Below are 55,956 nucleotides of genomic sequence, written 5' to 3'. Positions count from 1 at the left end.
ACTTTCCCTTCTTCGAGGCGTCCATGGGCGCGACCCTGGCCGGGGCCTATGCCGTGCCCATCAACTGGCACAACACCGCGGACGAGACACGCTATATTCTCGAGGACTGCGACGCCCGCGCCCTGGTGATCCACGCCGACCTCCTGCCCCGGGTTGCGCACGCCGTGCCGGAAACCTGCCGCGTCTTCGTCGTGGCGACGCCGCCGGAGATCGCCGCGGCCTACGGCCTCGCGCCCGACAGCCTCGCCGTGCCGGCGGACCGCACCGACTGGGCCGCCTGGCTGGCCGAACAGCCGCCCTTCACCCGGGAGCCGGCGACCCAGCGCACCAACATGATCTACACCTCCGGCACCACCGGAAACCCGAAGGGCGTCCGCCGCGATCCGGCCGATCTGGAAGCCCAGGCGCGGATGAACCAGCTGTTCGAGATCGTCTTCGGTCTCAGGAACGATCCGTCGATCCGCACCGTGATCACCGGGCCGATGTATCATTCGGCGCCCAACGCCTATGGCCTCTGGTCGGCGAAGCTGGCGGGACTGGTGGTCCTGCAGCCCCGTTTCGACGCCGAGGAACTGCTGGCACTGATCGAGGAACACCGGATCACCCACGTCCACATGGTGCCGACCATGTTCGTGCGGCTGCTGAAACTGCCCGAAGCGGTCCGCTCGAGATACGACCTGTCCTCGCTGCAGTTCGTGGTTCACGCCGCCGCCCCCTGCCCGCCGGACGTGAAGCGCCGGATGATCGAGTGGTGGGGGCCGGTGATCAACGAATACTACGGTGGCACGGAGACGGGCGCGGTGTTCTTCCATACCGCCGAGGAGGCGCTGAAGAAGCCCGGCACCGTGGGCCGCGCCCTGCCCTGGGCGGATGTCCGCATCGTCGACGACGAGAAGCGGGAACTGCCCCAGGGCGAGATCGGCGAAGTCTACATGCGGCTGATGGGCTGGCCCGACTTCACCTACAACAAGAACGACGCCAAGCGCGCCGAGGTCGGCCTGGAGCATCTGGTGAGCTGCGGCGATGTCGGCTATCTGGACGAGGACGGCTATCTGTTCCTCTGCGACCGCAAGCGCGACATGGTCATCTCCGGCGGCGTCAACATCTACCCCGCCGAGATCGAGAACACCCTGATCGGCATGCCCGGCGTCAAGGACTGCGCCGTCTTCGGCATCCCCGACGACGAGTATGGCGAGAGCCTGGCCGCCCATGTCCAGCTCGAACCCGGCGGCCCGGTGAGCGAGGCCGACATCCGCCGCTGGCTCTCGGCGCGGCTGGCGAAGTTCAAGGTGCCGAAGCGGATCGTCTTCGAGGCCGAGCTGCCGCGGCAGGACTCGGGCAAGATCTTCAAGCGCAAGCTCCGCGAACCCTATTGGGAGGACGCGGGCCGCCAGATCTGAGACGGTTGGTCCCGACATCACCTTCGTCACCCCCGCCTTGTGCGGGGGTCCGGAGCGGCTTCGCCGCAAGTCGATGGTTTCGACCGGATGCCCGCACGGAGGCGGGCATGACCCGGAGAAAACAGCCAGGCCCACTTGCCGATGGCCGGGCCGCAGGGAGGAAAGCAAGGCATGAACCCAGAACCTGGCGTGATCATCAGCGGCGACAGGCGCCGGGCGCAGGAGGCCCGTGCGGCCAACGCGGCCCGCATGGCCAGGGCGCTCCACGACAGCGGCGTCCGCGCCGACGACTGCGTGGCGATCTACCTGCGCAACGACTTGCCCTTCTTCGAGACCTCTGCCGCCTGCACCCTGATCGGGGCCTACGCCACGCCGATCAACTGGCACTACACCGCCGAAGAAGCCGGCTACATCCTGCGCGACTGCGACGCGAAGGTAGTGGTGATCCATTCCGACCTGCTGGCGAACATCCGGGCCGCCATCCCCGATGGCGTGACCGTCGTCGCCGTGCCGACGCCGCCGGAGATCGCCGCCGCCTATGGCGCGACCCCGCCGGCCAGCCTGCCCGAAGGCGTCGTCGCCTATGACGACTTCATCGCCGGCCTGGAGCCCTGGACCGATCCGCCGCCGGCCAGCCGGGGCACGATGATCTACACCTCCGGCACCACGGGCCACCCGAAGGGCGTCCGCCGCGACCCGCTGGACGAGGACGCCCAGGCCCGTCAGGCGGAGCAGATCTTCGAGGGCTTCGGCATCCCCGCCGACTGTTCGGCCGTCCGCACGGTGATGACGGGGCCGATGTACCATTCCGCGCCCAACGCCTACGGTCTCGCCGCCGCGCGCAATGGCGCCTTCATCTACCTGCAGGCGCGCTTCGACGCCGAGGACCTGCTGCGGATCGTCCAGGACTACCGCATCACCCACATGCACGTGGTGCCGACCATGTTCGTGCGGTTGCTGAGGCTGCCCGAGGAAGTACGGGCGAAGTACGACGTCTCCAGCCTGGTTCACGTCATCCACGGCGCCGCGCCCTGCCCGCCGGACGCCAAGCGGCGCATGATCGAGTGGTGGGGGCCGGTGATCCACGAATATTACGGCTCGACCGAGAACGGCCTCGTCACCGTCGTGACCTCGAAGATGGCGGTGGAAAAGCCGGGCACCGTCGGCAAACCGATCTCCGGCAACCACATCCGCATCCTGGACGACGACAAGAACGATCTGCCGCCCGGCGAGATCGGCGAGGTCTACATCTGGCGGCCCAACCGCACCGACTTCACCTACAACAAGCGCGACGACGCCCGCCGGGAGATCGACGTCGAGGGCTTCCTGACCAATGGCGACATGGGCTGGCTGGACGAGGACGGCTGCCTGTTCCTGGCCGACCGCAAGAACGACATGGTCATTTCCGGCGGCGTGAACATCTACCCGGCCGAGATCGAGAAGGCGCTGGTCGGCATGCCCGGCGTCAGGGACTGCGCCGTCTTCGGCATTCCCGACGCCGAATTCGGCGAGGCGCTGGCGGCGCATGTGGAGCGGGCCGATCCGTCGGTCGGCGAGGACGCGGTGAAACGCTACCTGGCCCAGCACGTCGCCCGCTACAAGATCCCGCGCACCATCGTCTTCGCCGACAGCCTGCCGCGCGAGGATTCCGGCAAGATCTTCAAGCGCAAGCTCCGCGAGCCCTACTGGGAAGGCATGCCGCGGCGGATCTAGGGAGGGCGGCCAGCCTTCGGGCGCCCAGCCACCACCGTCACCCCCGCCTTGTGCGGGGGTCCGGAGCGGCTTCGCCGCAAGTCGATGATCTTGGCCGGATGCCCGCACAAGGCGGGCATGACACCGGGAGTTGCGGCAAACGCCTCACTCCCTGAGAAACGCCTCCTCGAAGGGGAAGCGGCTGAGCAGCTCGGTGCCGGTTTCGGTGACCAGAAGCTGCTGCTCCAGCTTGACGCCCTCCCCGCCGGCCGCCTCGCCGATGAAGCTCTCGACGCACAGCGTCATGCCGGGTTCGATCACGCCGTCATAGCCGGCGTCGGGGAAATCGGCGCGGTGATAGAGATAGGGGTACTCCCCGGTCATGCCGCAGCCATGGGCCGACAGGTAATAGCGGTGGGCATGGTAGTGCTCGGGGATGTCCCAGGCCCGCTCGGCGTAGTCGCGGAAGCTCATCCCGGGGCGGATGATCGACATGTTGTGCTCCACCTGCTCCAGCGCCGTGCGGTAGAGGGTCCGCTGGGTCCCATTCGGCCGGTCCGGTCCGGCGTGGAAGGTGCGCGAGAAGTCCGAATAGTAGCCGTGGCAGCCGACCACGTCGGCATCCAGCGCAATCAGTTCGTTCGCGCCGATGACCTTCGTCCCGGCCTCCTGGAACCACGGGTTGGTGCGTTCGCCGGAGTTCAGCAGCCGCGTCTCGCAATAGTCGGCGTTGCGCGCGATCACACCGCGCTGCAGCACCGACCAGAGTTCGTTTTCGGTGATGCCGGGGCGGATGGCTTCCCGCATCTCCATCATCGCCGCCTCCGTGGCGCGGAGCGAGGCGACGACGCATTTGACCTCTTCGGCCGACTTGATCGCCCGCGCCCGCTCCACCGGCGCCTGGGCGTCGACGAGGCGGAGCCCCTCGGCCGCCAGCGCCAGGGCCGTGCCGGCGTTGAGCCGCTCCAGCCCGACGACCGGATCCCGGCCGCAGAGCTCGCGCAGCAGGGCCGCCATCTCCGCCGCCCAGCGCCGCTCCCGCGCGGCGATATCCTCGCCCGCGGCGACATAGCTGGCCATCATCGCCGGGCGCACCTCGTCGACGGTGTCATAGCCTTCCGCGAGGTGCGCGGCGCCGGTGAATTCGAACAGGATCGACCGGTCCGCCGTGAGCGCCAGATAGCGTGAGGGTGCGTTGCGGGAGGTGAAGACCTGCATGTTCCGCGTGCCGGTGGCGTAGCGGATGTTGACGGAATCGGAGAGGATCAGGGCCTGGATGTCCCGCCGCGCCATCTCGGCGCGCACCCGGCCCAGCCTGTAGCGGCGCACGGCGGCGAGGTCGATGCCGGCGCTTTCCGGCGCCAGATCGAGCAGCTTCAGGTCGGGATGGACGGCGCGGTCGCGGTGCCAGTCGAGTTCAGCCATGGGCGGAGATTGGGCCAGCGGGCCGCGCGGCGTCCAGTCAGATCGCGAGCCCGGGACGTCGCTCAGGCCGCTGCGGGGTTCGCGGCCAGGCAGGCCTCGATCTTGCGCAGCAGGCGCGGCATGTCGACGGGCTTGGTGTCGAAGTCGCTGCAGCCGACCTGCACGCTGCGCTCCCGGTCGCTGGCCAGCGCATGGGCGGTCAGCGCGATCACCGGAATACCGGCGGTCTTCGGGTTGGCCTTGATGCGGCGGGTCGCCTCCCAGCCGTCCATCTCGCCCAGCGCGATATCCATCAGGATCAGGTCGGGCAGTTCCTGCTCCGCCGCGGCGACGCCGCTCGGGCCGTCGATGGCGAACACCACCGAATAGCCGCGACGCTCCAGCCGCCGGCCCAGCATGTCGCGGTTCATCTCGTTGTCTTCGACCAGCAGGATGTCAGCCATTCGCGGCCTCCCTGAGCGGCGCGCCGTCCGGCTCGAGGATGGACAGCGCGGTGTTCGAGATGTGCTCGCCGGACTCGTCGGCGTCGACGGCGAGGGCGAAATCGGGCAGGGCGAGCCGGTCGTCGGCGTCGTAGGCCGCGCCGAGCAGCGCCAGCAGCGGCAGGCCGTCGAAGTCCTCCAGCGCGGCCGCAAAGGCATCGAAGGCGGGGTTCGGGGCCGCGCTGTCGACGATCACCAGCGCGGGCCGGGCCTGCTGGGCGCGGGTCAGGGCGATGCCGAAATCGGGCACGGCGACGACGTTCCAGCCCTGGCTGCGCAGCAGCCCTGCGGCCTCGCGGCCGGCGTCGCCGTCATCGTCGATCAGCAGCACATAGTCGCGGCGCGGCGCGTCATTGGCGCGGCCGACGGCCTCCAGCAGCGCCTCGCGGTCGACCGGTTTCACAAGATAGTCGGCGGCCCCCAGTTCGAAGCCCTGCCGCCGGTCGTCGACGATGGTCTGCACGATGACCGGGATGTCACGCGTGGCGGCGTCGGTGCTGAGCTGTTCCAGCAGCCGCCAGCCGTCGGTCGCGGGCACGGCGACATCGAGCACGATCACATCGGGCCGGGCCTCGCCCGCCAGCTGGCGCGCCTCGCGGGCATCGCCGCAGATGAGAACCCTGTAGTTCTCCTTCTTGAGGATGCGTTCCATCAGTTCGAGCGCCGGGGGGTCGTGGTCGATGATCAGGACACTGTCGCCCGTCTCGCCGGTTTCGTCGGCAATGGCCCGGTGTTCGGAGACGGCGCGGATGCTGGTGGTTTCCAGCGCGATGTCGCGGCGATCGGCATCGCTGGCGACCGACTGCCCGGCGGGCTGGTTGGCGGGCAGGACGATGGTGAACACCGTGCCCTCGCCCAGCACGCTTTCGACGGTGATGTCCCCGCCCATCAGGCGGCAGAGCTTCTGGCTGAGCGACAGTCCGAGGCCGGTGCCGCCGAAGCGCGACGAGATCGAGGGCGCGGCCTGGCTGAAGTTCTTGAACAGGTGGTCGATCTGTTCCTGCGCGATGCCGATGCCGGTGTCGGTGACGGCGATACGGAACCAGTCGCGGCCGGCCACATTCTCCCGCCGGGCGGTCAGGGTCACACGTCCGTTCTGGGTGAACTTGGCCGCGTTCGAAAGCAGGTTGAGCAGGGCCTGGCGCAGCTTGGTGACGTCGCACTCCAGGGTGCCCAGCTCGCGCTCGCGCTCCACCACCAGTTCGTTGGCGTTCTTGGCGACGAGCTGACGGCAGGTGGCGGCGACTTCGTCGATGAAATCGCCGAGTTCGACCTCCTCGGTGTAGAGTTCCATCTTGCCGGCCTCGATCTTGGAGAGGTCGAGCACCTCGGTGACCAGCGCCAGCAGGTGCTTGCCGGCGGCGTTGATCTTCTTCAGGTCGGCGGAATCCTCGCCGCGGCCATCGATCTCCGCGTCTTCCAGCAGCATCTCGGAATAGCCGATGACGGCGTTCAGCGGCGTGCGCAGCTCGTGGCTCATCTTGGCCAGGAACTCGGACTTGGCGCCATTGGCGCGCTCGGCGTCCTCCTTGGCCTCGACCAGCTGGGACATGGTCGCGCGGTGGCGGTGGATCTCCGCCAGCAGCTCCGACTGCGAGTCGACCACATTGGCGTAGTAGACCGCCATCATGGAGACGTAGATCATGGCGCAGATGGTGGAGACGATGCCGACCGGCACCAAGTTCTCCGCCGCCATGTGCATGGGAAAGCCGCCGCCGAACAGGTAGACGGCGTAGAACGCCGCCAGGCCGGTGCCCGTCATGCCGAACACGAAATAGCGCGTGGTGTAGCTGGAGCCGAGATAGAAGAAGGCCAGCAGCGGCACAATCAGCAGCCAGACCAGGAAGGGCGAGCTGACGCCGCCATAATGGTAGGAACCCCACAGGATCGCGAACACGAGATCCAGAACCGAGACCAGCGCCAGGACCGTATAGGCCTTCTGCGGATCGAACACGCGGAAGCACAGCTTCAGCGCCCAGGGAAAGGCCCAGAACAGCGAGATCGAGGCGGCCAGGATCCAGACATGCGGCGACGGCGCGGGGTCGAGCAGCAGCAGCACCGCCGTGATGGTGTGGCCCAGCAGCGGCCCCAGGGTGTGGCTGATCATGAACATGCGCATGCGCTGCGCGATGGGACGGTTGGCCAGCACGGATTCCGGAATGAAGGAATCGATGAAGCGGTAGAGCGGCGATTTCTTCGGCGCGGCCTGCATGTCGGCTCTCTCGGCGGTTTCACTCATCTCCGACGGCATGCTGATACCCGCCGCTTAAGTTACGGTTAACCGCGAGGCGTAAGTTCGGGGCAGGGAGAAGGTTTCAGGCGCAGCTGGAGCGGTGCGGTTCGCCGAGAAAGGCGCCCGTGATGACGCGTTCGAAGAGCTGCACCGACTGGTTGCCCGCCGGATCGACGAAGCGCAGGCCGATCTCCCGAACCGAGCGCCAGACGATCTCCGCGGTGATGCGGATGCCGTCGACCACGAACTCGATCACGTCCGCGGAAAGCGCCATGGGATGGTCGATCGTCACCCGCGCGCCGGAGAGACTGATGTCGCGCAGCCGGCAGGTGACCGACACGCCGCCTTCGGTGATGGCGGCGAGCATCGAACGCACGAGTTCGATCCGGCTGTGCCGGCGACGGTCGGAGTATTTCGTTTCGATCCGCTGCACTTGCTTCACGCCCCAATGGTTCTGGATTACCTCTGGGGCGGTCCTAGCAATCCCCGTTCCAGAAAACGCGACGGTCGTCACATTCGACATCGGACGGGGCGGCGGCGGCGACGCACCATCGTCAAAGCAGCCGGAAGCCGCGCCCTCCGGGCAACGGGGCGGGACGGGATAGGGATCGCGGCGATCCATTGTGTGACCCGGAAACCGCACCGTCACGCAGAACGCGACTCCCGCGAGGCGCAGCCGGGCCGCCGGACCCGGAAAAAATGTCCGGCCCGGCAGGAAATTCACCGCGGACCGGCGGACCGGCCCGCGGCGTCCGTCGTCAGACCGGATCCCAGGAGAACACGTCGGCGGAGCGTTCGAGCTCGAAGAACGACTTCTCCAGCGCCGGCATGCCGTGCTCGGCGATGGTCTCCGGCGTCCAGCCTTCGGAGCGGTGGGCCGAGCGGATCGGCCGCGGCTGGCTGAACAGGAAGATCTCGTTGGCGCGCACGCCGAAGATCTGCCCCGTGACATGGGCCGCGGCGTCGGAGGCGAGATAGACCGCCAGCGGCGCCTGCTGCGCCGGGGTCATGCGCTTGATCTTCTCCAGCCGCGCCTGCTGCTCGGGCGTGTCCGAAGGGATGGTGCCGATCATCCGCGACCAGGCGAAGGGCGAGATGCAGTTGGAGCGCACGCCGAAGCGCTGCATGTCCAGGGCGATCGACTTCGACAGGCCGACGATGCCCAGCTTGGCCGCAGCGTAGTTGGCCTGGCCGAAATTGCCGATCAGGCCCGAGGTCGAGGTAAAGTGGATCATCGACCCGGAGCCCTGCTCGCGGAAATAGGGCGCGACCGAGCGGGCGACGTTGAAGGAGCCCTTCAGATGGACCTGGATGACCATGTCCCAGTCGGGTTCGTTCATCTTGTGGAAGATGACGTCGCGCAGGATGCCGGCATTGTTGACGATGCAGTCCACCTGGCCAAAGGCGTCGACGGCGGTCTTGATCATGTCCTCGGTGTCGCGGCGTTCGGCGACCGAGCCGAAATGCGGGATGGCCTTGCCGCCGGCGTCCTCGATCGCGGCCACGATGTCGCGCGCCGGCTTCTCGTCGCCGCCGTCGCCCGAAACCGAACCGCCCAGATCGTTGACCACCACCCTGGCGCCGTGCGCGGCCATCAGTTTGGCGATCTCGCCGCCGATGGCGCCGCCGCCGCCGGTGACGACGCAGACCTTGCCGTCCAGCATCTTCGCTTCGCTCATTGTCTTCTCTCTCCCCGGATTGGTCGTGAACTCGAATCTTGCGCGCCGCGCGTCAGGGCGTCAGCACCACGCGGCCGACGATCTTGCCGTGGCGCAGATCCTCCAGCGTTTCCCAGGCCGCATCGAGCGGTCGGGTCTTCACCGGCATCGGCGGCACCTTGCCTGCGCGCACCAGCGCCATCATGTCGCTCATCTCCTGCAGGCTGCCGACATAGGAGCCGCGCACGGTGATGCCCTTCAGCGGGAACAGCGGCACCGGCACGGTCATGGCGCCGCCGAACAGACCGATGATCACCAGCACGCCGTTCTGGCCGAGCGCGTTGATGCCGAACAGCGCCGACTTGTCCGAGCCGACAAAGTCCACCGCGCCGCTCAGCCCGCCGCCGGTCAGCTTCATGACCTCCTTGCGGGTTTCCTTTGCGCCGGAATTGAAGACGTAGTCCGCGCCCGCCCGGGTCGCCGCCTCCAGCTTGGCGTCATCGATGTCGAAGACCACGGTCTTCGCGCCGATCGCCGCCTTGGCCAGCATCAGCCCGGCCATGCCGACGCCGCCGGCGCCGATCAGGCCGATGAACCCGCCGCGCTCGGCGCCTTCCTTCGCCTTCATCAGCGCGCCGTAGGCGGTGATGCCGGAGCAGGCGTAGGTGCCGGCAAGCTCCGTCGGAATGCCGTCATAGGCGAACAGGAACTTCTCGTCCGGGATCTTCACGTGGGTGGAATAGCCGCCATCCACGTGGACGCCCAGATTGCGCGGCCGGGCGCAGCTCTGGTCCTCGCCCGAATTGCACTTCGGACAATCGCCGCAGCCGATCCAGGGATAGACGATGCGCTTGTCGCCGGGCTTCGCGCCGGTGACGCCGGGGCCCGTGGCGACGACCTCGCCGACGATCTCGTGGCCGAGGGTGAAGGGCAGTTCCCGGGCGCGGGTGACATCGGCCTTGTTGCCGCCGCCCATGTCGAAATAGCCCTCGTGCAGATGGATATCGGAGTGGCAGACGCCGCACGCCTCGATCCTGACGACGACCTCCTTGCCCTGCGGCGTCGGGTCCTCGTAGCTGAACGCCTTCAGCGGCGCGCCGTATTCGTCGAACTGCATGCTGCGCATTTGGTCTTCCTCCCCTGCTTGAACCGGCTCCCGGCGGACTCGGCTGGAGCTTATGTCGCCCGTCCGGCGGCCACAACCGCCAGCGTCATGCATTGTCGTGGAAGCGTCATGAACGCTTGACCGCGCCAAGCACCCTGCTAATAAAGGCCGTTCAGGAAGGCTTCCTCCCGCAAGTATCAAAAGATACCGGGAGACGACATCAGGGGGAGGGCTGCGCGTGCGCCAGATCATGCCGCGACGCGTTGGCGCATCCGAAGGGGTGCGATGACCGCGGACATTCTCGAAGTTGACGACGTCCACGTCCGGTTCGGCGGCATCGTCGCGCTCGACGGCGTATCGTTCACCATGCCGAAAGGCAAGATCGTCGGCCTGATCGGCCCGAACGGGGCCGGCAAGACGACGCTGTTCAACTGTCTCAGCCGGCTCTACATCCCCACCGAGGGCGACATCCGGTTCAAGGGCAAGACCATCCTCGACAGCCCGCCGCACCACATCGCCGATATCGGGATCGGGCGCACCTTCCAGAACCTGGCGCTGTTCTCCTCCATGACGGTGCTGGAGAACGTCATGGTCGGCGGTCACTCCACCACGAAGAGCGACTTCTTCTCGAACGCGCTGCGCCTGCCGGGGCGCGGCCGCGAGGAGAAGGAGCTGCGCAACCGCTCCGGCGAACTGATCGAGTATCTCGGCCTTGGCGACGTCGCCCACAGCATCGTGGCCGGCCTGCCCTTCGGCACCCAGAAGCGGGTCGAGCTGGCGCGCGCGCTGGCTTCCAGTCCCGAGCTGCTGCTGATGGACGAGCCGGCGGGCGGCCTCAACCATGTCGAGCTCGACGAGCTCGGCTCCCTCATCCAGCAGATCCGCGACGACCGCGGCATCACCGTTCTGCTGGTGGAGCATCACATGGGCCTGGTCATGAGCATCTCCGACAAGGTGGTGGCGATCGATTTCGGCCGGAAGATTTCCGAGGGCACGCCTGAAGAGGTGCAGAACGACCCGGAAGTCATCCGCGCCTATCTTGGGACGGGCGAGTGATGGCGATACTCGAGGTACAGGGCCTGAAGGCCTATTACGGACAGATCGAGGCGCTGCATGGTCTCGACTTCCATCTGGAAGAAGGCGAGATCACGGCGATGCTGGGCGCCAACGGCGCCGGCAAGACCACCAGTCTGCGCGCGATCTGCGGCATGGTGCGGACCCAGGGCAAGATCGTCGTCGAAGGCGAGTCGGTGGTCGGCAAGAGCACCGAATCCATCGTCTCGAGACACAAGATCGCCCATGTCCCGGAAGGACGCGGCACCTTCGTGCGCGTGTCGACCGAGGAGAACCTCCGGCTCGGCGCCTTCACCCGGCGCGACAGGGAGATCGAGCAGGACTACGAGCGCGTCTACCACTATTTCCCGCGCCTCAAGGAGCGCCGCAACCAGCAGGCGGGCACGCTCTCGGGCGGCGAGCAGCAGATGCTCGCCATCGGCCGCGCGCTGATGCTGCGGCCGAAGATCATGCTGCTCGACGAGCCTTCCTTCGGCCTGGCGCCGATCATCACCGAGGAGTTGTTCGGCATCCTCGAGAAGATCAACAAGGAAGAGAATGTCAGCATGCTGGTGGTCGAGCAGAACGCCAACCTGGCGCTCGCCATCTCCCGGCGCGCCTACCTGCTCGAGACGGGCAACATCGCGATGACGGGCCCGGCGGACGAGATCATGAACGACGAGCAGGTACGCAAGTCGTACCTGGGTTACTGAGGGAAGGCGGCAGATGGACCTCTTCATCGAGCAGACGCTGAGCGGCCTGGCGAGCGGCGCGATCTACGCCTGCCTGGCGCTGGCCGTGGTCATGATCTACCAGGCCATCGACCACTTCAACTTCGCTCAGGGCGAAATGGCGATGTTCTCCACCTACATCGCGTGGTGGCTGATCGCCGTCGCCGGCCTGCCCTTCGTGGCGGCCTTCTTCGCCTGTATCGTCATATCGCTGGTCGGCGGCTTCATGGTGGAGCGCATCGTCTTCGCGCCCATCGCGGATGCGCCAGTGCTCAGCCACATCATCGTGTTCATCGCCCTGTTCTCCATCTTCAACTCGATGGCGGGCTTCCTGTTCGACTTCACGCCGAAGAAGTTCCCGACGCCGTTCGGCCACGAGCAACTGATCGAGGGCGTGCCGCTCAGCGCACACCGCGCCGGCATGGTGGGGGTGACGCTGATCATGCTCGGCGTGATCTACGCCTTCTTCCGCTACACCCCCGTCGGCCTGGCCATGCGGGCGGCGGCGGCGGCGCCGGACTCGGCCCGGCTGGTGGGCATCAACGTGCGCTTCATGCTCTCGCTGGGCTGGGGCCTGGCGGCGGCGATCGGCGCCGTGGCGGGCATGCTGATCGCGCCCATCACCTTCCTGACGCCCGACATGATGCTGGGCACGCTGCTCTACGGTTTCGCCGGCGCGGTGGTCGGCGGCCTGACCAGCCCCTTCGGCGCGGTCGTCGGCGGCTTCCTGGTCGGGGTGCTGGAGAACTGGATGGGCACCTTCGTGGTGGGCAGCCAGCTCAAGCTGACCGTGGCGCTGGTACTGATCATCGTGGTGCTTCTGTTCAAGCCTGCCGGCCTGTTCGGCCGCGTCGTCGTGAAGAGGGTCTGAGGCCATGACGAGCACAACCGAATACGCCGGAACCCAGCCGGCCTTCCTGCGCGAGAACCCGAAGGACCGGATCACCGTCTTCGGCATGCGCCTGCCCCTGGTCGAGCGGTCGCTGCTCTGGTTCGGCCTGGCCGTGGTGGTCGTGCTGCCGATCTTCTACGACGGCTACACGATCTACGAGTTCGGCAAGATCCTGATGTACGCGCTCGCGGTGCTGGGCCTGAACATCCTGACCGGTTTCAACGGGCAGTTCTCACTGGGCCACAGCGCCTTCTTCGCCGTCGGCGCCTACACCACGGCGATCCTGATGGAACAGCTCGGCGTGCCCTACTGGGCGACGATTCCGCTGGCCGCCGCCGTCAGCTTCACCGCCGGGTTCCTCTTCGGCCTGCCGGCGCTGCGTCTGGAGGGGCTGTTCCTGGCCCTGGCGACCTTCGCGCTGGCCATCGCGACGCCGCAGATCCTGAAGTACGACGGCATCAGCCACCTGACCGGCGGCGTGCAGGGCATCGTCCTCGCGACGCCCTACCCGCCCGCCTGGGTGGATTCCATCGCCGTCGCGGTCAGCGGCGAGGCGTTATCGGTCGACAGATGGAAGTACATCTTCACGGCCATCGTGGTGGTGATCATGTTCGTGCTGGCGCAGAACCTGATCCGCTCCCGCACCGGCCGCGCGTTCATCGCCATCCGCGACAACCCGCTGTCGGCGAAGACCATGGGCATCAACAACGCCATTTTCAAATCGGCCTGTTTCGGCGTCAGCGCCATGTACACCGGCGTCGCCGGCTCGCTGTTCGCGATCATGGACGAATACCTCGCGCCGGAGAGCTTCACCTTCGCGGAGGCCATCAAGTTCCTGGTCGGCGGCGTGGTCGGCGGCATCGCCAGCCTGTTCGGGGCCGTGTTCGGCGGGGCATTCGTGCTCTACGTGCCGAACTTCTCCGACACCATCGCGCGGCTGCTGGAGAACTGGATCGCCAACCCGCAGGGCCTTTCATGGACGGTCTACGGCCTGTTCCTGATCTTCGCGGTCTACGTCATGCCCATGGGCGCGACAGGTCTCATTCAGATTCTGGTGCGCAAGATCGGCGTCCGGCGTTAGACTTCCTGCGTTCGAGCCACACAACCCGGCCGGCGGCGGGCGCGCCGAGCCGGGGCCGCAAGGTCAACGCCCGAGTATTGCAGAGGAGAAGCTCATGAAACTTTCTACCCAGAGCCTGATTGCCGCGGCGGCGCTCGCCGTCGTGGCGGTCGGCGCAGCCGAGGCGCGCAACGCCCCGGGCGTGACCGACGACGAGATCAAGATCGGCAACACCAATCCCTATTCGGGCCCCGCTGCCGCCTACGGCGCCATCGGCAAGACCATCGGCGCCTGCTTCGACAAGGTGAACGCCGAGGGCGGCATCAACGGCCGCAAGATCAACTTCATCTCGGTCGACGACGGCTACAGCCCGCCGCGCACCGTGGAGCAGACCCGCAAGCTGGTCGAGCGCGAGAACGTCGCCCTGATTTTCCAGGGCCTCGGCACGCCGACCAACTCGGCGGTCCACGCCTACCTGAACAAGAAGAAGGTGCCGCAGCTCTTCGTCGCCACCGGCGCCACCAAGTGGGGCCAGCCGAAGGAGTTCCCGTGGACCATGGGCTGGCAGCCGAACTACCAGTCCGAAGGCGTGGTCTACGCCCGCTACATCCTGCAGAATGTCGAGAATCCGAAGGTCGCGATCCTCTACCAGAACGACGACTATGGTAAGGACTACGTCCACGGCATGGAGATCGGTCTGGGCGACAAGGCCGACGAGATCATTGTCGCCCGCGAGTCCTACGAGGTGACCGATCCGACCATCGAGTCCCAGGTCGTGAACCTGGCCAACTCCGGCGCCAACGTGTTCTACAACGTGACCACGCCGAAGTTCGCCGCCCAGGCGATCACCAAGGTCCACGAACTGGACTGGGATCCGCTGCAACTGCTCAATTCGGTCTCCAACTCGATCGGCTCGGTCGTCTCCAAGGCCGGCTTCGAGAAGGGCCAGGGCATGATCACCGCGTACTACCTGAAGGATCCGGGCAATCCGAGCTATCAGAACGACGAGGACTACAAGGCCTGGTCGACGTTCATGGATGAGTATTATCCGGACGGTGACAAGACCGACGCGTTCACGGTCTTCGGCTGGTCCGTCTGCAACACCATGGTGCAGGTGTTGAAGCAGGCCGGTGACGACCTGAGCCGCGAGAACATCATGGCCCAGGCCGCGAGCCTGAAGGACTACAATGCCCCGATGCTGCTCCCGGGCATCACCATCAACACCGGCCCGAACGATTTCTATCCGATCGAGCAGTGGCAGCTGGCAAAATTCGAGGGCAAGGAATGGAAGCTGTTCGGCGAGGTCCTCGCGGGCGCCGTGGGCTCCGGTTCCTGACCGAAGTCTGAGGACACCGTCCCGGAAAACGGGGCCGCCGGTTCGCCGGCGGCCCTTTTTTCGTTCCCGGCCCGCTCCCCGGGAATGCTATGGCTGGCGGGCCCGACCCTGCTCACCGCCGACGGATCGCCCATGTCCGAACAACGCCATATCATCGCCGTCGACCGCGCCGTCTTCGACGCCACCGCCGGCGCCTACGACCAGGGCCGCAAGCGCCTGGTGCCCGCCTTCGACGATTTCTACGCCGCAGCGCTGGCGCAGCTCCGCCGCGACCCCGCCGAAGAGCTTCATATCGTCGATCTGGGCGCAGGCACGGGGCTGTTCACCGACATGGCCGCGCGGCGCTTTCCCAATGCGCGCTTCACGCTGATCGACATATCCGCCGAGATGCTGGACCGGGCCCGGCAGCGGCTCGGCCCGGGCGACCGCTTCAGCTACGTCCATGCCGACCTCGCCCGCTGCCCCGTGCCCAGCCCGGCCGATGCGGTGATCTCGGCGCTGGCGATCCATCATCTCCCCGACCCGGACAAGTATGCGCTCTACCGCCGCGCTTTCATGGCGATGAAGCCGAAGGGCGTCTTCGTCAACGCCGAGCAGGTCGCCGGCGCCAACGAGACCCTGCACCGGCGCTATCACTGGGCCTGGATGGCCGACATCCGGGCGTTGGGCGCGCAGCCCGAGGAGATCGAGCAGGCCCTGACCCGCATGCAGGAGGACCGCCCGACACCGCTCGAGACCCAGCTCGGCTGGCTGGAGAAGATCGGCTACGTCAATATCGACTGCGTCTGGAAGCGCGGCATGTTTGCGGTCTTCGCCGGCGAACTGCCCGAGCGCCCGCGCAAGATCCCGCCCACCTGAGCAGCGCTCAGAGCACGTCGATCGCCTCGATCGCCCAGATCTCGCTCTCGGCCGCGGCGCGCCATTCCCCCATGTAGGGATGCGACCAGACGGCCTCGCAATAGGCGCGCGCGGCCGCGTCGATATCCGCCTCGTAGGACAGGAAGCGGCTGACAACGGGCGCGTAGAAGGCATCCGCCGCCGACCACGCGCCAAACAGGTAGTCGCCGCCGTCGCCGAAGCGGTCCCGGCAGTCCGCCCAGAGGGCCACGATCCGTTCGACGTCGGCGGCCGCCGCCTCGTCGGCAGCGAGCGCCGGCCCGCGGCGTTTCAGGTTCATCGGCCAGGCCTGACGGAGTGCGGCGAAACCGCTGTGCATCTCGGCGCAGGCGGACCGCGCCACGGCCCGCGCCGCCGTCTCCGCCGGCCAGATGCCGGCCTCCGGCGCGCGCTCGGCCAGGTACTCGGCGATCGCCAGGCTGTCCCAGACCACCAGGCCACCGTCGATCAGCGCCGGCACCTTGCCCGCGGGCGCGCGGGCGCGGATACGCGCCGCCGTGTCCGGTTGCCGCAGCGGCACGACCTCGCAGTCGAATTCGAGACCGCTCTGCCGCGCCAGCAGCCAGCCGCGCAGCGACCATGACGAATAGATCCTGTTGCCGATGATCAGGCCGAGCCGCTCGGTCATGCCCCTGAATCCTTCTCTGCGGTGACGCGTCTGTTTCGCGTCCCGTCGCCGCGGCGGCAAGAAGAATCACCGCCGTGGCGGCCCTGCATGGCCGATTCTTATCCACAAGATATTGTGTGGCCCGAGCCAGATTTGGTTTGTTGTCGCGGCGCTGCTCCCGTATTTTGTGTGGGAAGCAATTGGCTATCACCAGATATTGACGGAGGGTGCCATGTCAGCGGGCTGGACCGAGGAACGCGTCGTCAGGTTGAGGGAACTCTGGGGTTCCGGAATGACGGCGGCGCAGATCGCGGACGAACTGGGCGACGTGACCCGCAACGCCGTCATCGGCAAGGCCAACCGGCTCGGTCTTTCCAAGCCCGGCCGGCCACGCAGCGTCAAGCCGAAGCCTTCGCCGCGCCGCCACATCGCCCCCCGCCCGGCCCAGGGTCTTCGCCCCGAGCCCGAGGAGACGCCGGAAGCGCCGCTCGCCCCGCCGCCGCCGCCGGGCGCCCTGCCGCAGCATCGCCGCTGCCAGTTTCCGATCGGCCATCCGGGCGACGACGACTTCCGCTTCTGCGATCACGAGACCGTCTCCGGCAAGCCCTACTGCAACTACCACTGCCGCGTGGCGTACCGTCAGCGGGTCGCCGCCGCCTGAGTCCCGTCAGGCGCTGGCAAAACGCCTGAGGAAACCGACGTCGAGCGGGAGCTTCTCGCCGAGCCAGAGCGGGTAGGTCTCGTGATCGGGCACGTCCTCGCCGGTGCGGGGATGGACCAGGATGGTCAGGCCGCGCCGGTTCAGCATCAGCCACGGCACCAGCGCCGCGAAGACGTCCGCCGCAAAGGCGATCTGGTACATCGGCAGCGGGTGCGGCCCGACGGGTTCGTCGCGCCAGCGGCCCGGCTCCACCTCGAAGCCGGCGGTCAACTGCCGGCGCAACACGGCGGCCTCGGCCTTCTCGGCGTCGTTCCGGTAGTAGATGTGGGCATGGTAGCCCGATATGTCGCTGGCGGGACGGGGACCGGCGGTCGGTTGCATCGGCTTTCTCCTTCACGCTCAAATTGTCGCCCGTGCGCCCGCCGGGCAAGCCCCGCGGCGGTCATCACTTTGTTGACCATCCGGAACCAAGGGGTGACACTTCCCGGATCAGCAGCGTCAAGTCTGCGATACAGGGAGGTTACAATGGGTACCATCAAGCACGGTCTGGCGGCCGTGGCGCTGGCCGCGTCCATCGCGGCCGGGGCGGCGGCACAGGCCAAGGAGCTTGTCGTCGCCATCGAAACCGACATCCGCGGTTTCGAGGCCATCCAGGGACGCGTCCTGGGCATCGCGGCAAGCACGGTCATGAACGCGGTCGCCGACCGCCTCATCCAGCGCGACGCCAACGGCGATATCGAGCCCCAGCTCGCCACCGCCTGGGAAGCCTCGGCCGACGGCAAGACCTATACCTACACGCTCCGCAAGGGTGTCAAGTTCCACAATGGCGACGACTTCACCGCCCGCGACGTGGCCGAGCACTGGAACCGGCTGCTCGACCCGGCGAACAAGTATTTCGGCCGCCTGTTCTTCAGCCCGATCCAGAAGGTCGTGGCCGACGGCGACCACACCGTGACCTTCCAGCTGGCGCATCCCTGGATCCCGATGGAGCGCCTGCACGCAGGCGTCAACTTCGGCACCTACGTCCCCTCCAGCCGCGCGGTTGCCGAGGAGACCATGATGCGGGAGCCGGTGGGTACCGGCGCCTTCATGCTGAGCGAATGGCGTTCCGGCGACCGGCTGATCGTCGACCGGAACCCGAACTACTGGGACAAGGACAAGATCAGCCTGGACCGCGTCGTCTTCCGCATCATTCCCGACCAGGCCACCCGCTACGCCGCCCTGCAGGCCGGCGAGGTCGACATGATCTGGACCGACCGCGGCGACACCATCCTGAAGGCGAAGGAAGAGGGCGAGACAATCGTCCACGAGAGGGTCGGCCAGGGCGCCATCATCAACTTCATGAACACCGCCCGGCCGCCCTTCGACAATGTCGACGCCCGCCGCGCGGTGCAGCATGCCTGGGACCAGGGCGTCTATCTCAAGGTCTCGTTCAAGGACACCGTGCCGGCGGTCGAGCATCCGCTGGGCGCGTCGTCGACCTGTGACGCCGGCTATCGCGGCCCGGACCGCGACAAGGCGAAGGCATTCGCCGCGAAGTACGAAGCGGCGGCCGGCAAGCCGATCGCGTTCGAGATGATCCACACCTCGACCCAGCGCGGCCGCGAGTCGGGCGAGATCATGCAGCAGCTCAACAAGCGCGCCGGCATCACCGTGAACCTGCAGCCGGTGGACCAGCTCCAGCTGCGCCAGAAGGTCTTCACCAACAACTACGACATGTCCGGCTGGCGCATCGCCGACGCGCAGGACGTGGGGCCGCAGCTGTTCGCGCTGCTGCACTCCAAGAGCCCCTACAACCTGACGAAGTACAACAACCCGGCGATGGACGACCTGCTGGTGAAGATGCGCACGGCCGCCACCGGGGAAGCCCGCGCGGAGGCCATGTGCAACGTGGTCCGCCTGATGAACGACGAGGTGCCGATACAGTACCGCGGCGGGCGCAAGCACTACACCATCGTGGGCGCCGACATCGACGGCCTGCGTCCCCTCTATCAGGGCGTGCCCGACGTGCGCTACATCACGAAGAACTGAACCGGCTGCAGGACCGGACCCGGAGGGGCGCGGGCTGCGGTCCGCGCCCCTTTCCGTTGCCGAGAAGGAGTTCCGAATGACCGCCGACCCCGATTGCATCTTCTGCAGGATCGTCAAGGGCGAGATCCCCTGCTTCCGCGTCTACGAGGATGACGACGTGCTGGGCTTCATGGACATCAATCCCTTCAACGAAGGCCATGCGCTCGCCATCCCGAAGGACCACCACCCCGATCTCGGCGCCATCCCGCCGGAGCTGGCGGGAAAGGTCGCGGCGGCGGCGGTGCGCATCGGCCGCGCGGTCGGCGAGGTGATCCGCCCCGACGGCATGAACCTGCTGCAGGCCAACGGGCCGGCCGCCGGCCAGAGCGTGTTCCACTTCCACATCCACATCTTCCCCCGCGTCGAGGGCGACAACGCGCACTTCAACTGGGAATACCGGCCCGGCGACATGGAGCGGATCGGCGCCCTGGCGGAGAAGATCGCCGCCGCGGTCCGCCGGGATTGACCGCCCCGCCCGCCGGTGTCGGTCGCGCATGAAATAGCGGCTGCCGGAATCCGACGCTGCGTCAGGGCGGGGCGGGCGCAAGCTGTATCCCGACATGGCAACAGCGAGGTGCGCCCGATGGACATGGCCTCCGCTCATCCGGCCCTGCCGGAACCGCTCGCCGGCGATCTCCGTCGGGTCGCCGACCCGCGCAACATCACAGCGGCGCTGCCCAACGCCGCCTATCTCGACCCGCTCTACGAAGCCGCGGAGCGGCGCGCCGTCTGGCAGGGCGGCTGGATCGCCGTCGGCTTCGAGGGCGACGCGCCCCGGCCCGGCGCGCTGTACCCGGCCGACATCGCCGGCCTGCCCCTGCTGCTGGCGCGTGGCCGCGACGGCGCGCTCAGGGTCTTCCACAACATCTGCCGTCATCGCGGCCTGAAACTGGTGGACCGGCCGACGCGCACGGGCTCGGTCATCCGCTGCCCCTACCACGCCTGGTGCTACCGCCTGGATGGCAGGCTGGACCGCACGCCCCATGTCGGCGGCGTGGGCGTCGACAGCCACGAGGCGGTTCGGCCCGGCGATCTCGGCCTGGTCGAGATCCGCTCGGCGAGCCGGTTCGGCGTCGTCTTCGCCGACCTCTCGGGCGCGGCCCCGGAGATCGACGACGTGCTGGCCCCGCTGGCGGCGCGCTGGACCGTGTTCGGCGGGCGGCCGTTCCATGCCGGCGGCGGCGACTCCGCCTTCGAGATCGAGGTGGCCTGCAACTGGAAGCTGGCGGTGGAGAACTATCTCGAGAGCTACCACCTCCCCTCGGTCCATCCCGGACTGAACAGCTATTCCCGCATCGAGGACCATGAACCGATCGTCGGCGAACCCGGCCACGCCGGACAGGTGAGCCTGGTCTATGCCCCGGCGCTCGATCTCGCCGGCGGCGGCCTGCCGCGGCTCGAAGGGCTGGGCCCGTGGTGGGACACGCGCGCCGAATACGTCGCGGTCTATCCCAACCTGCTCTACGGCCTGCACGCCGACCACTGGTACGGCATCGTGCTGGCGCCGCAGGACGGCGGAACCACGGTGGAGCGCGTCCGCATCGGCTATTTCGACGCCGAAACCGCCACCGGCGCCCGCCGCGCGCCCCTGCGGCAGGCCAACACCCGGCTGTGGCGCGAGGTCTTCGCCGAGGACGTCGAACCGGTGGAGCGCATGCAGGCCGGCCGCCGCTCGCCGGCCTTCGACGGCGGCGTGCTCACCCCGGTGCTGGAGACGACGACGCGGGACTTCCACCGCTGGACCGCAGAGCGCATGCTGAGCGCCTGAACGGGAGGGTCCGACGATGCTGGAACTGCGCCCCAACTGCGAATGCTGCGACCGCGACCTGCCGCCCGAAGCGGCGGACGCGGTGATATGCACCTATGAGTGCACCTTCTGCCGCGGCTGCGCCGAAGCGAAGCTGGGCGGCGTCTGCCCCAATTGCGGCGGCAATCTCGTCGCCCGGCCGATCCGTCCGCCGCACATGCTGGCGAAACACCCGGCTTCCACGAAACGCATCCTCAAGCCCGAAGGCTGCGCGGCCTGAAACGTGAAAGGCCCCGGGCTTGCGCCCGGGGCCTTCTGCGTTGCGCGGGTGTCAGCCGGTTCAGACCTTGCGGTGGTCGGGCGCGGCCTTCCAGAAGTACTTCTTGAAGCCGCGGCGCTCGTCCTCGACCTTGATGCGGAAGACCATGCGCAGCGGCATGCCGACCTCGACGTCGCCCTTGTCGACGTCCGTCAGGTCGGCCATCAGCCGCCCGCCGCCCTCGAAGGTGACCATGCCGAAATGGGTCGGCGGGTCCGGCGAGTAGGTCAGTCCGTCCGCGGTCCAGCTCTGCACGGTGCAGGGCACGTCGGCGAAGCGGTAGGGCTCCTGGCTCTTCCAGGCGCCGCAGTTCGGGTTCACGCAGATATGGGACTTCGGATACTGCACCGTGCCGCACTTGGTGCACTTGCCGCCGACGAAGCCCAGAACCATGTCGCGCTTGCGGTAGAGGGTGGTCAGCGCGGTCTGGGCGTCGACCTCGGCGCGGATGCCCTTGTCGCGGTCGATCAGGTCGTTGAAGGCGAGGTAGCGGTTGTAGTTGGTCTCCTCGCGCTTGCGCTTGAGAAAGCCCTCGACGCCGCCCAGGCTCGGCTTGAACTTCGTGATGGCGTCGGTGGCGCGGAACAGCATCAGGTCGCAGCCCTGGCCCCAGCCGATCACCAGGATGGTCTGGCCCGGCTTCGCGTTCTGCAGCGCCTTCGAGAGCATGATCAGCGCATGGGCCGCGCCGGCCTCGCCCATCACGGCGTGCAGGCTGTCCTGCACGGCCTCGTCCCTGATGCCGGCGCCCTTGGCGATCTTCTGGGCCACGCCGCGGATCAGCGCCGGCATGATCATCATGTCGATGTCGCCGCCGGCGACGCCGGTCTTGTCCAGCAGGGCCTGCACCGCCGGGGGCACGATCTTGAAATAGCCCTCGTCGCGGATCCAGCGCTCCTCCCAGTTGTAGTCGTAGGACCGGTTCTGGCCGCGGTAATGGTCGACGAAGTCCGTGGAGATCTGATGCGAACCGAGATATTCGGCGACCACGTTGTCACTGCCCAGCAGCAGCGCCGCGGCGCCGTCGCCCATCTGCAGTTCCTGCGCGCCCGACGCCGCGGTCTCGCGGGTATCGGCGGCGACGTAGAGCACCTGGCCGTCGCGCCCCTCGACGTTCTCCAGCGCCTCGATCAGGCCCGAGGTGCCGGCGCGCTGCGACGAGGTCATGTCGACGGTCCGCAGGTTCTCGCCGAGCTGCAGCGCCGTCGCCGCAACGGTCGCGTTCTGGCGGTCCGCGAAGGGCATGGTGGTGGACGCGAAGTACAGCGCGCGCAGATCGGACGGGGCCGTCTCGCCCAGGCAGTCCCGGGCCGCCTCGACCGCCATGGTCAGGCTGTCCTCGTCCCAGTTGCACATGGACCGCTCGCCCTTCGCCAGTCCCGCCAGCGCCGGGTTGAACCAGCCATTCGCCTCAACGACCGCCTTGCGCTGCAGCCGAAGCCGCGGCACGTAGCCGCCAAATCCGGTAATTCCAGCCATATCGCCCTCTGTCGGTGTCTCCCCCAACGCGCGGACGCGCGTTTCGGCCAATAAAGCCCAAGGTCCGCCGCGCCGCAAGGGCCGGCGGGGTCGCACCTGCCATGAGCCGCGCGTGCGTGAGGCGCTTGACGACAAACCGCGCGGACGTTAGAACCCGCGGCCTGCCGAGCAAGCCACTGCCCCGTTCGTCTAGTGGCCCAGGACGCCAGCCTCTCACGCTGGAAACAGGGGTTCGATTCCCCTACGGGGTACCATCCGGCATCGCAATCCGGCCCGTCTGCGCCTTGGCGCGTGACCCGGATCGCCAATCGATTGGCTTGCCCTCCCCTTTCGCCCTCGCCTGTCCGGATCACCGGCGCGCCGCCTTGACGCACCCTGGCGAAGGAATAGTCCTGCAGCGCCGCTGAATCCCCGGCTTCCGCGCATCGAAAGAACGAGGACAGGCGGCCCCGGGTTGCAGACTACCACAGCCGATCTACCTTCTCCGCGTTAGTCCTCTTCAATTCCGCCAACGAGGTAACACTTCCTTTTTATCGGAGAGTGAAACAGGGCCGACGGGTCGCTCCGAACAGTAGTGTAGGAAGCAGTAATCCGGAGCGGGCCGCCGCGCCGGGGGGAGGTAACCGAAATGCCGACGGATGCCACGATCATCGCCAGAGATGCCCTTTTGCGCGAGGGCCTGAAGAGCATGCTCAAGGACTCGGAGTTCTCGATCGTGGAGGAGCTTCCCGAAATAAGCGACAGCCCGCCGAACGAGAATGACGGGACCGCCCTGGTGCTGTTCGATGCGGCGAGCTGCGAGGACGTGGCCGCCGGCCTGCATATGGCGCGCACGCGCTTTCCCGGCGCCTTCGTCGCCGTGGTCAGCGACTCGCGGGAGGCGGCGACCTTCCGCACCTGCATCGGCGCCGGGGCCGACGGCTATCTGGTGCGCGACGTCTCGCGCGAGGCGCTGCTGCAATCGCTGCGCCTGATCATGCTGGGGGAGCGGGTCCTGCCGACCAGCCTGGCCGCGGAGGCCATCAGCGACGGCATGGCCCCGGCGCTGGACCGCGGCGCCGAACTCGGCGCCTTCGGGCTCACCGAGCGCGAACAGACCGTGCTGCGTCATCTGGTGGACGGGGATTCGAACAAGGAGATCGCCCGCCGCCTCGGCGTGACCGAGGCGACGGTGAAGATTCACATGAAGGGGCTGCTCAGGAAGCTGCGCCTGACCAACCGCACCCAGGCGGCGGTCTGGGCGATCGAACAGGGCATCGCGCCGGTGGAGCCGGCCGACGGGGACTGAGGCCGCCGGTCCCGCAGCCCCGCGCCGTCAGCGTGGCTGCGGCGACGCCCCCGAGGCGCCCATGGAGGCAGCCTGACGGGTCCAGGTATCGATGGCGCCGCGGCCCCCGGCCGCGCCGGCGCCCGGGCTGACCAGGCTGACCCAGTTGTTCACCGTATCGCCGGTCTCGCCGCCGACGGGCGAGGTGACCACGAAGGCGCCGCTGGCGCCGCCGCCGGCGAAATGGGCGTTGAAGCCGCCGACGCCGAACGAGAAACCGTCGGCGCCAAACGAGATACCGCCTGTCGGGATCAGGGGGGCCGCCTGTTCGCGGACGATGGCGACGCCGTCGGGTCCGCGCTCCACCTCGAGCAGCCGCCCGTCGGAGCCCCGGAGCAGGTTGTCGGGCGTCACGCCGCGGAGCTGCTGGTCGAGAATGGCCTGACGGTGGGCGAAGCTCACCGCCTGATTGCCGCCGCGGAAGTTGAAATTCTCGCGGATGGGCTGGGCTTCGGCGGCGGCCACCACGGCGACCGACGCGAAGCCGGCCGCGGCGAGGGGTATCAGCCGCGATAGTCCGTGTCTCTGAAACTGGCGGGTCTGCATTGGTTCTTCCTCCACCTTTCCGACGCTGATACCTGAATGTGGTGGCGCGCGGCGGCGCATTGCAACGCCTAACCGGGCCTCTACCCCCAATGCGCCGCGTCCGCGAGACGATGCGCGCCCTCCTCCGGCGCCGCTTGCCGGGCGCGCGCCAGGAACACTGCCGCCTCGGTGCGGTTGCGCAGGTTGAGCCGGCCCAGCACCCGGCGCACCAGCCCCTTGGCGACGGCGTCGGTCAGGCCGAGTTCGCGGCCGATGGCGCGGTTGGTCGAACCACGGGCCAGCGCCTCCAGCACGCCCCGCTCGCGCGGATCCATCTCCTTCAGGGTGGCGCGGCGCAGGCTGAACAGGTCCAGCCCGCCTTCGGCGCCCGAAGGCACCACGCCATAGCCGAGCCGCGTCAGCCGCAACGCATCCGCCAGCCGCGCAGGGCCGAGATCGGCGAACAGCCAGGCTTCGCCCAGCTTCATCGCAGGCGCGCCGTCCAGCAGTTCGTCCAGGGCCACCACCACGACCAGCCGCGCGCCGCGCAGCAGGCCGAACAGCCTGAGCGTCTCGCCGCGCGGCAGGTTCCAGAAGGTGGCGTGCCAGACCAGCACGTCGGCGTTGGCGAAGTCGTGACGCTCCATCAGGCCGGCAAGTTCGTCCAGGCCGCCTGCCCGCGTCACCGGCATGCCCTCGGCGCCCCGCAGGTCGCTGGCGATCCGCCGCAGCCGGTCGCGGCCCTCGTCATAGACGACCACCGGTCGCGCCGGTTCCCGCACAATCGAATCCCGGCCGGTCATCGGACCCGGCTGCCCGGCAACCCCGCAATCGGCGCCGGTCCTTTCCATGCTGTTCCCGACGCTCCCAATACGTCCTCTTTCTCTCGATCCGCGTTATAGCGGTTGAATTTCCCAGAGCTGTTCGCGCCCATCGTACGAAAACACCCACGCCACGCAATCAATCGGCCGGATTAGATCTTTGGTTTTATTTATTACCCAGATTGTCTTTCGGCACTGTACTGAAGTGGTAGCCCCTTTTTTGCATCATGGTACCCCTTTGATTTCTTTCATTCCCGCCCCCCAGCCCCGAAACTCCTCACAGATCGAACACGGCGACCGCCGCCGCCCGAGGCCGGCGGCGCGACCAAAGGGACAGGTGGGATGCGAAACAACAAGCAGAACAAGCGGTCCAGGCGGCTGGGCCAGGTCTCGACCATCGCGGCGGCGGCCCTCATCGCGGCGGCCTGCGAAGGTCACATCGAACACGGCGAGGACGGTGTGGACCCCGTCTTCAGCTTTCCGGTGACCAGCAACGAGACCCCCTACACCCAGTGCCTGGCCGGGCTTTCCCGGCAGAACGGCGACAACCTGCCGATCTTCGCGGTCGGCGAGGTGGCCGACAAATCGGGCCAGATCGACCTGCAGACCGGCAGCCGCGCCCTCAGCCAGGGCGTCTCCGAGATGGTGATCAGCGCGCTGGGCCGCACCGGCAAGGTGCGCATGGTCGAACGTCTCGACCTGCGCATCCCGCTGGCCGAAATGAAGCTGGCCCAGGGCGGCCAGCTGGAACGCGACATCGATGATTACGAACTGCCGGCGAGCGACTTCATCGTCGCCGGCGCGCTGACCGAACTGAACCACAACATCGCCAGCGGCGGTGTGCGCGCCTCGGTCAAGGGCGTGGGCGGTTCGGCCCGCTCCGTGGTCATCAATGTCGCCCTGGATCTCCGGGTGATCAACTCGCGGAACTTCACGGTGCCCTACACCCTCAGCCTGCAGAAGCAGATCTACGGCTACGAGGTGCAGGCCAACATCTTCCGCTTCTTCGGTGATCACCTGGTCGAGTTCGACGCCGGGCAGATCGAAAACGAACCTCTCCAGCTCGGCGTCAGGTCTGTCGTGGAAATGGCGGTTTACCGCGTCATGACGGACTTCCTCGGTCTCGAGCCGGACGCGCAGTGCCGTCTGGTCCGGACCGATCACATGGGAGAGGAACTATAAACCGAACCGTCCAACAAGGAGGACGCAATGTTTAGGAAACAGTGGCTCTATGCCGGTACGGCAGCGGCGGCTCTGGGCTTCGGCCTTGCCGCGACCGGTCCCGCCCAGGCTTTCGAGAACGTGAACTGGAGCTGGGACAAGAACGTGCTGGAGACCGTCGACATCGACGTCGACATCACCTCCGAGATGTCCCCGGTCGGCCTGACCGAGGTCGAGAAGCTGCAGGTCGCCATCGGCAACCAGACGGCTACCGCGACGCTCGGCACCTTCAACAACGCCCCGCCCGCGGAAGGCGGCACCGTTGACGGCACCGTCACCTTCGAAGGCTCCTACTTCGATGATGACGACCTCGGCGATGAAGCGTTCGACGAGGCGTTCGCGCTGAACGGCGATCAGAGCACCGAGCAGACCTTCAGCAGCGATCTCGACAACAACCAGGTCGAGACCGGCGGCGACTTCGAGGGCGGCACCGTGACCGTCGAGGGCGGCGTCAACGAGGGCTCCGACGTCCTCACCGACGGCGACCAGGGCGCGACCCGCTTCGTGCTGAACGTCGAGGATCTCGAGGTGGCGCCGGATCAGGCCATCGACGCGACGACCGAACTGCCGGTGGTCGAGGTCGCGGCCACGGCGCTGTCGAACTCAGAGACCATCGAGAGCGAGACCGCCACGACCATTCACGAAGGCCAGTTCGCCTTCGGTGGTTTCTCCGGTGAAGCCGGCGCCGATGGTTCGAACCTCGACGACGTCGAGGACGCGAACACCCACATCGCCGCGCTGGACCAGCTCCTGAACGCCGGCGGCTCGGGCGCCATCACGCCCGCGCAGGTCTCGGCCGTCGCTTCGGCCGACGCCATCGCCAACGGCCAGGCCGACATCAACGCCCAGGCCATCGCCAACAACCACTCGATCGACGTGAACGCGGCGAGCGGGGACGATGGCGTGCTGGTCGCGGACCTGACCCAGGGTGCGTTCGCGGACTCGGTGGCCACCGCGTCGCTGAACTCGAGCACGGTTGAGAACTACACCAACCTGCGCGAGATCGGCACCGACGGCATCGCGCCGGTCGCCAATGTGAGCGCGACCGCCGCGGGCAACGTTTCCGACATCAATGTCGGTTTCGACAGCGGCGAGTAAGCCGACTGGCCCAACCGGAAACCGGGGCGGGGCGACCCGCCCCGGCTTTCCATTCCTAGCTTCGGAGCGGATGACGATGACCAGAACAATGAATTACCGCCTGGCCGTGATCGGAACGGCCGCGCTGGCCGCCGGCGCCGTGCTGCTGGCCATGCCCCTGGCCCAGGCGCAGAACATCGAGAACAACTGGACGCCCACGCCGAAGAACCGCACCTCGGTCGCTGCCATGATCAAGCAGGCCGAGGAAGGCGTCTTCGAGGAGCAGGCCAATCCGACCCGGGTGACCACCGGTTCCGGCCAGGGCGTCGTGCTCTGCGGCGGCGGCGGCGAGGACAAGACCGCGGCCACCAGCAACCTCTCCTGCGTGGTCGTGGGCGAGGGCGCCAACGCCAGCATCAATCTCGGCCAGGAAAGCGACGGCGATCAGACCGCCGACACCGACGAGAACGCCGAGACCGACAACGTGATCGACGACGTCGGGCAGCTGCTGAACAGCCAGAACTAGGACGCCTTTCCGATTTCACGGGGAGCGCGCCGACACCGGCCTCCCCCGGCCCGGGCCATCGATCGGTCCGACGCCGGGCGGAGGCCGACGCGATTCGGATCCCTCGCCGACCGTCTTCTTTCCGAGCGTGCGTCCGCCGGACTCTACGCCGAAGGCGCGGCAGAGGTCCGGCGACAGGCATGAAAAAGGGCCGGCGCCGCCATCGCGGCCCGGCCCTTCGTCGTTGCCCCGGCATTGGCGGCCCGTCAGCCCCGCATCTCACCGAGCAGCAGGTAGAACAGGGTCACCTGGGTCGGGGCGCCGGTGGCGTCCAGGCCGTCCACGGCGGACTGGAACTGCTCGATCGCCCCCTGGGTGTTGGGGCCGAAGCTGCCGTCGATGGCGCCATTGTAGGCGCCCATGTCCTGCAGCCGGCGCTGCATCTGCGCGATCGTCGCCTTGTGCATGACGTAGTTCTGTCCGGCGACGCTGAACTGCTGCGTCGGCGAGTTGCTGTCGAGACGGTGCTCGGACAGCCCCTGAGCGACGGCGCCTGTCATGGCCGCCAGCCTGGCGTCGCTGTCACCCTGGCAGCTTTCCTCGATCAGGGTGGCGATGAGCTCCGTCGACTGCCACGGCGTCAGATCGAACGTGTCCGGCATGTGGCGGTTGGAAGCGGTCAGATAGCCCTGGATCCAGCCCTGGGTCATGGCGTACTCGCGGCTGTTCTTGTTCTGACGCATCTGGATGAACTTCTGGCAGCTCACCTGCCCGGCGCCCTTCACTGCGAAACGGCCCTGGCCGTCGGCGGCCGTGGCCGGGGTAGCGGCGGCCGCCATGACGGCGGCGGACGCGATCGCGATTGCTGTCCGTTTCATTCTTCTTCTCCTTTGCTGTCGGCGGCGCGGGGTCCGGCGGCCCCGGCCCAGCGCCAGTCGTCGTCCCGGTCCGGCCGGCCGCGGGCGACATGGCCCGACACGGGCGTCACCGCCTGCGCCGCCGGAGCGTCGCCGCCGTCGCAGACCAGCATCGGCCGCGGCGCGTCCATTCCCGGCAGGCACACGAATTCATGGCGGCAGCCGGGTTCGCTGCCGGTATTCGCCGCCGGCGGGGGGACGCTGTCGAGCTGACGCTGACAGGACGGATCGACCTTGCGGTCGCTCTCCGCCAGCGCCTCGCGCACCGCCGCCGTTTCCGCCAGAGGTTTCATGCGCGGATTGGCGGGGCCGCTCGAGGACGAGCCGCCGCCGGCCACCATGTCCACCACGCTCACGGCAGTGCCCACCGCGCCGAGGGCCGTACAGCCCCCGACGAGCCACAGGCACATGAGGCTCGCGCTCAACCGGCACAGGGTTCTCATGGCGCGAAAGATAGCGATACCCGCCGCCACATCGAATGGGGGAGAAGTACTAGCCCCTCCGAGATGCGCCTCCCGCGATCGGCGGTACGAGCGGACGGCAGGGTTTCTCCGGCGGAACCGGTCGAGCTACGATGAAGCCAGCGGCGCTCCCGCCGCGCAACGGATGACCGCTTGAGAACCGCGCTCGCCATACTGGCCCTCGCGGCCCTGCTCCTTCCGCCGCCCGGCGCGGCGGCTCGGGAAGACGCGCGCCGCGCGGTCGACGTGGAGATCTGTCTCGCCGTCGACGGCTCCGGCTCCATCGACGCGGACGAGTTCGCCTTCCAGCGGGAAGCCTACGCCCAGGCCATCGCCGACCGCCGCGTGCTCGACATCATCGCTTCGGGCTACGAGGGCGGCATCGCCATCGCCATGATGGAGTGGGGCGGCGCCGACAGCATGAACCCGGTGACGGACTGGCATTTCATCGGCGGTCCGGAGACCGCGGCGGACTTCGCGGGGCGCATCCGCGCCGCGCCCCGGCGCGCCGTGGGCTGGAACTCGATCTCCAACGCCATCGCCTTCTGCCATGCGTGGATCCAGGAGAACGCCTACGACGGCCACCGCAAGGTGATCGATGTCTCGGGCGACGCCGGCCAGTATGGCGGCATGCCGCTGGGGGCCGCGCGCGACGCGGCAGTGGCCGACGGCATCGTCATCAACGCCCTGGCGCTGAACTACCGCTCGGGCGGCATGACCGGGCCCGGCGGCATGGCCCTGCTGGAGCATTTCCGGCGCGACGTGATCGGCGGGCCGTGGTCCTTCGCCCTGCCGGTCGACAGCCCCGGCGGATTCCGGGAGGCTCTGGTGCGCAAGCTGATCCTGGAGATCGCACAGCGCGAAGCGCCGGCCCCGGCGGGCGGCTGAACGCCGGCTTGACCCCGACACTTTGCCGGCGTTCCCTCCCGGAGGGGGAGGACGCGCATTGCCTGTATCGCAGCATCGTGCCGCGGCTTCCGGCGGCCTGACGGCGGCCGGGCTTGCCTTCGGCCTGCTCGCCCTGACGGGCTGGAGCGGCTATGTGATCATCGCCCGCCACGGCGCGCTCGCCGGCTTCGGCCCCTTCGACCTCGCGGTGGCGCGGCTGGCGCCGGCGGGAATCATTTTCCTGCCGCTGCTGGTCCGCGCCGGACTCCGGGATCTGGGGGGCATCGGCTGGGCGCGCGGGCTGGTGCTGGCCTGTTTCGGCGGACCGGCCTTCGGCTTTCTCATGGCCGGCGGCTTCAGCCTCGCGCCGGTGACCCACGGCGCCGTGATCGGCCCGGCCACGCTGACCCTGGCGACCACGCTGCTGGCGGTGGTCTTCGCGGGCGAGCGGCCGGGTGCCCGGCGGATTGCAGGTCTGGCGCTGATCACCGCCGGCATCGGTCTCGTCGGAGCCGGCGCGCTCCGCACCGACCTGACCGGGCTCATATTGCTGGGCGATCTCTGTTTCATCGCCGCCAATACGTGCTTCGCGGTCTTTGCCATCCTGCTCCGGCTCTGGGCCGTGCCGGCGTTGAAGGGCGCGGCGGTGGTGACGGTCCTGTCGGCGGCGATGATGCTGCCGGTCTATCTCCTGCTGGCCGACGCGGACCGCCTTGCCGCCATCGGCTGGGACCAGTTCGCGCTGCAGTGGCTGGGCCAGGGCGTCTTCGCCGGCTGCATCGCGACGGCAGCCTTCATGGCCTGCGTGGCGCGGCTGGGGCCTTCGCGGGCCGCCGTGTTTCCTTCGGCGGTGCCGGCGGCCGGCGTCCTGCTCGGCGCGCCGCTGCTGGGCGAGTTCCCGTCCGCGGTCCAGTGGGGCGGCGTCGCCGTCACCACCGCCGGCCTCGTGCTCGCCATCGGCTTGCTGGACCGCCGGCAGTGATGCGCCGCCGCGGCCGGGCGTCAGGCGCCGGTCGGCGGGCTGGGCCGGTTCTCCCGCTTCCAGCGCCGGTCATCCTCGGTATCCGGCTTCGGCGGCCGGTAGCCCTGGATCGACCAGAAATCGAAAGGCGTCTCGTCGATGTGGAACTCCCAGTCCAGCCCGCGGTCACGGATGAAGGGCGCCAGCGCCTCTTCGCAGCGGCCGATCCACCAGGTGCGCAGCTCCTCCGTCGGCAGGCTTCGCGCAATATGGTCGACCCAGATGCGGACGAAGTTGTCGCGCGGCTCGCCGCCGATGAAGAAGCTGTCCGGACCGACTGCCTGAAACACCACGCCGACATAGAATTCCGGCAGGCGGTCATATGTGGCGGTGATGCGGCGGGCCAGCTCCTGGCGGTCCTCGGCGGTGAAGGCGTCCTCGGGGTGGTAGATCTTCCAGAGCGGCATCGGGCTTCTCCTGCGGCTGCGGGCGGCGGCTTCATGCCGTCGTCATTTTGATGATATACATCATTAATAATGCAAAAATGGCCCGCGGCAAGCCGCAGGCAGCGCTTTTCCTCCGACCGCCGACGGGTTATTGATGATAAACGTCCGCAATACACGGATTGTTGCGCAGGAGGAACGTCATGCGGATCAGCCGCGAGGAGGCGCAGAGAAACCGGGAGCGGATACGGAAGGTCTCGGGCGAGCTGTTCCGGGAACGCGGCTTCGACGGCGTCGCCGTCAGCGACCTGATGAAGGCCGCAGGCCTGACCCATGGCGGCTTCTACAACCATTTCCCCTCCAAGTCGGCGCTGGCGGCGGCGGCGCTGGAGGACGCCTTCCGCCGCATGGCCGCCGAACGCGCCGGCGCGCGCAGCCTGGACGAACTGCTCCGGGGCTATCTCGCGCGCGAGGCCCGCGAGGCCCCCGCCCGCGCCTGTCCCGCCCCGTCGCTGGCCGCGGAGACGGCGCGCGGGGCGCCGGAGGTGCGGCAGGCCTTCGCCGAGGGTCTGGAAGAGCTGATCGGCACGGTGGAACGGCTGCTCCCGGAGAACGGCGACGGGGAGGAACGCCGCCGCCGCGCCGCCGGGATCGTCGCCCGGATGGCCGGCGCGATGATGCTGTCGCGCGCCGTGCCCGACGAGCATCCGCTGGCCGACGAGCTGCTCGCGGCCGGCTGGCCGGAAGGGCGTGGCGATGGAGGGTGAGCGCCTGACCGGACCGCCACCTGGCGCCCTGCGCTCGCCGGCGGAAGCGGCGATCCCGCTGCTGTTTCTCAGCGCTGCGCTGATCTCGCAATATGCCGGCGCGGCCTTCGCCAAGACCCTGTTCCCGCTGGTCGGCGCCGACGGCGTCACCGCGCTCCGCATCGGCCTCTCGGCGCTGTTCCTGGCCCTGATCTGGCGGCCCTGGCGGGCCCGGCTCGACCGCCGCGCCATCCGCTCGGTCGCCGCCTATGGCGTGATGCTGGGGGCGATGAACTTCTCCATCTACCGCGCCATGGAGCTGATCCCGATCGGCATCGCCGTCGCCATCGAGGTCACGGGGCCGCTGGTCGTGGCGCTCGCGGGCTGCCGGCGTATCGTCGACCTGCTCTGGGTCGCGCTGGCGGTCACGGGCCTCACGATCCTGCTGCCGATCGAGACCGGGCCGGGCGCGCTCGACCCTGTCGGCATCGCCTGGGCGGGCGCCGCGGCCGGCTGCTGGGCGCTCTACATCGTCTTCGGCAAGCGCGCCTCGGTGCTGCCGGCCGGGCAGGCGGTGACCTGGGGCATGCTGGCGGCCGCGCTGTTCGTCGCGCCCATCGGCGCGGTCAATGCCGGCGCCGTCCTGCTGGATGCGGAGATCCTGGCGATCGGCGCGGCGGTGGCCGTGCTCTCCAGCGTCGTGCCCTACCTGCTGGAGATGCTGACGCTGCGGCGCGTGTCGGGCAGCGTCTTCGGCCTCGTGATCAGCGGCGCGCCGGCGGTCGCCGCGCTGGTCGGCTTCGTGCTGCTGGACGAGCGGCTGGACTGGACGCAATGGACCGCCATCGGCTGCATCGTCTCAGCCTCCGCCGGCAGCACCTTCGGTGGGCGAAAGGAAACCGTCTGACCCCTTGCAGGCCCGGCGAGATCGCTCACATTCCCGCAATGTGCGCCGTGCTAGTCTCCGCCGTCACCCGAGCCCCGAGGACAGCCCCATGGACATCGCCCGTCATTTCGCCGCTGACTACGCCGATGCGCGCGCGAAGTTCCGCGCCGCCGCAGAGGCCGCCGGCGCCCGGCTGGAGCGCCACGTCAACCCCGCGGCCAGCCCCGCCGGCGTCGAACTGACGACCGATGTGGCGGTGCTGGGCGATCCGGCGGCGGAGAAGATGCTGCTGACCTTTTCCGGCACGCACGGGGCGGAAGGCTTCTGCGGCTCGGGGGTGCAGACCGCCTGGCTCGCCGAGGGCCTCTGGCGGGAGGTTCCCGCCGACACGGCGCAGGTCCATGTGCACGCCATCAACCCCTACGGCTTCGCCGCGCTGTCCCGGACGACCGAGGACAATATCGACCTCAACCGCAATTTCGTCGATCACGCCGACCCGCCGGCCAACCCGCGCTATCGCGAGGTGCAGCCGATCCTCTGCCCCGAAAGCTGGGACGACAGCACGCTGGCCCGCATCAGGGCCGGCGTTGACGACTACGTCGCGCGCGAGGGCTTCTGGACGTTCCGGGAGGCGGCGACCGCCGGCCAGTACGAGGACCCGCAGGGCATCTTCTACGGCGGCCGGGGGCCGAGCTGGTCCCGGCGCACGGTGGAAGCGATCGTGCGCGGCCGCTGCGCCGGACTGAAGCACCTCGCCGTCATCGACTACCACACCGGCCTCGGCCCGCGCGGCTTCGGCGAGCGCATCGTCGACCACCGTCCCGGCACGCCCGGCCATGACCGCGCCATGGCCTGGTACGAGGGCGACGCCGCCTCGCCCCATCTCGGCACCTCGGCCTCGGCGAAGCTGACGGGGCAGATGCTGGACGCCGTCGAGGCGATGCTGCCGGCGGCGGACGTCACCGCCATTGCGCTGGAGTACGGCACCCAGCCCGAGGACAAGGTGATCGGCGCGCTGGTCTCCGACAACTGGCTGCGCCATCACGGCGATCCCGGCAGCGCCCGCGGCCGGGAGATCAAGCGCGCCGTGCGCGACGCCTTCTACCAGGACGCCCGCGACTGGAAGGCAATGATCTGGGAGCGCGCGCTGGCGACCCAGCGTCTCGCCTTGAAAGGCCTCGCGGCCTGACCCATTCTCAACGCCGGCGCTGCGCCGCCGCACCTGGAGGGGACCGGATATGGCCGAGATCATGGGACTGCTGTCCGACCCGAGCGCGTGGGCGTCGCTGGCGACCCTGACCGCGCTCGAGGTGGTGCTCGGCATCGACAATCTCGTCTTCCTGTCCATCGTCACCGCCAAGCTGAAGCCGGAGCAGCAGCCGCTGGCGCAGCGCATCGGCCTGAGTCTCGCCCTCGGCATGCGCATCGCACTGCTGTTCGCCATCGTCTGGATCGCGCGCCTGACGACGCCGATCTTCGAGGTCTTCGACCATGTGGTGAGCTGGCGCGACCTGATCATGCTGGGCGGCGGGCTGTTCCTGCTGGTCAAGGGCACGATGGAGATCCATCACTCGGTCGAGGGCGAGGAGGCGACCTCCCGGCCCGGCAGCACAGGCTTCGCCATGGCCATCGTGCAGATCGTGGCGCTGGACGCCGTGTTTTCTCTGGATTCGGTGATTACCGCCGTCGGCATGACCGACGAGCTGCCGATCATGATCGCGGCCGTGGTCATCGCCATCGCGGTGATGATGTTCGCCGCCAGGCCGGTCTCCGACTTCATCAAGCGTCATCCGACGACCAAGATGCTGGCGCTGAGTTTCCTGCTGCTGGTAGGCATGGCGCTGATCGCCGACGGGCTGCATTTCCACATCCCGCGGGGCTATCTCTACTTCGCCATCGCCTTCTCGATCCTGGTGGAAGTGCTGAACCTGCTGGCCAGGCGCAAGCGCGGCGGGGCGGAGACCCCGGTACGCGGCGGCTGAGGAGGGCGCTCTAAGCGCCCAGGGCTTCGGCCACGGCCTCGACCAGTTCCTCGTCGTCGAAGGGCTTGTAGAGCACGCGGATCGCGCCATAGAGATCGGCCACGGCGGTGACGTTCTCCAGCGTGGCGTCGGGGCCGCCGCCGGAAATGACGATCACCGGCATTTCGGGCCAGTTTTCCGTTATCGCCTTCATGACATCCAGTCCGCCCCTCTTCGGCATCCAGATGTCGAGCACGAGGACGTCGAAGGCGCTGTCGCCGAGACTCGCCAGCGCGGCCTCGCCATCCCCCGTCAGCACGGCCTCGTGCCCGGCCTGGCGGAGCACCAGGTCCAGCGCCTCGCGCATTTCCGGCACGTCTTCGGCGACAAGTATCCTGGCCAAGTCCCCTTATCCCCCTCGCCCGTCAGCTCCCGTCCGCGGCCGGCAGCAGGATGATCACGCTGGCGCCGCGGCCGGGGGCCGATTCGACCTCGATGAGGCCGCCCCACCGGTGGATGATACCATAGACCACGGACAGGCCGAGTCCGGTTCCCTTGCCCGGTTCCTTGGTGGTGAAGAAGGGCTCGAAGATGCGGTCCAGCACCTCCCGGCTCATGCCCGGGCCGTCGTCGCTGACCGCGATGCGGGCGTAGCGGCCGGCGGCGGCGCCCGGGCGCGCGCCCTCGGTCAGGTCCACCGCCGAAAGCTGCACGCGCACGATGCCCCGGTCGGCCATGGCGTCGGCGGCGTTGGTCAGCAGGTTGAGCAGCACCTGGGTGAACTCGGTCTCGTTCACCGTTGCCACGATCTCCTCGTCGGGCAGATCGAGCTCGATCTCGACGCCCCTGAGCGGCAGGTCGCGGGAAAAGGCCACCGAATCCGCCACCAGCGCGCCGAGCGGGGCCGGGGCCATCTGTCCCTCGCTGCCGCGCGCGAAGCTGAGCATCTCGCGGACGATGTCGCGGGCCTTGTCGGCGCATTCGCGCACCCGGGCCAGGTAGCGGTCGCGGTCCGCGGCGTCCCCGGCCGCGGCGGCGGCGCGCGCGAAGGTGCGGATGGGGTGGAGCAGGTTGTTGATCTCGTGGGCGACGCCGCCGGCGAGCTGGCCCACGGCCTCCAGCTTCTGCACCCGCTGCAGATGGCGGTCGACTTCCGCCTGACGTCGCTCCATGCGCCAGCGTTCGGTTTCGTCCAGCACCAGCAGCAGCCGGCCGATGCCGGGCAGCGGCGTGGAGCGCGCATGCAGGCGCGCCACCGCGCCGTCGCGGCGGCGCAGTTCGAAGGCCGGGTAAACCACCGGGCGCGGGCGGCCGGCGGCGTGGGCCCGGTCCTCCTCGTCGCTCAGGGTCCGGACCTCCTGCGGCAGATCCAGAACGTCCTTCCAGCGGCGGCCAAGAAGATCCTCGTCGCGCCCGACGCCGAACAGCTCGGCCAGCCGGGGCGAGACCGCGAAGATGCCGCCGGCGTGGTCCTCGACGCAGAAACCGATGCCCGCGGCGTCGATGGCGTCCAGGATGGCGCGGGTGCGGCTCTCGCGCGCCCGGCTTTCCTCGCGCGCGGCGTACTGTTCGCTCTGGTCCACCAGGCTGATCACCCGCCCGCCCCCGAGGGAGGGCGCAAGGCGCACGGCGAGGTGCAGCCGGCGGCCGTCGGGGCGCAGCCATTCGACATCGCCCAGTTCCCCGCCCGCCGCGCCCGCGTCGAGCGCGCCCAGCGCGGCCTCCAGGTCCGCCCGGCCACCCGGCCCCTGCAGGTCGACCCAGCGCCGGCCCAGCACTTCGGCCTCCGAGCGGTGCCCCGTCAGGGACAGCAGGGCGGGACGGGCCATGGTGACGCGGCCCGCCGCGTCGATGGCGCCGATGCCGACGCCGGAGCGGTCGAGCGCATCGAAGACGCCGCGCAGCCGGGCCTCGGCCCGCGCCCTTTCCCGCTCGGCCAGCACCCGTTCCGTGACATCGCGCGTGATGCCGACGACGCCGCTGACCGCGCCGTCCGGTCCGAATTCCGGCAGGGCCTCGACGACCACCGCCAGCGGCCGGCCGTTGCGTTCGATCAACGCGGTCTCATGAGACAGACGCGCGCCGTCGGCGACAAGGCGATCCAGGCCCTGGCGCAGCGCTTCCCTGTCCGCGCGACCGAACTGGGCCAGCACGTCGTCCACGGGAAGGTCCCTGTCGAGACGGACATCGCCCAGCAACTGGAAGATTCCGCGGATCGGCCGGAAGCGGCGATCGGGCAGATCGATGCGCCAGGCGCCGAAGCGGCCGGCGCGCTCGAAAAGGTCGATCAGCCGCTCGCTGTCGGTCCCCGGCTCAGGCGTCACGGTCTTCCGCGTCGTCATTCTGGCTTTCACCCTCCCTCAGGGCCGTGGACAGCCGCGTCAGCGCGCGCCCCAGACCCCCCGCATCCGCGTCCGGCAACTCCTCGATGGCCCGCGCCAGGCGGTGGATCGGATCCTGTTGCAGCATATGCCGCCCCGCTGCGGTCAGCGAGACGATCGAGGCGCGGCCGTCCGCCGGATCCTTCACTGCGTCGACCAGTCCGTGACGGCGCAGCGCGCCGACGGTGCGCGACGCCGGCCCCAGCGTGACCCCCAGATAGCGCGCCAGCCCGGCGACCGAGCGGGCCGAGCGGTTGGCGCGGGCGAAGAACCGCAGCGCCGACCATTGCACGGGATGCAGGCCGCCGGCGCCGCGCTGGTCATAGACATGCCGCGCGGTCTGCTCCAGCAGGTTCGCCAGTGCGATGGCGGGTCGGCCCGGCGGATCGGCGTTTGTGTTCATCGTCACGATCCTAGCCGCTATTGGTGCTAGTAGCAATTTGTTCGTTGACGCGCATGGCGCCGAATTTTAAGTTGCTACTAGCAATAAACTACATCCCCGACAGGGCGGTCCCATGATGACGAAGCGACTTGCGAACGAGCACGAAGATGGTCCCGAAGGACTGCTGCGGCTGGGCGGTTCGGTCTGCGTGGCCGAGCTGAAGGAAACGATGGAGTCGGCCGGCGGAGACCCGGTGTCGGCCGGCAGCATTGCCGATCTGGCGACCTTCTGGCTCGACCTGAGACGCCGCAGCCCGCAGCCCGGGCGGACCGATTTCGGGCCGGAAGACCTGAAATTCGTCCTGCCGGACCTGTTCATGGTCGACATCGGCTGCGACGGGGGCCTGCGCTACCGTCTGGTAGGCACCCGCCTGGCCGGCCGCTTCGGCCGCGACCCCACCGGCCGGCGCATCGAATGCGGCGGCGGGGCCTGGGGCCGGGAGGCGATCGTCACCGTGCTCCGTCGGATCGTCGAGACGCGCGAGCCGCACGCCGTCTTCGCCGAGGCGAGCGGCGACTGGAGCGCCTATCGCCTGTTCCAGGCCGTGGCGATGCCGCTCCATGCGCCTGACGGCCGCGTCGCCATCGTCCTCGGCGCCGCGCAGTTCCTCGCCGGCCTGCCCGGCGCGACGGCGCGCACCAGCCGGCTGGACATGCGGCCCATCCGCTAGACCTTTCCGGCCCGGGCCTTCAATCCGCGCTGCCGATACTCTAGGCTTGCCGGGACATCACGCGCCGGAGTGCAGTCATGAGCGCAAAGACCATGCTGATCGTCGCCCACGCGCCTTCGCCGAACACACAGCGGCTGGCGGACGCGGTCGCCGACGGCGCGCGGGACGACGCCATCGAGGGCGTCGACGTCCGCTTGCTCACCCCCTTCGAGGCCGGCCCCGACGACGTCATGGCCGCCGACGGCATCGTGCTCGGCACGACCGAGAATCTCGGCTATATGAGCGGCGCGCTGAAGGACTTCTTCGACCGCACCTACTACGCCGTGCTGGAAGACAGGCAGGGCCTGCCCTACGCGCTCTATGTCCGCGCCGGCCATGACGGCACCGGCACCTGCCGCGCGGTCGAGACCATCACCACCGGTCTGCGCTGGAACGCTGTGCGCGAGCCGCTGGTCTGCCGGGGCGACTGGCAGGACGACTTCCTGGGCCAGTGCCGGGAACTGGGAACCTTGATGGCCGCGGGACTGGAGGCCGGTGTATTCTGACCAGCCGCCGGCCTGCGTGGCATCGTGTCCCTTGCGGCCGGGCGGCGCGGCCATGACATGACCGGAATTGCCACCTTGGGTAATCCGGGTCACATCTGCCGCGCAAGAAGAACAAGATTGTCCAGGACGGTACCAGATAAGCATCTCGTCACATCGACTGCCCCTCCTCAGGTTGACAGCCGCCACGCTCTGCGCGCTGGCGCTCGCCGGCTGCGGCACCCTGCTGGACGGGGAGGAGGCCGGGGATGACAGGGATTCCGCGCTCTCGGGGCCGCTTCCCGTGAGCTATACCGCGACCATCGACGGCCTGGACGAGCAGCCTGACGTCCGCGAAGTCATCCGCGCCTCGCTCGACACCTTCCGGTATCAGCAGCGCGGCGCGCCGAGCATCGCCGGACTGAAACGGCGCGCCGAGAACGACCGCGCGACCCTGATGCAGGTGATGTCGGCCGAAGCCTATTACGACGCCACGGTGGAAATCCGGGTGGAGGAGACGCCCGGCGACCCGGACGCGGACGCGCGCGCCATCTTCGACGTCGCCCCGGGAACCGCCTACACCATCGCAGCCTTCCAGCCGGCATTCGAGCCGCATCCCGAGGAACTGCCGACCGATGCGGAAATCAAGCGTGCGGCCGATCTGGGCGAGGGCGCCGAGGCCCATGGCGAGGACATCGTCGCGGCCGAGACGCGCGTCGTGCGCTTTCTCAGCCGCAACGGCTTCCCCTATGCGCGCTTCATCGACCGCCGCGCCGTCGCCAATACCGAGAATCACACGCTGACGGTGACGGCCAGGTTCGATCCGGGTCCGTACACGACCTTCGGGCCGCTGGTGATCGAGGGCGACACCAAGCTGGCGCGCGACTACATCATGGACCGCATCCCCTGGCAGGAGGGCGAGCCCTATGACCGCCAGAAGGTGGAGGAGTTCCAGGAAGCGATGCGTGCGACCGGCCTGTTCGACGCCGTCTCGGTGCAGCCGCCGCAGACCCCCGATCCCGAACAGGTGGCGCGCCCGGTCACGCTGAAGGTCGCGGACGCCAAGCTGCGCTCCATCTCCGGCAGTCTGCGCTATGACACCGATATCGGTCCGGGCGTACGTGTCGGCTGGCGGCACCGCAATCTGTTCGGCGGCGCCGAGGACTTCCGCGCCGAGCTCGATGCCTCGCTGAAGGAACAGAAGCTGACCTTCGGGATGACCCAGCCGCACACGCCGACCGAGCGCTGGACCCTGAAGGAGAGTTTCACATTGCGGCGGCTGGACGACGAGGCCTTCACCGAGGAATCGGCCACCGCGCGCATCGGCGTCGAAACCGGCGTGGGCAAGCACTGGCGCGTCGGCACATCCGTCGAGGGCAGCGCGGCCCTGGTGGAATCGGACATCGAGAACGATACGGCCTACCTGCTGGGCTTCCCCACCTTCGCCAATCTCGACCGCGCCAATGACCAGCTCAACGCCACGGAGGGCTTCCGGCTGTTCCTGGCGGCAGCGCCCTATGCCGGTCTCAACAACGGCGATCCCGCCTATTTCGGCCGCATCTCGCTGGGCGGCGCGTTCTATCAGCCGCTGATCGGGGAGAACAGCCTGGTGCTGGCCCTGCGCGCCCGCGTCGCCACCATTCTCTCGCAGGCGCTCGACGACGTGCCGGTCAACGAGCGTTTCTTCGCCGGCGGCGGCGCGTCCGTGCGCGGCTACGCGTTCCAGTCGATTTCGCCGACCAATGACGCCGGCGACCTGACGGGCGGGCGGTTCCTGTCGGAGAGCGCCATCGAGCTCCGCGCCCGCTTCATGGAGGATCTGGGCGTGGTGGCCTTCGTCGACACGGGCTATGTCGCCGCCGAGCCCTTCCCCGACGCCACCGAGACGCTGCATGTCGGCGTCGGCGGCGGCGTGCGCTATTACAGTCCCGTGGGGCCGATCCGCTTCGACCTCGCCTTCCCGCTGCACCGCCGCGACGAAGACAACTTCTTCGAATTCTACATCAGTCTCGGCCAGGCATTCTGATGCGGCGCGTCGCCAAGGTGCTGGGATGGCTGCTGGCCATCGCGCTGCTGCCCGTGGTCCTGCTGGCCGGCGGACTCGCCTGGTTCGTCTATGGCGCCGGCGAGGACACCTGGACCTGGGCGCTGGAGCAGGCGACCGGGTTCGCCAGCGGCCCCGGCCTGACCGTCGAGACCGGACGCTTCCGGCGCGGCGACGACGGCGTACTGCGACTCGACAGTCTCGCCCTTGCGGACGCGGACGGACGCTGGCTGGAGGTGGAAGACGTCGCCCTGGATCTCAGCGCCGCCGCGCTGCTGGATGGCGCGCTGACCATCGATCGCCTGGCGGCCGAGCGGGTCGAGGTGCTGCGCCTGCCGGCCGATGACACGCCGGCGGAGGAGACCGCGAGCGACGGCCGGCTGCTGCCGGAGAACTTCCAGTGGCCGCGCGCGCCGCTGCCCGTCACCCTGAAGGAACTGGCGGTCGAGGAGGTCATCCTGCCAGAGGGCGTGGCGCCCGTGCAGTCGCGCTACCGCGTCACCGGCGCCCTGGCAGACGCCGGGGCGGTCCAGCGTCTGGATCTGGACATCGAGCCTCTGGATCTGGGCGAAAGCTTCGTGCGCGCCGATGTCACCGCGGACTTCGCCGCCGAGCGGATGGACGTGGACATCGCCGCCGACATGCCGGCGATCCGGCCCCTGGCCGACGCGCTGGGCGTCGCGCCGGAGGACCGGGTGCGGCTGACCATGACGGGCGGCGGGCCCTTCGGCGAGGCCGAAATAGATGTCGATCTGACCGTGCAGAACGCCCTCGACCTGGTCGGCCGGCTCGACCTCGCGCTGGCCGCCGACGGCGGCTATGCCGCCAGCCTCGACGCGACGGCGAACCTGATCGGCGGCGCGCTTTCCGCCCCGAAGCAGGCCCTTGGCGAGGTGGTGCATGTCGATGTCGCGGTCTCGGGGCCGTCGACCGACCAGGTGACAATCGATCGTCTGAAGCTCGACAGCCCGGCCGTGACCCTCACCGCCGAAGGCGGCTATGACGCGGCGGCCAACACCGTCCGCCTCGCCGCCAACGCCGATATCCGCGCCGACGACGCGCTGGCGCCCTGGCTGACGGGCGCGCGTTTCGAGACCGCGGCGCTGCAGGTCGATCTCGACGGCGCGCTGGACGAAACGCTGGCGGCGAGGATCCGCGCCGATATCGCCGGGCCCCGGTTCCAGGATTATTCGGCAGACCGGATCGCCGCCGAGATCGACGCGACCAGCGACCTCGAGACCGCGCGCGGCCACGCCGTGCTGACCATCGACGAACCCCAGACAGACAACCCGCAATATGCCAGCCTGGCCGGAACCGATCCGACCCTGGCCTTCGACTTCGTCGCCGGACCCCAGGCGCTGGAGATCAGCGGCCTCGACGTCCGGACGGCGGCAGGGACGGCGAGCGGCCGGTTCACCCTCGACCTGGAGCAGCGGGAGATGGACGGCGAACTGCATGTCGAGGCCGAGGATCTCGCCCGGGCGCCGCAGCTGGCGGAGCTGCTCTCCGGCGGCCGGGGCAATCTCGACCTGACCATCGAGGGGCTGGGCGAAAACCGCGGCACGGTCGACGCCGATCTTCACCTCGAGGATCTGCAATGGCGCGATCCGCAGTTTGCGGACGTCGCCGGATCGACCGTCGATCTGAACGTCGAGGCCGAGCCCATGGGCGAGGCCATGGTCGCCCGGATCTCCGGCAACACAGCGAAGGGCGCCGAAATCGCCGCCAATGCCACGCTTGAGGGCGAAACCATCGATGGCGAGTATTCGCTGAGCCTGCCCGAACTGCCGCCGGGCCTTGCGCCGCCATCCATCGAGGGGTTGCGCGACCTGGCGGTCAGTGGCGAGATCGGCGGCACGCTGGACGACCCGGAGGTGACGGGGACCGCCCGCGCGGCGGACCTCAGGGTCAGCGGGCGGGAGATCGCCCAGCCGCGCCTCCGGTTCTCGGCCTCCGACCTCGCCGGCTCGCCCGACTTCGACGCCGAGCTGAGCTTCCGCAGCGGCGGCCAGACCGGGTCGCTGGACGTCGCCGGCGCTTTCGACCCGGCGGCCAATCGCCTCTCGCTGGACCGCTACCGCGCCCGACTGGGCTCGGCGCGGCTGGAGGGCCGGGGCGACCTGGACCTCGCCACCGCCGGCTTCGACGGCCAGGCCACCCTGAAGGTGGACGACCTCTCCGACCTGTCGGAGCTGGCCGGCATGCCGCTCGCCGGCGACGCGGACGGCGCCGTGACGCTGAAACCCGAGGGCGAGCGGCTGGATGCGACGATCGATCTGACCGCGCGCAATGTCCGCATCGGCGACATGGCGGCGATGGGCCGGCTGGACGTCGACCTGGACGTTACCGGCCTGACCGGAGAGCTGCCGGCCGCGGCCGGCCGCGTCCTGGCCAGGGACATCGACGCCGGCGGCGCGCGCATCGCCCGCGCCGCAGCCGACCTGCAGACCCGAGGCGAGACCGTGCTGGCCGACGTTACCGTGGAGCGCATCGAGGCCGGCGGCGCACAGATCGAGGCAGCCGTGGCCGAAATCACGCTCGATCCCTCGGGCGAGGGCGCGCCCCGGATCGGCGGCGACGTGCTGGTCACAGCCATCACCTCCGGCGAGAACCGCATCACCCAGGTCACCGCCGATCTGGGCGGCACCATCGAACGTCCCGTGGCGCGGCTCACCGCCAATCTGGCTGCGCCCGTCGAGGCGTCGCTGCGCACCGAGGTCGCCGCCGACCTCACCGACCCGGAGACCCTCGGCCTGCGCGTCGCCGACCTGGTGCTGGAAACGCCGCAGGGCGACATCACCTCACGCACGCCTTTCGTCGTCGCCCTGCGCGGCGACCAGATCGCCGTCCGCGGCCTCGACCTCGCCGCCAGCGCCGGCGGCGCGGTGACCGGGGACGCGACCTACGGCCCGAGCCAGATCCTGGCGCAGCTGGAGATCGCCGACCTCGCCCTCGGCCCGCTGGCGGCGCTGGGCGGGGTCGAGGGCCTGAGCGGCGTGGCGAACGCCACGATCCGCCTCGACACCAGGGAACCGAGGGACACCGGCCGGCTCGATCTGACCCTCACCGACCTGCGCATGCCCGAGGAAGTCGGCGATTTCACCTTCCAGGTCAGCGCCGAGGGCCGCTGGGCCGACGGCGAGATCGGCCTCAAGACCACCATCGCCGGTCCCTTCGAGCAGCCGCTGGTCGCCGAAGCTTCCGGCGCGCTGCCGCCTTCGGGCGGCCGGGCGATCCCGATCCCGCCCGCGGACGGCGCGGTCCGCGGCCGGCTGGAGTGGCGGGGCGACCTGCAGCAGCTCGTGGCCCTGCTGCCGGAGAGCGACAACCTGGCCGCCGGTCCCGCCCGCTTCGATGTGCGCATGGACGGCACCTGGTCGCAGCCCCGCCTGCAGGGCGAGGCGGTGATCTCCGACGCGCGCTACGAGAACCTGCTGAGCGGCACCATCCTGCAGGACGTCGACATGTCGGTCCGCTTCAACGACCGGGGCGTCGGCGACTTCCAGCTTTCCGCCCGCGACCCCGTCGGCGGCCGCCTGCGCGGCAGCGGCGAGATGGTGCTGCTGGGCGACGACAGGACGGCGGAAGTCAGTCTGGATCTGGACGGCCTGCTGGCGGTGCGCCGCGACGAGGCCGAGGTGAAGGTCAGCGGCCGCACCACCGTCACCTGGGACGGCCAGGCGGTGGACGTGGTCGGCCGCCACACCCTGGATCACGTGGAGATCCGCCTGGTGGCGCCGGACCTGCCACCCAGCGTCGTCGCCATCCAGCTGGAGCGCGACAAGGTCGCCGAGGCCGAGGCGGAGGAGCCCGGCCCGCCGCTGCCCGTCAACCTGGACATCCGCATCGACGCGCCGGGACAGTTCTTCGTCCGCGGCCGGGGACTGGAAAGCGAATGGCGGGGCCAGGCGACGATCACCGGCACCGCCGACAACCCGCAGGTCACCTCCGACTTCAACGCCGTGCGCGGCAGCCTCAGCCTGCTGGGCAAGGACTTCGACCTGGAGGAAGGCTCGATCGGGCTCACCGGCGACCTGACGCCGGAGTTCCGCATCGTCCTGGTCCGCGAGACCGAGGATCTGACCGGCCGCATCATCGTCTCCGGCCGGCCCTCGCAGCCCGACATCGATTTCACCTCGACCCCGGAACTGCCCGAAGGCGAGGTCCTGCCGCGGCTGCTGTTCGACAAGGCGCGCCAGTCGCTCTCGCCGGTCGAGGCGCTGAACCTGGCCCAGGGCATCCGCACCCTGACCAACGGCAAGCGCGGCGCGACCGACCGCATCCGCGACGCGGTGGGGCTGGACGTGCTGCGCCTGGAAAGCGGCGACGACCCGGAATCGGCGGGCGCCATCAGCGCCGGACGCTATGTCCGCGAAGGCGTCTATGTCGGCGCCAAGCAGTCGGTGGATTCGGAATCCGGCTCCGTCGTCGTGGAGATCGACGTCCTGCCCAACGTCAAGGTCGACACCGAGATCGACCGCGACGGCAGCACCAGCACCGGCATCACCTGGGAAAAGCGGTACTGACTTCTAAAATAGGTTCAGCGAACGCCTAAGGGTCGCAATGAGTTCTGCTGAAAAATGGTGATTTTCACCATCACGCCACATAACAGTGGTGCAATGATTAGTATCAAAATGTGTGCTTCGGTCAGAGAATTTGGATTCATTGCAGATATAGACAACGGGCTTTCCCAATCCTTCTGCATATCCGGCCTCCCAATATGCTCCGGAATTATCGTGTGTTAAGTCTGCTATAACAAATGCCGAATCTCGAATTTTTTCTCTCATGATATTATCGATGATACCAGCTTCCGGCACATCCTTCATGGTTATGATATCGTATCCTAATTCTTCTGCTACAGGCTGTTTGATATGGTTCTCTACCAAGTTGTCAAGATTGGAAAATCCAAAAGCCAGAGCGACGAAGCCATAATGGCCGACACGTAGTCCTCTGCGTACTTCATTGAATCGCCGCCATCCATCCATGGTAAGGCGAATCCGCATGACTGCAGGACCTTGGCTGTGTGAACGATCAATCAGCTCCAGCAAGCCTTTTTGTTTTAACTCTATTGCCAATCTCATTAGGGCATTGCGGCTTGAAGCACCAATTCGCCTATGCATATCGTCCGAAAAATTCTCAACAAACTCTTCATACTTTGAGATATACAAACCTATTTCTTCGATCAACGCATCCGCCTGCTGATCGACAGTTGGAAGTGGTTGATCTGATTTCTCAATCTCTTCAATTATTTCGGTCGAAATTATCGTAGGCCGATTTTTGTTATTATGGCGAACAATTCTATGAGATAACGCTGCTAGAGTGAATTTTCCAACTTTCCGTTTTGAAATTTTCGGGTCTATATAGAAATCCCACGCTTCTTCAGTTATTCTGAAATACCCACAAACTGAACAAGAAACAGCTACCCCAATGTCAATTCTTCCAATTCTGACCTCTGGGGACTCTGCGTTCAAACAAAGCGGACAAGTTTTTTCCATTTTCAACCTGCATGAACTCGATAATAATAACTCTAGGAATTTGAAGCTGTTGGAATCAATAGCCTTCAGGCAAGGGGAGCCGCCGCCATGCCCGACACCGCACCGCAGAACCTCTCGGCCGTCGACCAGGCGGTCATCACCCAGGCGCTGATCGCCGCCGCCCACGAGATGGGGGTGAAGCTGATCCGCTCGGCCCATTCGACCATCGTGCGCGAGGCCGAGGACTGCTCGTCGGCGATCCTCGACCGGCACGGCAATGTCGTCGCCCAGTCGGAGCTGATCCCGCTGCAGCTCGGCTCCATCGCCCACACCTTCGGCCCCTGCGCCGCCGCGTATCCGCCCGAGGAGCTGGTCGAGGGCGATTTCTACATCACCAACGATCCCTATCAGGGCGGCCAGCACCTGCCCGACGTCTTCCTGTTCACGCCGATCTTCGTCGACGGACGGCTGCTCGGTTTTTCGGCGACGGTGGCGCACCACATCGATCTGGGCGGCGGCGCGCCGGGGCTGAACCCCGACGCCACCGATATCCATCAGGAAGGCATCGTCTTCCCGCCGACAAAGTGGAACCTGGCCCGCGACTGGCGCAATGACGGCCCGCTGCAGCGCTTCGTGCGCGCCAATATCCGCATGCCCGACCACACCATCGGCGATTTCGAGGCGCAGTTCGCCGCCAACGCCATCGGCGTGGAGCGCGTGCGCGAGCTCTGCGCCCGCCACGGCGCCGCCCGCCTCGAAGCGGCGATGGACGAGATGCTGGACTATGCCGAGCGGCGCATGCGCCAGGCCCTGGCGGCGGTGCCCGACGGCACCTATGAGGGCGAGGACTTCCTGGACGACGACGGCCAGGGCAGCGGCCCGCTGCGCATCGCCGCCCAGGTCACGGTGAAGGGCTCCGACATCCGCGTCACCTTCGACGGCAGTGCGCCGCAGGTGAAGTCCAACATGAACAACCCCTTCGCCTCGACGGTGGGCGCGGCGCTGTCAGTGATCAAGTCGGCGCTGACGTCCGCCGACCTGCCGTTCAATTCCGGCTGCGCCCGGGCCATCACCGTGGAGGCGCCGGAGGGCTCCATTCTGAACCCGAAGGCCCCGGCGCCGGTGCGCGCCAGGCTGCTGCCCAGCTACCGGGTGTTCAACGCGGTGATGAAGGCGCTCGCCCAGGCCGCGCCGGAGAAGGTCATCGCCGCCGGCTACGACACCACCTATGCCTGCTGCCTCAGCCATCTGGGCCCGAAGGGCTACAACATCTATCTGGAGATCTTCGGCGGCGGCTATGGCGCCGGGCCCCGGAGCGACGGCTGCGACGCGGTCGACAGCCCGCTCAGCAATTGCGGCAACATCCCCGTCGAGAGCCAGGACATGAGCTATCCGTTCTTCCGGGTGCTCGACTACAGCCTCGTGGCCGGTTCGGGCGGCGACGGCGAACACCGCGGCGGCCTCGGCTTCCAGCGGGTCTACGAGATCCTGGACGACGACGTCACCTTCGCCGCCTATGGCGACCGCTTCATCATCCCGCCCGAGGGGCTGTTCGGTGGCGAGGCGGGCGGCAAGGCCTCCGCCTGGGTGATCCGCGGCGGCGAACGGATCGAGCTCCGCTCCAAGCTGTCGATGGCGATGAAGAAAGGCGACCGGCTGGTGGTCCGGACCGGCGGCGGGGCCGGCTACGGCGATCCGGCAAAGCGTCCGGCGGCGCTCCGCGAGCGCGACTTCATCGACGGCTACGTCTGAGGCGGGGAGCGGATCTGGCGCAGGCGTCCGAAGCCCGGAGCGCTCTGCGAGCGGCCCGAAATCACCTGGCGTGCTCGGGCTTGACCCGAGCACCTGTGAACCGGACACGCCACGACGCAGGCCCTCGGATCAAGTCCGAGGGCGGCAAGACTGGATGGATCAATCGAACCTTGGTGTGCCCTAACCCTGGCCGGCGCGGCGGCGCGGTTCCTCGTCCAGTTCGCCGGCCATCTCGCGCAGCTTCGCCTTCTGGATCTTCACGCCGTTGGCCGACTGGGTGACAGGGAAGGCGTCGAGCGGCACGGCGCGGGCGGGCACCTTGTACTTGGCCAGTCCCGCGGCGCAGTGAGCGATCACCGCCGCCTCGTCATAGCCGGCCCCCGCCGGAATGACGAAGGCCACAGCGCGGTTGCGGCCGCCGACATTCGCGCCGACCACCTGCACGTCCTTCACCGACGGATGCTCCAGCAGGCGCGCCTCGATCTCCGCCGGCGCGGTGAGGAAGCCACCGAGACGCAGCACGTCGCCCATGCGGGAGAGATATTCGAAGCCGCCCTCCTCGGTCATCTGCGCCAGGTCGCCGGTGCGGATGAAGCCGTCGTCGGTCAGCGTCTTCGCCGTTGCCTCCGGGTTCAGGAAATATTCCATCATCATCGACGGGCCCCGCGCCTCCAGCTCGCCCGGCTCGCCGACGCCGAGCAGCCTGCCCGACTCCGGATCGCGCACGCGGACCGCCGCCGTCGGCGCGATGGGGATGCCGCCGCCGCGCTTGCGCACCGCGACGGGCGAGCCATCGGGCCAGCGGGTGAACAGCGCCTGCACCTCCGACATGCCGTAGACGCCGGTGATGTACATGCCGCGCTGCTCGGCGCGCTCGACGATGTCCTCCAGCGCCGCGTTGAACAGCGCGTAGATGCCGGAACGGAAGGCCGGGAACGGCGTCTGCTCGCCCGCCGCCTCTTCCAGCATCATGGCGTACATGTCGTCGGAACCCGCGGTGTGGGTGACGCGGTGCGCCTTCATCAGCCGGACGGCCTCCGGAATGTCCAGATAGGGCATGGTGACCATGGTCCGGCCCGAGGCGATGGCGCCCATGGACTGGGTCAGGCCGAAGACGCCGCAATAGGGCATGGCCAGCAGGTGGACCACATCTTCGCCCCGCCAGCCGAAGCTGTCGGCGATCTGCAGGCCGTGATCGGCGATGGACGACTGGTGATGCAGGACGAACTTCGGTTTGCTGGTCGTGCCCGAGGTGGTGAAGATCGCGCAGCCGAGACCGTCGTCCGCGTGATCCTCTTCAAGCTCGGCATGGGCGGCAAGGTCGTCGTAGGACACGGGCGTCGCCTCGGGGACGGGCGAGACCGCCGGCGCGCCATCCTCCGAATAGACGATCAGGTGCTCCAGGCCCGCCAGCTCCCCCGGGTCGATGCCCGCCAGGATCTCGTTGAAGGCGATGCCCTTGAAATCGGGCCAGTAGATCATCGCTTTCGCCCCGGCACGGCTGACGATGTCGCCGACCTCGACCGAGCGGTAGCGGGTGTTCACCGCCAGCGCGATGGCGCCCAGCCGGGCGCAGGCGAAGAAGACGGCGAGGTAGGCCGGCGCATTGGGCAGCCAGATGGCGACCCGGTCGCCCTTGCCCACACCCAGCGATTTCAGTCCGGCGGCGACGCGGCGGGACTGGGCGGCGAGTTCGGCATGGCTCCATTCCCGGCCCTGATAGACCAGGACGGGGCGGCCTTCGGCGCGTTTCTCGGCGATGCCGAGCAGTTCGGTCAGGTTTGTCATGCGGGAATGTTAGAACCGGGCCGGGCCGGGCCGCAATCGCTGCCGAGTCAGGCCGGGGCTGCTTCCCGCGCGGGGCGGTCGGCCATGACCAGGCCCAGGGTCTCGCGCACGTCGCGGACCTCGGCCTTGTCCAGCACGCCGTGCGCCTTCATCGCCCGGTGGGCAGCGGGCAGATTGTAGAAGGGAATGGCCGGGTACATGTGGTGCTCGACGTGAAAGTTCACGTGGAAGGGGAAGAACAGCCAGAGCAGCCAGCGGGGCCCCAGATTGGTCCGGGCGGCGGTCAGCGGCGAGGCGAAATCCGTCACCGCGCCATGCTCGCAGATCGCCCGGAGCCGGAGCAGCGGCTGCAGGAAGGTCACCAGCGGCACGGCCCAGAGCAGCAGATACTCGAGCAGGAATCCGCCGGCGAAGGCCACGACGGGCATCGTGGCGTGGAAACCCAGCACCCACCAGCGGTCGGCCCGGGCCGCGGCGCGGAGCGCTGGCGAGGTGTCGTCCAGCGGCCGGTTCGGGCCGCCCGCCTCCGCATTGATCGCCGGCGCGCCGAAGAAATAGCGGTAGGTCTTCCAGGCGGTGACCCCGAACAGGTCGAAGAACAGCTTCTTCAGCAGGTAGGCCCGCCCGCGCGGATAGCCGGCGTTCAGCGGGATGTCCGGATCCTGCTTCCCGTACAGATGATTGTGGTGCAGCCGGTGGACCACGCGGTAGGTCGGCATGGAGATGCCGACGATGCCGCCGGCGATCCGCCCGACGAGGTCGTTCCAGCGGCGGTTCTTCAGCAGGCGGTAGTGGGCGGCGTCGTGAGCGATGACGAAACAGGCCTGCTGGCGCGTCGCGATCAGCAGCATGGCCAGCACCGTCACCGCCGGATGCCAGGCCCAGACGGCGGCACCGAGGATCAGGGCGATGGCGCCGAAGAGCTCGGCCACGCCGGCCCAGCCCTTCGCGTCGTCCTGGCGCGTCAGTTCCTTCACCAGCGCCGGCGGCAGCCCGGCCCGGCGCGTGTCCTCGCGAAAGTTTTCGCCCGTGTTCATGGCCGCCCTTATAGCGAAGTCGTCCGCGCAAGGGAATGTGACCACCGCGCCCGTTGCACCGCGAGCGGCTCCGGCCACGTGGCGGGCATGACTGGAAACACAGTGGAGTCGAAGTCATGAAACGCCTGATCCCGATGACGTTTGCCATCCTGACCCTGGCCGCGACAGGCGCCTGCGAAGGCGTCGGGTCCCGGACTCCCTTGCCAACCGACCAGCCCTCGACCAACTCGCCCACCTGAGCCCACGATGACCCCAGGGACACCCAGAGACCGAGTCATGAAACGCCTGACTGTGATCATCGCGGCGGCCGCCGCGCTGGCCCTCGCCGCCGGCTGCGCCGGCGTGGAGCGCGATCCGATACCTCCCGAGAACATTCCGACCCGGGCCGACCCGTGAAATGCGGGCCGGTCGCGGCGACGGATTGGCCCTTCTGACAGCGCCGTGCCATCCTCTCCGCCGGGCGCGAACCGACGGGGAGGACGGCGATGAAGTTCGGCGGCATGGTGGCGACGAAGATCGACGACTGGGCGATCTTCCGGGAGCTGGAGGCGCTCGGCTACGACCACGGCTGGGCGCCCGACAGCCAGATGATCTGGTCGGACTGCTACGCCACCCTGGCGCTGGCGGCGCACCACACCAGCCGCATCCGCCTGGGCACCGGCGTCGCCATCGCCGGCACGCGGCTGGCGCCGGTGACCGCGCATTCCATCGCCTCGATCAACAGGCTGGCCCCGGGCCGGACCTTCATCGGCATCGGCACCGGCCACACGGCGATGCGCATCATGGGCGCCCGGCCGGTGAAGGCGAAGGCCTTCCGCGACTATCTCCGCGTGGTCCGCGGCCTGCTGGCCGGCGAGGAGGTGGAATTCGAGCACGATGGCGAGACCCGCCCGATCCGCTTCCTCGACCGGGAGCTGGAGTGCCTCAACCTGGACGATCACGTCGACATCTACGTCGCCGCCAACGGCCCGAAGGCGCTGCGCGCCGCCGGAGCGTACGGGGACGGTCGCATCTGCGCGGGCAACGAACCGCTGGGCGTGCTGGCCAGGAACCTGGAGACCGTGCGCGAAGGCGCGGCCGAGGCGGGGCGCGAGATCGGGCCCGACTTCCACACCGCCGCGCTCACCTTCGCCTGCGTCCTGCGCCCCGGCGAGAAGCTCACCGACGAACGGATTATCGACGAGGTGGATTCGGCGGTCGTCTCGACGCTCCACTACTGGTTCGAGCTCTATCAGGAATGGGGCCGCGACGACTTCGTCTCCGACCGGGTGCGCGGCACCTGGGAGGACTACAAGGCCCATGTCGAGTCGACGATGCCGGCGGCGCGCCGCCACCAGATGCTGCACCGCGGCCACTGCGCCTTCTGCCCGCCGGAGGAGCGCCGCTTCGTCACACCCGACATGATCCGCATCGCCGGCGGCCTGGTGGGCGAGCCCGACGAGATCGTCGAGCGGCTGGGTCAGCTCGAGCAGGCCGGGCTGAAGGAGGTGACGCTGCTGCCGCCCGCCGCGCACATGCGGTCGAACTTCCGCGACTTCGCCGATCAGGTCATGGCGCGGGTCAGGTAGGGGCCTGGTCCGCTTCCGCCGGATCGACGCCGATCTCCTCCAGCGCCTGGCGGGCGAGGCGGAAGGCCTCGACGCCGGCGGGCGCACCGCAATAGACGGTCATGTGCAGCAGCGCGTCCTTCATCTCGGCGAGCGTCACGCCGTTGTTGACGGCGCCCTTGACGTGCAGCTTGAACTCCGTGCCCCGGCCGAGCGCCGCCAGCATCACCAGGTTGAGCAGGCTGCGGTCGCGGCGCGAGAGCGTCTCCTGCCCCCAGGCGGCGCCCCAGGCGCTGGCCGTCACCCAGTGCTGGAAGTCGCGGTTGAAGGCGTCCGCGGACGCCATGGCCTTCTCGACATAGGCCTCGCCCAGCACCTCCTTGCGGATCTTCAGGCCCTTCTCGAACAGCTCGTCGCTCATGGTTCTCTCCCCTCGCGCGGTGATTTGCGCCAGACTAGCCGAAAATCGGACGGGAAACGGGGGGGCAGCCATGACGACGCCACACGAATTCGAGGTCTACGCCATCAAGTACGCCGAGCGGGAGGCGCGCCGGGGCGATCACTTCATCGGCGGCGACCCGCATGACGCGCCCATGGACATGGACTACTTCGTCTGGGCGCTGAAGCGCGAGGGCAAGGTCTGGGTGGTCGACACCGGCTTCGACGCACTCGACGCAGAACGCCGCAACCGCCGGCTGGTGCGCACGGTGCGCGAGGGACTGGCGCTGGTCGGCGTCGACAGCCACCAGGTCGAAGACGTCATCGTCACCCACCTGCACTACGACCATATCGGCGGCTACGAGCATTTCCCCGCCGCCCGCTTTCACCTGCAGGACCGGGAGATGGCCTACGCCACGGGCCGGCAGATGACGCGCCCGGCGATCGCCCACGCCTACACCCCCGAGCACATCGCCGACCTCGTCTTCCGCGTCTTCGAGGGGCGGGTGGAGTTTCACGACGGCGAGGCGGAGCTGGAGCCCGGCCTGTCGGTCCACTGGGTCGGCGGCCATACGGCGGGTCTGCAGGTGGTGCGGGTGATGACGCGCATCGGCTGGATCGTGCTCGCCTCCGACGCCAGCCATTACTACGAGAACATGGAGGCGGACCGGCCCTTCGTCATCGTCTGGAACCAGGGCGAGATGCTCGACGCCTTCCGCACCATGCGCCGCCTGGCCGGCGATCCGGCCTGGATCGTGCCCGGCCACGACCCGCGCGTCTTCGAGCGCTACGACCCGCCGTCGCCGGAGCTGGAGGGCAAGATCGTGCGCCTCGACGCGGAACCGAAAGGCGGTTGATGCCCTGCCGCAGCCGCGCGCGGTCGAGGTGGACCTCTACCCGCCGAGGCGCTACATACGCGCGAATTCCACGCGCGCGCGGCCGGGCCCGCCGCGCCCCTCTGCCAGCGGAGCGAGAAGACCATGAGCGGATCGTCAGACTACAAGGTTGCCGACATTGCCCTTGCCGACTGGGGGCGCAAGGAAATCGAGATCGCCCAGACCGAGATGCCCGGTCTGATGGCCTTGCGTGAGGAGTACGGCGCGGAGCAGCCTCTGGCCGGGGCGCGGATTGCGGGCTGCCTGCACATGACGATCCAGACGGCGGTGCTGATCGAGACGCTGACGGCGCTGGGCGCCGAGGTGCGCTGGTCGTCGTGCAACATCTTCTCCACCCAGGACCAGGCGGCGGCGGCGATCGCGGCCACCGGCGTGCCGGTGTTCGCCTGGAAGGGCATGGACGACGACGAGTTCTGGTGGGCCATCGACATGACCATCGAAGGCCCCGACGGCTGGCGGCCGAACATGATCCTGGACGACGGCGGCGACCTGACCGCGCGCATGCACGAGAAGTTCCCCGAACTGCTGGACGACGTGCGCGGCCTCTCGGAGGAGACCACGACCGGCGTCATGCGGCTCTACGAGATGGCGCGGGCGGGGACGCTGAAGGTGCCGGCGATCAACGTCAACGATTCGGTGACCAAGTCGAAGTTCGACAATCTCTACGGCTGCCGCGAGAGCCTGGTGGACGGCATCAAGCGGGCCACCGACGTGATGCTGGCGGGCAAGCTGGCGGTGGTCTGCGGCTATGGCGACGTGGGCAAGGGCTCGGCGGAGAGCCTGCGCAGCCAGGGCGCGCGCGTCGTGGTCACCGAGATCGACCCGATCTGCGCCCTGCAGGCGGCGATGGAGGGCTACGAGGTCCGCACCATGGAGGACGTGGCCGCGTCGGGCGACATCTTCGTCACCGCGACGGGCAACAAGGACGTGATCACGGTCGAGCACATGCGCGCCATGAAGGACCGGGCGATCGTGTGCAATATCGGCCACTTCGATTCGGAGATCCAGGTCTCGGGGCTGCGCAACTACACCTGGCACAACGTCAAGCCGCAGGTCGACGAGGTGGAGTTTCCCGACGGCAAGCGGCTGATCCTGCTGGCGGAGGGGCGGCTGGTGAACCTGGGCTGCGCCACCGGCCATCCGAGCTTCGTGATGAGCGCGTCGTTCACCAACCAGGTGCTGGCGCAGATCGAGCTGTGGCGCAACCACGCCAAGTACGGCCTGGAGGTCTACGTGCTGCCCAAGCATCTGGACGAGAAGGTCGCCGCGCTGCACCTGGGCCGTCTCGGCGTCAACCTGACGAAGCTCTCCCCCGATCAGGCCCGCTATCTCGGCATCCCCGAAAGCGGACCCTACAAACCCGAACACTACAGGTACTGA

At 68.4% G+C, this 55,956-nt stretch carries 53 protein-coding genes and 1 tRNA gene (1 of these 54 only partly in view); 33 read left to right on the top strand and 21 right to left on the bottom strand.

Going from position 1 to position 55,956, the window contains the following annotated elements; translation table 11 throughout:
• Both CWC60_RS21255 and CWC60_RS21250 read left to right on the top strand, forming a co-directional pair.
• Positions 1-1,400 carry the 3' portion of an acyl-CoA synthetase gene (locus CWC60_RS21255; protein ID WP_109795931.1) on the top strand. The gene continues 139 nt to the left of window position 1, outside the view, so only the last 1,400 of its 1,539 coding nucleotides appear in the window; the start codon falls outside the window, past its left edge; it ends in the stop codon at positions 1,398-1,400.
• A gap of 171 nt (positions 1,401-1,571) precedes the next feature.
• Positions 1,572-3,113: an acyl-CoA synthetase gene (locus tag CWC60_RS21250; RefSeq protein ID WP_109795930.1), complete on the top strand. Its 1,542-nt coding sequence runs from the start codon at positions 1,572-1,574 to the stop codon at positions 3,111-3,113.
• A 144-nt stretch (positions 3,114-3,257) separates the two neighbouring features.
• Here CWC60_RS21250 and CWC60_RS21245 read toward each other — a convergent pair whose 3' ends face one another.
• From CWC60_RS21245 to CWC60_RS21220, 6 genes are all read right to left on the bottom strand, one after another.
• Positions 3,258-4,517 carry a M24 family metallopeptidase gene (locus CWC60_RS21245; RefSeq protein WP_109795929.1) on the bottom strand — a complete coding sequence of 420 codons (1,260 nt, stop codon included), beginning with the start codon at positions 4,515-4,517 and terminating at the stop codon, positions 3,258-3,260.
• 62 nt (positions 4,518-4,579) lie between these two features.
• On the bottom strand, positions 4,580-4,960 hold the full coding sequence (locus CWC60_RS21240; RefSeq protein WP_109795928.1) for a response regulator: 381 nt from the start codon (positions 4,958-4,960) through the stop codon (positions 4,580-4,582).
• Positions 4,953-7,238, bottom strand: coding sequence for an ATP-binding protein (locus CWC60_RS21235; RefSeq protein WP_164516676.1), 2,286 nt, complete (start codon positions 7,236-7,238; stop codon positions 4,953-4,955). Before CWC60_RS21235 ends, CWC60_RS21240 begins: the two co-directional genes overlap by 8 nt.
• 76 nt (positions 7,239-7,314) lie before the next feature.
• Positions 7,315-7,665: a PilZ domain-containing protein gene (locus CWC60_RS21230; protein WP_164516675.1), complete on the bottom strand. Its 351-nt coding sequence runs from the start codon at positions 7,663-7,665 to the stop codon at positions 7,315-7,317.
• Between the two features lie 325 nt (positions 7,666-7,990).
• Positions 7,991-8,896 (bottom strand): SDR family NAD(P)-dependent oxidoreductase, encoded by a 906-nt coding sequence (locus tag CWC60_RS21225; protein WP_164516679.1) that lies wholly within the window; start codon positions 8,894-8,896, stop codon positions 7,991-7,993.
• Between the two features lie 67 nt (positions 8,897-8,963).
• A complete protein-coding gene (locus tag CWC60_RS21220; protein WP_164516674.1) occupies positions 8,964-10,016 on the bottom strand; it encodes an alcohol dehydrogenase in 1,053 nt (350 codons plus the stop codon).
• Positions 10,017-10,280: 264 nt separating this feature from the next.
• On the opposite strand from CWC60_RS21220, the gene CWC60_RS21215 reads away from it, so the two are divergent.
• The 6 genes from CWC60_RS21215 to CWC60_RS21190 all read left to right on the top strand — a co-directional run bounded on the left by CWC60_RS21215 (position 10,281) and on the right by CWC60_RS21190 (position 15,925).
• Entirely contained in the window at positions 10,281-11,051 is a 771-nt protein-coding gene (locus CWC60_RS21215) for an ABC transporter ATP-binding protein (protein ID WP_109795923.1), read from the top strand.
• Positions 11,048-11,761 (top strand): ABC transporter ATP-binding protein, encoded by a 714-nt coding sequence (locus CWC60_RS21210; protein WP_109795922.1) that lies wholly within the window; start codon positions 11,048-11,050, stop codon positions 11,759-11,761. The genes CWC60_RS21215 and CWC60_RS21210 overlap by 4 nt, the downstream gene beginning before the upstream one ends.
• A 13-nt stretch (positions 11,762-11,774) precedes the next feature.
• A complete protein-coding gene (locus CWC60_RS21205; protein ID WP_109795921.1) occupies positions 11,775-12,650 on the top strand; it encodes a branched-chain amino acid ABC transporter permease in 876 nt (291 codons plus the stop codon).
• A gap of 4 nt (positions 12,651-12,654) precedes the next feature.
• Positions 12,655-13,752 carry a branched-chain amino acid ABC transporter permease gene (locus CWC60_RS21200; protein ID WP_206420084.1) on the top strand — a complete coding sequence of 366 codons (1,098 nt, stop codon included), beginning with the start codon at positions 12,655-12,657 and terminating at the stop codon, positions 13,750-13,752.
• A 94-nt stretch (positions 13,753-13,846) separates the two neighbouring features.
• The gene (locus CWC60_RS21195; protein ID WP_109795920.1) at positions 13,847-15,067 is read left to right on the top strand and encodes an ABC transporter substrate-binding protein; all 1,221 of its coding nucleotides are present in this window, start codon (positions 13,847-13,849) and stop codon (positions 15,065-15,067) included.
• A gap of 132 nt (positions 15,068-15,199) precedes the next feature.
• Positions 15,200-15,925: a class I SAM-dependent methyltransferase gene (locus CWC60_RS21190; protein WP_109795950.1), complete on the top strand. Its 726-nt coding sequence runs from the start codon at positions 15,200-15,202 to the stop codon at positions 15,923-15,925.
• A gap of 7 nt (positions 15,926-15,932) precedes the next feature.
• Here the strand turns inward: CWC60_RS21190 and CWC60_RS21185 are convergent, their stop codons facing one another.
• Positions 15,933-16,592 (bottom strand): glutathione S-transferase family protein, encoded by a 660-nt coding sequence (locus CWC60_RS21185; protein WP_109795919.1) that lies wholly within the window; start codon positions 16,590-16,592, stop codon positions 15,933-15,935.
• Between the two features lie 211 nt (positions 16,593-16,803).
• Between CWC60_RS21185 and CWC60_RS21180 the strand changes: the two genes are divergently transcribed.
• Positions 16,804-17,232, top strand: coding sequence for a GcrA family cell cycle regulator (locus CWC60_RS21180; protein WP_109795918.1), 429 nt, complete (start codon positions 16,804-16,806; stop codon positions 17,230-17,232).
• Between the two features lie 6 nt (positions 17,233-17,238).
• Here the strand turns inward: CWC60_RS21180 and CWC60_RS21175 are convergent, their stop codons facing one another.
• Positions 17,239-17,613 carry a DOPA 4,5-dioxygenase family protein gene (locus CWC60_RS21175; RefSeq protein WP_109795949.1) on the bottom strand — a complete coding sequence of 125 codons (375 nt, stop codon included), beginning with the start codon at positions 17,611-17,613 and terminating at the stop codon, positions 17,239-17,241.
• A gap of 144 nt (positions 17,614-17,757) precedes the next feature.
• Here CWC60_RS21175 and CWC60_RS21170 point away from each other — a divergent pair, with 144 nt between their 5' ends.
• The 4 genes from CWC60_RS21170 (at position 17,758) to CWC60_RS21155 (ending at position 21,329) form a co-directional block, all read left to right on the top strand.
• A complete protein-coding gene (locus tag CWC60_RS21170; RefSeq protein WP_164516673.1) occupies positions 17,758-19,263 on the top strand; it encodes an ABC transporter substrate-binding protein in 1,506 nt (501 codons plus the stop codon).
• Positions 19,264-19,339: 76 nt separating this feature from the next.
• Positions 19,340-19,768, top strand: coding sequence for an HIT family protein (locus CWC60_RS21165; protein WP_109795916.1), 429 nt, complete (start codon positions 19,340-19,342; stop codon positions 19,766-19,768).
• A 117-nt stretch (positions 19,769-19,885) separates the two neighbouring features.
• A complete protein-coding gene (locus CWC60_RS21160) occupies positions 19,886-21,070 on the top strand; it encodes an aromatic ring-hydroxylating oxygenase subunit alpha (RefSeq protein ID WP_206420083.1) in 1,185 nt (394 codons plus the stop codon).
• A 16-nt stretch (positions 21,071-21,086) separates the two neighbouring features.
• Positions 21,087-21,329, top strand: a complete 243-nt coding sequence (locus CWC60_RS21155; protein ID WP_109795915.1) for a DUF1272 domain-containing protein — start codon at positions 21,087-21,089, stop codon at positions 21,327-21,329.
• 60 nt (positions 21,330-21,389) lie between these two features.
• On the opposite strand, the gene CWC60_RS21150 is transcribed toward CWC60_RS21155, so the two are convergent.
• Positions 21,390-22,847 (bottom strand): hydroxymethylglutaryl-CoA synthase family protein, encoded by a 1,458-nt coding sequence (locus tag CWC60_RS21150; protein WP_109795914.1) that lies wholly within the window; start codon positions 22,845-22,847, stop codon positions 21,390-21,392.
• Between the two features lie 178 nt (positions 22,848-23,025).
• Here CWC60_RS21150 and CWC60_RS21145 point away from each other — a divergent pair.
• Positions 23,026-23,101 (top strand) — tRNA-Glu (locus tag CWC60_RS21145).
• A 374-nt stretch (positions 23,102-23,475) separates the two neighbouring features.
• Entirely contained in the window at positions 23,476-24,135 is a 660-nt protein-coding gene (locus CWC60_RS21140; protein ID WP_109795913.1) for a response regulator transcription factor, read from the top strand.
• Between the two features lie 27 nt (positions 24,136-24,162).
• Here the strand turns inward: CWC60_RS21140 and CWC60_RS21135 are convergent, their stop codons facing one another.
• Complete coding sequence (locus tag CWC60_RS21135; protein ID WP_109795912.1) at positions 24,163-24,720, bottom strand: hypothetical protein; 558 nt, start codon at positions 24,718-24,720, stop codon at positions 24,163-24,165.
• 80 nt (positions 24,721-24,800) lie between these two features.
• Positions 24,801-25,502 (bottom strand): LuxR C-terminal-related transcriptional regulator, encoded by a 702-nt coding sequence (locus CWC60_RS21130; protein ID WP_109795911.1) that lies wholly within the window; start codon positions 25,500-25,502, stop codon positions 24,801-24,803.
• A gap of 360 nt (positions 25,503-25,862) precedes the next feature.
• On the opposite strand from CWC60_RS21130, the gene CWC60_RS21125 reads away from it, so the two are divergent.
• The 3 genes from CWC60_RS21125 (at position 25,863) to CWC60_RS21115 (ending at position 28,344) form a co-directional block, all read left to right on the top strand.
• Positions 25,863-26,702 carry a CsgG/HfaB family protein gene (locus tag CWC60_RS21125; protein WP_109795910.1) on the top strand — a complete coding sequence of 280 codons (840 nt, stop codon included), beginning with the start codon at positions 25,863-25,865 and terminating at the stop codon, positions 26,700-26,702.
• 27 nt (positions 26,703-26,729) lie between these two features.
• Entirely contained in the window at positions 26,730-27,839 is a 1,110-nt protein-coding gene (locus tag CWC60_RS21120) for a hypothetical protein (protein WP_109795909.1), read from the top strand.
• Positions 27,840-27,915: 76 nt separating this feature from the next.
• Entirely contained in the window at positions 27,916-28,344 is a 429-nt protein-coding gene (locus CWC60_RS21115) for a hypothetical protein (protein WP_125182850.1), read from the top strand.
• Positions 28,345-28,589: 245 nt separating this feature from the next.
• On the opposite strand, the gene CWC60_RS21110 is transcribed toward CWC60_RS21115, so the two are convergent.
• Positions 28,590-29,201: a peptidoglycan-binding domain-containing protein gene (locus tag CWC60_RS21110; RefSeq protein ID WP_109795907.1), complete on the bottom strand. Its 612-nt coding sequence runs from the start codon at positions 29,199-29,201 to the stop codon at positions 28,590-28,592.
• The gene (locus CWC60_RS21105) at positions 29,198-29,665 is read right to left on the bottom strand and encodes a hypothetical protein (RefSeq protein ID WP_125182849.1); all 468 of its coding nucleotides are present in this window, start codon (positions 29,663-29,665) and stop codon (positions 29,198-29,200) included. Before CWC60_RS21105 ends, CWC60_RS21110 begins: the two co-directional genes overlap by 4 nt.
• Before the next feature lie 189 nt (positions 29,666-29,854).
• Here CWC60_RS21105 and CWC60_RS21100 point away from each other — a divergent pair, with 189 nt between their 5' ends.
• Together CWC60_RS21100 and CWC60_RS21095 are read left to right on the top strand one after the other, a co-directional pair.
• On the top strand, positions 29,855-30,589 hold the full coding sequence (locus CWC60_RS21100) for a DUF1194 domain-containing protein (protein WP_109795905.1): 735 nt from the start codon (positions 29,855-29,857) through the stop codon (positions 30,587-30,589).
• A gap of 58 nt (positions 30,590-30,647) precedes the next feature.
• A complete protein-coding gene (locus CWC60_RS21095; RefSeq protein WP_164516672.1) occupies positions 30,648-31,571 on the top strand; it encodes a DMT family transporter in 924 nt (307 codons plus the stop codon).
• Between the two features lie 20 nt (positions 31,572-31,591).
• Here CWC60_RS21095 and CWC60_RS21090 read toward each other — a convergent pair whose 3' ends face one another.
• Positions 31,592-32,017, bottom strand: coding sequence for a tautomerase family protein (locus tag CWC60_RS21090; RefSeq protein ID WP_109795903.1), 426 nt, complete (start codon positions 32,015-32,017; stop codon positions 31,592-31,594).
• 179 nt (positions 32,018-32,196) lie between these two features.
• Between CWC60_RS21090 and CWC60_RS21085 the strand changes: the two genes are divergently transcribed.
• The 4 genes from CWC60_RS21085 (at position 32,197) to CWC60_RS21070 (ending at position 35,607) form a co-directional block, all read left to right on the top strand.
• The gene (locus CWC60_RS21085) at positions 32,197-32,760 is read left to right on the top strand and encodes a TetR/AcrR family transcriptional regulator (RefSeq protein ID WP_109795902.1); all 564 of its coding nucleotides are present in this window, start codon (positions 32,197-32,199) and stop codon (positions 32,758-32,760) included.
• Complete coding sequence (locus CWC60_RS21080; protein WP_109795901.1) at positions 32,750-33,646, top strand: EamA family transporter; 897 nt, start codon at positions 32,750-32,752, stop codon at positions 33,644-33,646. Before CWC60_RS21085 ends, CWC60_RS21080 begins: the two co-directional genes overlap by 11 nt.
• A gap of 88 nt (positions 33,647-33,734) precedes the next feature.
• Positions 33,735-34,814, top strand: coding sequence for a M14 family metallopeptidase (locus tag CWC60_RS21075; protein ID WP_109795900.1), 1,080 nt, complete (start codon positions 33,735-33,737; stop codon positions 34,812-34,814).
• A gap of 49 nt (positions 34,815-34,863) precedes the next feature.
• The gene (locus CWC60_RS21070; RefSeq protein ID WP_109795899.1) at positions 34,864-35,607 is read left to right on the top strand and encodes a TerC family protein; all 744 of its coding nucleotides are present in this window, start codon (positions 34,864-34,866) and stop codon (positions 35,605-35,607) included.
• Positions 35,608-35,617: 10 nt separating this feature from the next.
• Here CWC60_RS21070 and CWC60_RS21065 read toward each other — a convergent pair whose 3' ends face one another.
• The 3 genes from CWC60_RS21065 to CWC60_RS21055 are packed head-to-tail and all read right to left on the bottom strand — an operon-like array spanning position 35,618 to position 38,370.
• Complete coding sequence (locus CWC60_RS21065; RefSeq protein WP_109796373.1) at positions 35,618-35,989, bottom strand: response regulator; 372 nt, start codon at positions 35,987-35,989, stop codon at positions 35,618-35,620.
• 22 nt (positions 35,990-36,011) lie between these two features.
• Positions 36,012-37,928, bottom strand: coding sequence for an ATP-binding protein (locus CWC60_RS21060; RefSeq protein WP_109795897.1), 1,917 nt, complete (start codon positions 37,926-37,928; stop codon positions 36,012-36,014).
• Positions 37,900-38,370: a MarR family winged helix-turn-helix transcriptional regulator gene (locus tag CWC60_RS21055; RefSeq protein ID WP_109795896.1), complete on the bottom strand. Its 471-nt coding sequence runs from the start codon at positions 38,368-38,370 to the stop codon at positions 37,900-37,902. Before CWC60_RS21055 ends, CWC60_RS21060 begins: the two co-directional genes overlap by 29 nt.
• A 115-nt stretch (positions 38,371-38,485) precedes the next feature.
• On the opposite strand from CWC60_RS21055, the gene CWC60_RS21050 reads away from it, so the two are divergent.
• The 4 genes from CWC60_RS21050 (at position 38,486) to CWC60_RS21035 (ending at position 46,170) form a co-directional block, all read left to right on the top strand.
• A complete protein-coding gene (locus CWC60_RS21050; RefSeq protein WP_164516671.1) occupies positions 38,486-39,079 on the top strand; it encodes a PAS domain-containing protein in 594 nt (197 codons plus the stop codon).
• 77 nt (positions 39,080-39,156) lie between these two features.
• Entirely contained in the window at positions 39,157-39,624 is a 468-nt protein-coding gene (locus CWC60_RS21045) for a flavodoxin family protein (RefSeq protein WP_109795894.1), read from the top strand.
• A 172-nt stretch (positions 39,625-39,796) separates the two neighbouring features.
• Entirely contained in the window at positions 39,797-41,626 is a 1,830-nt protein-coding gene (locus CWC60_RS21040) for an autotransporter assembly complex protein TamA (protein WP_109795893.1), read from the top strand.
• Positions 41,626-46,170, top strand: coding sequence for a translocation/assembly module TamB domain-containing protein (locus tag CWC60_RS21035; RefSeq protein ID WP_109795892.1), 4,545 nt, complete (start codon positions 41,626-41,628; stop codon positions 46,168-46,170). Before CWC60_RS21040 ends, CWC60_RS21035 begins: the two co-directional genes overlap by 1 nt.
• A gap of 3 nt (positions 46,171-46,173) precedes the next feature.
• Here the strand turns inward: CWC60_RS21035 and CWC60_RS23380 are convergent, their stop codons facing one another.
• Complete coding sequence (locus CWC60_RS23380) at positions 46,174-47,145, bottom strand: nucleoside 2-deoxyribosyltransferase (protein ID WP_125182848.1); 972 nt, start codon at positions 47,143-47,145, stop codon at positions 46,174-46,176.
• An 81-nt stretch (positions 47,146-47,226) separates the two neighbouring features.
• On the opposite strand from CWC60_RS23380, the gene CWC60_RS21030 reads away from it, so the two are divergent.
• Positions 47,227-48,870: a hydantoinase B/oxoprolinase family protein gene (locus CWC60_RS21030; RefSeq protein ID WP_109795891.1), complete on the top strand. Its 1,644-nt coding sequence runs from the start codon at positions 47,227-47,229 to the stop codon at positions 48,868-48,870.
• A 180-nt stretch (positions 48,871-49,050) separates the two neighbouring features.
• Here CWC60_RS21030 and CWC60_RS21025 read toward each other — a convergent pair whose 3' ends face one another.
• Positions 49,051-50,658 carry an AMP-binding protein gene (locus CWC60_RS21025; RefSeq protein WP_109795890.1) on the bottom strand — a complete coding sequence of 536 codons (1,608 nt, stop codon included), beginning with the start codon at positions 50,656-50,658 and terminating at the stop codon, positions 49,051-49,053.
• 47 nt (positions 50,659-50,705) lie between these two features.
• A complete protein-coding gene (locus CWC60_RS21020; RefSeq protein WP_109795889.1) occupies positions 50,706-51,695 on the bottom strand; it encodes a fatty acid desaturase family protein in 990 nt (329 codons plus the stop codon).
• A gap of 116 nt (positions 51,696-51,811) precedes the next feature.
• Here CWC60_RS21020 and CWC60_RS24315 point away from each other — a divergent pair, with 116 nt between their 5' ends.
• Positions 51,812-51,934: a hypothetical protein gene (locus CWC60_RS24315; RefSeq protein ID WP_277422339.1), complete on the top strand. Its 123-nt coding sequence runs from the start codon at positions 51,812-51,814 to the stop codon at positions 51,932-51,934.
• Between the two features lie 246 nt (positions 51,935-52,180).
• Positions 52,181-53,263: an LLM class flavin-dependent oxidoreductase gene (locus CWC60_RS21015; RefSeq protein WP_109795888.1), complete on the top strand. Its 1,083-nt coding sequence runs from the start codon at positions 52,181-52,183 to the stop codon at positions 53,261-53,263.
• Here the strand turns inward: CWC60_RS21015 and CWC60_RS21010 are convergent.
• Positions 53,256-53,663, bottom strand: a complete 408-nt coding sequence (locus tag CWC60_RS21010; protein WP_109795887.1) for a carboxymuconolactone decarboxylase family protein — start codon at positions 53,661-53,663, stop codon at positions 53,256-53,258. The genes CWC60_RS21015 and CWC60_RS21010 overlap by 8 nt on opposite strands.
• Before the next feature lie 70 nt (positions 53,664-53,733).
• On the opposite strand from CWC60_RS21010, the gene CWC60_RS21005 reads away from it, so the two are divergent.
• Together CWC60_RS21005 and ahcY are read left to right on the top strand one after the other, a co-directional pair.
• Entirely contained in the window at positions 53,734-54,537 is an 804-nt protein-coding gene (locus CWC60_RS21005; RefSeq protein WP_109795886.1) for an N-acyl homoserine lactonase family protein, read from the top strand.
• A 123-nt stretch (positions 54,538-54,660) separates the two neighbouring features.
• Positions 54,661-55,956: an adenosylhomocysteinase gene (gene ahcY / locus CWC60_RS21000; protein ID WP_109795885.1), complete on the top strand. Its 1,296-nt coding sequence runs from the start codon at positions 54,661-54,663 to the stop codon at positions 55,954-55,956.

This window comes from Minwuia thermotolerans, assembly GCF_002924445.1.
Taxonomy (GTDB): Bacteria; Pseudomonadota; Alphaproteobacteria; order Minwuiales; family Minwuiaceae; genus Minwuia; species Minwuia thermotolerans.
This window is presented reverse-complemented; position numbering and strand designations above follow the sequence as displayed.

Excerpts from the sequence above, each read along its gene's own strand:
- CWC60_RS21240 (WP_109795928.1), bottom strand. The coding sequence starts at position 4,960 with ATGGCTGACATCCTGCTGGTCGAAGACAACGAGATGAACCGCGACATG.
- CWC60_RS21175 (WP_109795949.1), bottom strand. The coding sequence starts at position 17,613 with ATGCAACCGACCGCCGGTCCCCGTCCCGCCAGCGACATATCGGGCTAC.
- CWC60_RS21205 (WP_109795921.1), top strand. The coding sequence starts at position 11,775 with ATGGACCTCTTCATCGAGCAGACGCTGAGCGGCCTGGCGAGCGGCGCG.
- CWC60_RS21150 (WP_109795914.1), bottom strand. The coding sequence starts at position 22,847 with ATGGCTGGAATTACCGGATTTGGCGGCTACGTGCCGCGGCTTCGGCTG.
- CWC60_RS21195 (WP_109795920.1), top strand. The coding sequence starts at position 13,847 with ATGAAACTTTCTACCCAGAGCCTGATTGCCGCGGCGGCGCTCGCCGTC.
- CWC60_RS21045 (WP_109795894.1), top strand. The coding sequence starts at position 39,157 with ATGAGCGCAAAGACCATGCTGATCGTCGCCCACGCGCCTTCGCCGAAC.
- CWC60_RS21085 (WP_109795902.1), top strand. The coding sequence starts at position 32,197 with ATGCGGATCAGCCGCGAGGAGGCGCAGAGAAACCGGGAGCGGATACGG.
- CWC60_RS21050 (WP_164516671.1), top strand. The coding sequence starts at position 38,486 with ATGACGAAGCGACTTGCGAACGAGCACGAAGATGGTCCCGAAGGACTG.
- CWC60_RS21180 (WP_109795918.1), top strand. The coding sequence starts at position 16,804 with ATGTCAGCGGGCTGGACCGAGGAACGCGTCGTCAGGTTGAGGGAACTC.
- CWC60_RS21075 (WP_109795900.1), top strand. The coding sequence starts at position 33,735 with ATGGACATCGCCCGTCATTTCGCCGCTGACTACGCCGATGCGCGCGCG.
- CWC60_RS21160 (WP_206420083.1), top strand. The coding sequence starts at position 19,886 with ATGGACATGGCCTCCGCTCATCCGGCCCTGCCGGAACCGCTCGCCGGC.
- CWC60_RS21120 (WP_109795909.1), top strand. The coding sequence starts at position 26,730 with ATGTTTAGGAAACAGTGGCTCTATGCCGGTACGGCAGCGGCGGCTCTG.
- CWC60_RS21110 (WP_109795907.1), bottom strand. The coding sequence starts at position 29,201 with ATGAAACGGACAGCAATCGCGATCGCGTCCGCCGCCGTCATGGCGGCC.
- CWC60_RS21170 (WP_164516673.1), top strand. The coding sequence starts at position 17,758 with ATGGGTACCATCAAGCACGGTCTGGCGGCCGTGGCGCTGGCCGCGTCC.
- CWC60_RS21225 (WP_164516679.1), bottom strand. The coding sequence starts at position 8,896 with ATGCTGGACGGCAAGGTCTGCGTCGTCACCGGCGGCGGCGGCGCCATC.
- CWC60_RS21130 (WP_109795911.1), bottom strand. The coding sequence starts at position 25,502 with ATGACCGGCCGGGATTCGATTGTGCGGGAACCGGCGCGACCGGTGGTC.
- ahcY (WP_109795885.1), top strand. The coding sequence starts at position 54,661 with ATGAGCGGATCGTCAGACTACAAGGTTGCCGACATTGCCCTTGCCGAC.
- CWC60_RS21140 (WP_109795913.1), top strand. The coding sequence starts at position 23,476 with ATGCCGACGGATGCCACGATCATCGCCAGAGATGCCCTTTTGCGCGAG.
- CWC60_RS21010 (WP_109795887.1), bottom strand. The coding sequence starts at position 53,663 with ATGAGCGACGAGCTGTTCGAGAAGGGCCTGAAGATCCGCAAGGAGGTG.
- CWC60_RS21200 (WP_206420084.1), top strand. The coding sequence starts at position 12,655 with ATGACGAGCACAACCGAATACGCCGGAACCCAGCCGGCCTTCCTGCGC.
- CWC60_RS21080 (WP_109795901.1), top strand. The coding sequence starts at position 32,750 with ATGGAGGGTGAGCGCCTGACCGGACCGCCACCTGGCGCCCTGCGCTCG.
- CWC60_RS21235 (WP_164516676.1), bottom strand. The coding sequence starts at position 7,238 with ATGAGTGAAACCGCCGAGAGAGCCGACATGCAGGCCGCGCCGAAGAAA.
- CWC60_RS21220 (WP_164516674.1), bottom strand. The coding sequence starts at position 10,016 with ATGCGCAGCATGCAGTTCGACGAATACGGCGCGCCGCTGAAGGCGTTC.
- CWC60_RS21005 (WP_109795886.1), top strand. The coding sequence starts at position 53,734 with ATGACGACGCCACACGAATTCGAGGTCTACGCCATCAAGTACGCCGAG.
- CWC60_RS21185 (WP_109795919.1), bottom strand. The coding sequence starts at position 16,592 with ATGACCGAGCGGCTCGGCCTGATCATCGGCAACAGGATCTATTCGTCA.
- CWC60_RS21060 (WP_109795897.1), bottom strand. The coding sequence starts at position 37,928 with ATGACGACGCGGAAGACCGTGACGCCTGAGCCGGGGACCGACAGCGAG.
- CWC60_RS21020 (WP_109795889.1), bottom strand. The coding sequence starts at position 51,695 with ATGAACACGGGCGAAAACTTTCGCGAGGACACGCGCCGGGCCGGGCTG.
- CWC60_RS21070 (WP_109795899.1), top strand. The coding sequence starts at position 34,864 with ATGGCCGAGATCATGGGACTGCTGTCCGACCCGAGCGCGTGGGCGTCG.
- CWC60_RS21025 (WP_109795890.1), bottom strand. The coding sequence starts at position 50,658 with ATGACAAACCTGACCGAACTGCTCGGCATCGCCGAGAAACGCGCCGAA.
- CWC60_RS21090 (WP_109795903.1), bottom strand. The coding sequence starts at position 32,017 with ATGCCGCTCTGGAAGATCTACCACCCCGAGGACGCCTTCACCGCCGAG.
- CWC60_RS21245 (WP_109795929.1), bottom strand. The coding sequence starts at position 4,517 with ATGGCTGAACTCGACTGGCACCGCGACCGCGCCGTCCATCCCGACCTG.
- CWC60_RS21155 (WP_109795915.1), top strand. The coding sequence starts at position 21,087 with ATGCTGGAACTGCGCCCCAACTGCGAATGCTGCGACCGCGACCTGCCG.
- CWC60_RS21125 (WP_109795910.1), top strand. The coding sequence starts at position 25,863 with ATGCGAAACAACAAGCAGAACAAGCGGTCCAGGCGGCTGGGCCAGGTC.
- CWC60_RS21115 (WP_125182850.1), top strand. The coding sequence starts at position 27,916 with ATGACCAGAACAATGAATTACCGCCTGGCCGTGATCGGAACGGCCGCG.
- CWC60_RS21190 (WP_109795950.1), top strand. The coding sequence starts at position 15,200 with ATGTCCGAACAACGCCATATCATCGCCGTCGACCGCGCCGTCTTCGAC.
- CWC60_RS21250 (WP_109795930.1), top strand. The coding sequence starts at position 1,572 with ATGAACCCAGAACCTGGCGTGATCATCAGCGGCGACAGGCGCCGGGCG.
- CWC60_RS24315 (WP_277422339.1), top strand. The coding sequence starts at position 51,812 with ATGAAACGCCTGATCCCGATGACGTTTGCCATCCTGACCCTGGCCGCG.
- CWC60_RS21035 (WP_109795892.1), top strand. The coding sequence starts at position 41,626 with ATGCGGCGCGTCGCCAAGGTGCTGGGATGGCTGCTGGCCATCGCGCTG.
- CWC60_RS21215 (WP_109795923.1), top strand. The coding sequence starts at position 10,281 with ATGACCGCGGACATTCTCGAAGTTGACGACGTCCACGTCCGGTTCGGC.
- CWC60_RS21055 (WP_109795896.1), bottom strand. The coding sequence starts at position 38,370 with ATGAACACAAACGCCGATCCGCCGGGCCGACCCGCCATCGCACTGGCG.
- CWC60_RS21030 (WP_109795891.1), top strand. The coding sequence starts at position 47,227 with ATGCCCGACACCGCACCGCAGAACCTCTCGGCCGTCGACCAGGCGGTC.
- CWC60_RS21165 (WP_109795916.1), top strand. The coding sequence starts at position 19,340 with ATGACCGCCGACCCCGATTGCATCTTCTGCAGGATCGTCAAGGGCGAG.
- CWC60_RS21135 (WP_109795912.1), bottom strand. The coding sequence starts at position 24,720 with ATGCAGACCCGCCAGTTTCAGAGACACGGACTATCGCGGCTGATACCC.
- CWC60_RS21015 (WP_109795888.1), top strand. The coding sequence starts at position 52,181 with ATGAAGTTCGGCGGCATGGTGGCGACGAAGATCGACGACTGGGCGATC.